We start from the raw sequence: 57671 nt of genomic DNA, 5'->3' as shown, positions 1-57671 counted from the left end.
CGCGCTTGTACACCGAGATCAACAAGTTGATCCCGCGCCTGGAGCAGCACATCGAGGAAGTGGAAGGCGTGGTGACCAAAGAAGGTCACTTCTCCATCGACGAGAAGACCCGTCAGGTCGAACTCAACGAAGCAGGTCACCAGTTCGTCGAAGACATGCTGACCCAGATCGGTGAGCTGGCTGAGGGTGAAAGCCTGTATTCGGCACATAACCTGGGCCTGCTGACCCACGTGTATGCTGGCCTGCGCGCCCACAAGCTGTTCCACCGCAACGTTGAATACATCGTCCAGGACGGCCAGGTCGTACTGGTTGACGAACACACCGGCCGTACCATGCCGGGTCGTCGTCTGTCCGAAGGCCTGCACCAGGCCATCGAAGCGAAGGAAGGGCTCAACATCCAGGCTGAAAGCCAGACGTTGGCGTCCACTACCTTCCAGAACTACTTCCGTCTGTACAACAAACTGTCCGGCATGACCGGTACGGCCGACACCGAAGCGTTCGAATTCCACCAGATCTACAACCTGGCCGTGATGGTGATCCCACCGAACAAGCCGCTGGCGCGTAAAGACTTCAACGACCTGGTGTTCCTGACTGCCGAAGAGAAATACGCGGCAATCATCAACGACATCAAGGACGGTATTGCCCAGGGTCGTCCGATCCTGGTGGGTACCGCCACCATCGAAACTTCCGAGCACGTGTCCAACCTGCTCAATAAGGAAGGCATCGAGCACAAGGTCCTCAACGCCAAGTTCCACGAAAAAGAAGCCGAGATCATCGCCCAGGCCGGTCGCCCAGGCGCACTGACCATCGCCACCAACATGGCCGGTCGTGGTACCGACATTCTGTTGGGCGGTAACTGGGAAGTTGAAGTGGCTTCGCTGGACAACCCGACCCCTGAGCAGATCGCCCAGATCAAGGCCAACTGGCAGAAACGCCACCAAGCTGTGCTGGAATCCGGCGGCCTGCAGGTGATCGCTTCCGAGCGTCACGAATCGCGCCGTATCGACAACCAGTTGCGTGGTCGTGCCGGTCGTCAGGGTGACGCCGGCTCCAGCCGTTTCTACCTGTCGCTGGAAGATAGCTTGATGCGTATCTTCGCCTCTGATCGGGTGAAGAACTTCATGAAAGCTTTGGGCATGCAGTCCGGTGAAGCGATCGAGCACCGCATGGTGACCAACGCCATCGAGAAAGCCCAGCGCAAGGTTGAAGGTCGCAACTTCGACATTCGTAAGCAACTGCTCGAGTTCGATGACGTCAACAACGAACAGCGTAAAGTGATTTATCACATGCGTAACACGTTGCTGGCCGCCGACAACATTGGCGAGACCATTGCTGATTTCCGTCAGGACGTACTCAACGCCACCGTCAGCGCACATATCCCGCCACAGTCGCTGCCTGAACAATGGGATGTTGCTGGTCTGGAAGCGGCGTTGAAGAGCGACTTCGGTGTTGATTTGCCGGTTCAGCAATGGCTGGACGAAGACGACCACCTGTACGAAGAAACACTGCGCGAGAAGCTGATGACCGAGCTTCTGGCCGCGTACAACGAGAAAGAAGAGCAGGCGAGTGCCGAAGCACTGCGCACCTTCGAGAAACAAATCGTACTGCGCGTGCTGGACGACTTGTGGAAAGACCACCTGTCGACCATGGACCACTTGCGTCACGGTATTCACTTGCGTGGCTACGCCCAGAAGAACCCGAAGCAAGAGTACAAGCGCGAGTCGTTCACGCTGTTCTCAGAGCTGCTGGATTCGATCAAGCGCGATTCGATTCGCGTGCTGTCCCACGTTCAGGTGCGTCGCGAAGACCCGATCGAGGAAGAAGCTCGCCTGCGTCAGGAAGCCGAAGCACTGGCGGCCCGCATGCAGTTCCAGCACGACGAAGCGCCGGGCCTGGAAGCGCCTGAAGTCTTGGGCGAAGAGGTCGATGTGGCCTTGGCTCAAGCCCCGGTTCGCAATGACCAGAAGCTGGGCCGCAACGAACTGTGCTGGTGCGGTTCGGGCAAGAAGTTCAAACATTGCCACGGCGAAATCAACTAAGATTTTTGCCTGACGCTGCTACACCCCGCGCCGCGACTGGCTTCTGCCGTCGCGGCGTTTTGCCATTAATTTCACCGTCGATCACGACGGCACACACATTACCTATTTTTAAGGAGCGCATTCATGGCTGTTGGTCTTGGTCCTTTGCCCACATTGCACCCGGTTGCCGGTTTTGAATTGGGTATCGCTTCGGCCGGCATCAAACGCCCGGGACGCAAGGATGTGGTAGTGATGCGCTGTGCTGAAGGCTCGACCGTCGCCGGTGTGTTCACTCTCAATGCGTTCTGCGCTGCCCCGGTAATCCTGGCCAAGCAACGTGTGGCCGGGCCAATTCGTTACCTGCTGACCAATACCGGCAATGCCAATGCGGGTACCGGCGAGCCTGGCTTGGTCGCCGCCGCGCGCACTTGCGCCAAACTGGCCCAGTTGACCGGCGTGGACGCCAGCCAAGTACTGCCGTACTCCACCGGCGTGATCGGTGAGCCGCTGCCGGTGGAAAAAATCGAAGGCGCCCTGCAAGCCGCGCTGGATGACTTGTCTGTGGATAACTGGGCGGCGGCGGCTACCGGCATCATGACCACCGACACCCTGCCAAAAGGTGCGAGCCGCCAGTTCGTGCATGACGGCGTGACGGTCACCGTCACCGGCATCAGCAAAGGCGCGGGCATGATTCGCCCGAACATGGCCACCATGCTTGGCTACATCGCCACCGACGCCAAAGTCTCCCGTGACGTGCTGCAACGCCTGATGCTGGACGGCGCCAACAAGTCGTTCAACCGCATCACCATCGATGGCGATACCTCGACCAACGACTGCTGCATGCTGATCGCGACCGGCCAGGCCAACCTGCCGGAAATCACGTCCACCGAAGGCCCGCTGTTTGCGGCGCTGAAGCAGGCGGTGTTCGAGGTGTGCATGGACGTGGCCCAGGCTATCGTGCGCGACGGCGAAGGCGCGACCAAGTTCGTCACCGTTGAAGTCAATGGCGGCGGCAACCACCAGGAATGCCTGGATGTCGGCTACACCGTGGCGCATTCGCCATTGATCAAAACCGCACTGTTCGCCTCTGACCCGAACTGGGGCCGTATCCTTGCCGCCGTTGGACGTGCCGGCGTGCCGGACCTGGACGTGAGCAAGATCGACGTATTCCTCGGCGACGTGTGCATTGCCAGCCGTGGCGCTCGCGCCGAAACCTACACCGAAGCCCAAGGCTCGGCGGTGATGCAGCAGGAAGAAATCACCATCCGCATCGAGTTGGGTCGTGGCGAGTGCAGCGAAACCATCTGGACCACCGACCTGTCCCACGAGTACGTGAAGATCAATGCGGAATACCGTACCTGATAGCCAAGAGGATAAGCGCGGTGAAACGAGTGCATGTAGCAGCAGCGGTGATCCGCGGTGTCGATGGCAGGATCCTGCTGGCACGCCGCGCCGATACCCAACATCAAGGCGGCCTGTGGGAGTTTCCCGGTGGCAAAGTGGAGGCCGATGAATCGGTCGCCACCGCGCTGTCGCGTGAATTGCAGGAAGAGCTGGGCATTCAGGTCACCACGGCGCGGCCGCTGATCAAGGTGCAACATGACTATCCGGACAAGCAGGTGTTACTGGATGTCTGGGAGGTCTCGGCTTTTAGCGGCGAGCCCCATGGTGCCGAAGGGCAACCGGTGGAATGGGTTGCCCCTCGGGATTTGATCAACTATGAATTCCCAGCGGCCAATGCTCCGATCGTTGCGGCAGCACGGTTACCGGCTGAGTACCTGATTACCCCTGGCGAGCTGGAAACCCCGGTGTTGCTGCGCGGTATTCAGAAGGCTGTGGCCGGTGGTATCAAGCTGATCCAGTTGCGTGCGCCTAATGGCTACGACCCGAAATACCGTGACCTGGCGGTGGATGCAGTGGGTTTGTGTGCTGGCAAGGCGCAATTGATGCTCAAGGGCCCGTTTGAGTGGCTGGGAGATTTCCCGGCGGCCGGCTGGCACATGACGTCGGCGCAGCTGCGTAAATACGCCAGCAAGGGCCGGCCGCTGCCGAAGGATCGCTGGTTGGCGGCCTCATGCCACAACGCGCAAGAGCTGGCACTGGCGCAAATGATGGACGTGGATTTTGTCACGCTGTCGCCGGTGCAGTCGACTCAGACGCATCCTGAGGCTCAGCCTTTGGGTTGGGAGCAGGCGGCAGAGTTGATTCGCGGGTTTGGCAAACCGGTGTTTCTGTTGGGCGGCGTTGGGCCGGCGGAGCGGGAACAGGCTTGGGAAGCTGGGGCTCAGGGTGTGGCAGGGATTCGGGCGTTCTGGCCGCAGGTTTGATGCAGCTCTGAGGGCCTCATCGCAGGCAAGCCAGCGCCCACATTTGATTTGTGAATACATGCAAATGTGGGCGCTGGCGTGCCTGTGATGGGGCCAGATCAGTCACTCAACAATGATCAGTGTGGCTTCGCTGCAGCCTGCCACAACACCTCAGCGACCCCCTGGCGCTTGGCGATCACTCGTGCCGCGACAAACAGCAAATCCGACAACCGATTGATATACGCCAACCCCACGCCTTCCAGCGGCTCCACCGTATTCAAGTGCTGACAGCGCCGCTCGGCACTGCGTGCCAGGCTACGGCACACGTGCGCTTGGGCGATCAGCGCCGAACCACCGGGCAAGATGAAATTCTCCAGCGGCCCGACTTCTTCATTCCAGCGATCAATCGCTGCTTCCAGCCGGTCGACCTCGGCCGCATTCAACGCCTTGTACACGGGCATCGCAAGCTCTGCGCCCAAGTCGAACAAGCGATGCTGACAGGGTGTAAGCACCTCAATCACATCCATCAGTTGCGGATGCTTGCCGCTCTGTTCTTCAAGGTTAGCCAGCAATAAACCCAGCTGACTGTTCAGCGTATCCACATCGCCAATGGCCTCCACCCGTGGATGATCCTTGGGCACGCGACGGCCGTCTCCGAGACCGGTCTCGCCTTTGTCGCCGGTACGTGTGTAGATTTTCGACAGGCGAAAGCCCATGGTCATTGCTCCAGTTGAGTCAGGTCAAAGGATGGTATTTGGCTGCCGGCCAGGGGTAGGCGCAGAGTGAAGCACGTGCCTTGGCCGAGGGTGGAGTGCGCTTCCATCTGGCCTTTGTGATTATTGGTGATGATGAAGTACGACACCGACAGCCCAAGCCCGGTGCCTTGGCCGATTTCTTTGGTGGTGAAGAACGGCTCGAAGGTGCGTTTGCGCACGTTTTCGCTCATGCCGATGCCGTTGTCTTCCACCTGGATCTCTGCCCACGGTGGATTGAGGCGGGTGCGCAGGATTATGCGCCCAGGCTCACGCGGGTCTTCACGCAGGTGAATGGCTTGAGCGGCATTTTTCAGCAGGTTGAGCAGCACTTGCTCAAGTTCGTTGGCGGTGCCCGGCACCGGGCCGAGTTGCGGGTCGAACTGGCGGATGATTGCCTGGCCCTTGAAGTCGAAACCTATCGTCAAGTCGAAGTCATTGCCAGCAATTTCTACCGCTTGGTCGATCAGTGCCGGCAAGTCACAGGGCGCCATCTGGCGGTTGCTGAGGCGGCTGAAACTGAGCATGTGGGTGACGATTTTCGCCGCGCGCGCGCCGGCTTGCTGAATGCCATCTAGCAGTTGCGGCACTTCGCGGCTTTGCAGGTAACGGTTGACCGTGTCCAGCTCCACGCCCACCTCTTCGGCGTGCTCCAGGTTCTTCGGCAGGTCGGGGGACAGGCGGCGGCGGATGTTTTGCACGTTATGCAGGATCGCCCCCAGCGGGTTGTTGATCTCATGGGCCATGCCAGCGGCTAGGCCGCCGACGGAGAGCATTTTCTCCGACTGCACCATCATTTCTTCCAGAGACAAGCGCTGGGTGATGTCGTCGATACGGATCACCACGCCACGCCCGGCACCGCCCATCAACGGATAGAAGGTCAGGGCGTAATGTTTGGGCTCGTCATCCTTGATCCAGGTGACGCGTTCGATGCGTTCCACGGTGTGCTGCTCGACCGTGGCTTTGATCTGCGGCAAGTACGGCTTGAGCGGCTCAAACGCAAGGAAGATCGGCTGGTTCAGTGCTTCGTCCAGGCGTGTGCCGGAAAGGGCTGTCGCTTCCTGGTTCCACTGAGTGACGTAAAGCTGTTCATCCAGGGCGATCAGCGCCGACGGCATGGAGTCGATGATGCTATTGAGGTAGTTCTGGAAGCCGGTGAGTTTTTTCTCGATCTTGCTGCGCACCTGGACTTCGAGTTCCAGCTTGCGGTTGGTGTGACGCGTTTCTTCGGCCAGGCTCTGGGCTTGGTCGTAAGCGGCCTGGGAGTCGTCACGTGCACGCTTGAGCTGCTGCTCGCGGGCTTCGATGCGCGACAACATAGTGTTGAATGCTTCGGCCAGGCTGCCGATTTCATCATGGTGACCGCGGCTGGCACGCAGGGCGTAGTTCTCTTCGCGGGTGACCTGGCGCGACAGCTCTTCGAGCTCGTGGATTGGGCGGGTGATCAGGCGTTTGATCTGCCGGGCAATGACCAGCCAGAGCAGCACACTGAAAATCAGGATGCCCAGGCTGGCGGTCAGCGTGCCGGTATAGAACGCCATCGGCAGTTCACTGCTGGCGACCAATAACAGATGCCCGGAAGGCTGGCCGGTGCGGGGCAGGGTGATCACCTGATTGCTGCGAAACTCAGTGAGTCGCCAGGCCTCGATATGCCGGTAGTTGTCGGGTAGTTGCAGTCGATTGCCATGTTGCATCTGCGCCAGGCGGGTGCCTTCGCCGTCATACAACGCAGCCGCGCGTAATGGCGAATAGCTGGTCAGTTCATTGAGCAGGGCATCGGCCTTGGCCGGGGATTGCAGCGCTTGTGCTGCGAGTGACGGGTTGGACACCAGCCGACCAATGGCCTGCAGCGCCTGGGGCGCCATGCTTTCCTGGGAGATCCAATAGGCGGCACTGATAAACGTCAGGTTGGCCACCAGCAATACGGTGGTCAATAACACTAGCAGGGCAGCCAGCAGTTTCTGCCCTACCGGTAGATTTTCTAGACGCTGGCGCAGTGGCATCAGTGTTTTCCCAGGTGATAGACAGGTAGGCAGGGTAGCGCGTGCCTCAGTCGCTGGCCAATCCGCGTGCGCGCAAGTGGTCGACCAGCCGTGCTTGCAGCTGTTGCAGATGCGGCAGGGCCAATGAGTGACGGGCCGCCGCCGAGCAGGCATAGCCCAGCAAGTAGCTGATTTCGGTGCGCCGGGCATTAGCGACGTCCTGATACATGGACGAATAATTGGCCGCCGTGGCCTGGATCACTCGCTCCACTTCGCTGTGCAACGCCTCGGCGGCGGCTGGTTGGCCGCAGCATTCGAGCAATTCGGTCAACTCGGCGCACAGGGTTGCGACTTCACACTGATGAACCTGCAAGCCGCCGTTGCGGCACTGGTACAGCACGGTCAGCGGGTTAATAGCGCAATTCAGAGCCAGCTTTCGCCACAGGCGCGTAAGTATCTCGGTGCTCCATTCGTGGGGAATGCCCGCGGCGTGCAGGTCCTCGAGCCACAGCTGTGCAGTGGGGTGGCGCACGTCTCCCAGCCAGGTGTAACCATGCCCGGCAAACACCACGCGCCACTCGCTGTCACGAAACGCGCCCTCGGTGCTGGAAGCAAAAATGCAGCGGGCTTGGGGCAGTTGCGCGGCCACCGCATCCTGGCTGCCGAGACCGTTTTGCAGCAGGATCAGTTCGGCGTCCGGCACCAGTCGGTGTTGCAGCTGTGCGATCGCACTTTCGGCGTCGTAGGCTTTACACGCCACGAGCAGGCGATGAATCGGCTCAGGGCTGTCGGGCGTTTCGCCAATTACCGGGTAGGTGTGTTCTACACCTTGCTCGACCAGTGTCAGCCCCTTGGCCGACTGATAGCTGGCCAGGCGCGCAGCATCACGCAGGATCAGTTTCACGGGCACGCCCGCGCGGGCCAGGCGGGTTGCCCAGAGTGTGCCCAGGCTGCCGGCGCCGAGAATGTGCCAGGTGGTCGACATGAGTTTGTGCTCCGTGGGGTCGCTCACAGTGAACGGGGCGAAAGAACCGCTATAATGCCTCGGCATTTTAGCTCGGGCGCGCTCCATCTCTACTGAGCCCGCCCCTTATATTGGAGAAATGACATGCCTTCGTTCGACGTGGTATCCGAACTGGACAAACACGAAGTCACCAACGCCGTCGAGAACGCCGTCAAGGAGCTGGACCGTCGCTATGACTTGAAAGGCAAGGGCAGCTTTGAATTCAAGGAAAAGGAACTGACCGTCAACCTGACCGCTGAAGCCGATTTCCAGCTGGAAGCGATGATCGAGATCCTCAAGCTGTCCCTGGTCAAGCGCAAGATCGACGCGCAATGTCTTGAAATCAAGGATGCCTACGCCTCCGGCAAGCTGATGAAGCAGGAAGCTGTGCTCAAAGAAGGTATCGACAAAGAGCTGGCGAAGAAAATCGTTGCCCATGTCAAGGATGCCAAGCTCAAAGTCCAGGCCGCCATCCAGGGTGAGCAGGTTCGCATCACTGGCAAGAAACGTGATGATTTGCAGGACGCTATCGCGGCCCTGCGCGCCAAAACCTTCGACATGCCGCTGCAGTTCAATAACTTCCGCGACTGATGGCTCGTTTCGGAACCTGTGGGCGTTTTTGACGTCCCACGCCCCAGAGTCTGTGCCTACACTTGAGCCCTACGGGGCTCATTTGCGTTTTCAGGCAGTCAATAAAGCCGCATATCCGCGCAACAGGAGAAGATAGATGGATTTGAACGCTGAAATGGATCACCTGATCAAGACTTCGCAGTCTTGGATTCCGATGATTATGGAATATGGCAGCCGGGTATTGCTGGCCGTTATCACCCTGGCCATCGGCTGGTGGTTGATCAACAAACTGACTCACAAGATGGGTCGTCTGTTGGCCATGCGTAACGCTGACCTGGCGCTTCAGAGCTTTGTTACCAGTATCGTGAACATCGTGCTCAAGATCATGCTGGTGATCAGCGTGACTTCGATGATTGGCGTGGAAACCACTTCGTTCGTTGCGGCTATCGCAGCTGCAGGCTTTGCCATCGGTATGGCGCTGCAAGGCAGCCTGACCAACTTTGCCGGTGGCGTATTGATTCTGCTGTTCCGCCCGTTCCGCATTGGTGACTGGATCGAAGCCCAGGGCACCTCCGGCACCGTCGATAGCATCCAGATCTTCCACACCGTGCTACGCACCGGCGACAACAAAACCGTGATCTTGCCGAACGGCATCCTCTCCAACGGCATCATCACTAACACCAACCGCCAGCCGACCCGCAAGGTGGTGTTTGACGTAGGTATCGACTATGAGGCCGACCTGCAGAAAGCCCGTGAAGTGTTGCTGGAGCTGGCAAAAGACCCGCGCGTGCTAACAGATCCTGCGGCGGTGGTCGTGGTGTCGAACTTGGGCGACAGTTCGATCACCGTGTCTTTGCGCTGCTGGACCAAAACGTCGGATTATTGGGACATGGTGTTTATGCTTAATGAGTTGTCGCGTGATCGCTTGAAAGGGGCGGGCATTGATATTCCGTTTCCACAGCGGGTTATTCGAGTCGTGCAGGAACCGGCGGGAAAATAACTAAGCGGCAAGGTATCGAACTTGGCCGATAGGTCAGGTTCGATGTTGGCAGCTAATCTCGTTAGTTAGCTTGCTAGTTATTTTTTGATTGAAATAAAACTGCAATAAAAAAAGCCGCTCCCTTTTAAACAGGGGAGCGGCTTTTTATTTAAGGCCGAGGCCTCAAGTCATCGTTGTAATCAAACGGCTGATTACAAGATGTTCAGCGGGTATTGCGCGATCAGACGCAGTTCGTCGAGAGAACCCGAGTAAACCTGATCAGACGAGCGATAGGTCGCTTGACGTACGCGCAGGCTCAGGTCTTTTGCCGGGCCGCTCTGGATCACGTATTTGGCTTCGATATCGCGTTCCCACTCTTTGCCGTTGCTGGTGATGGCGATGTTGGCGCCCGTACCTTTCACGTAGCGAGTCATGAAGCTCAGGCCAGGAATACCGAAGGTAGCCATGTTGAGGTCATAACGTGCCTGATAGGACTTCTCGCCTTCGGCGTTGAAGTCGGAACGGGCGATGGAGTTGGCCAGGAAGATCGTGCCGCCGCCGTCTACGCCGTAGGCGTATTGGCCGTCGCCGGTGACTTTCTGCGCTGCCAGGGTGAAGGTATGGGCGCCGACAGAGTAAGCACCCTGCAAGCTGAACGCACGGTTGTTGAGCTTGGTAGTGCTGTCTTTGTCGGAACGTACCAGGCCTGCGCCGTCGCTCTTGGTGTCGTATATGTTGAAGTCGACAGCCACGGATTGGTCATTGCTAAGCGCGTGGGTCCAGTTCACGTTGGCGTAGAGCTTCTTCCAGTAGTCTTCCACTTTGGAGTAGTAGAGGCTGGTGGTGATCTCTGGAGTCCAGGCGTAGACACCGCCCACGAAGTTGGCATCGCGCAGGCCAGTCTTCGTGCCAGGCTCAGAGCTCCCGATGCTGTCGCGGAAGCTTTTGTCCTGGGCAACGATCGATGTGAAGTGACCGGCTTCCAGTTTCAGGTCTTTGATCTCGCTGCTAGTGATGGAGATGCCTTGTGGCAACTCCGGAAGCAAACGGCTGTCATCGGAGGCGAACACTGGCGCGGTGGTGTATTGATCACCGACCTTCAGGACCGTATTGGAAATACGGAACTTGACGGCAGCGCCGCCTTTGGAATAGTCGTCCTGCGAACGACCGTCGGAACCCGTAGGGAACAGACCGGTACCGGCACGACCCTTGCCGCTGTCGAGTTTGACGCCCAGCAGGCCGATGACATCAACACCGACACCGATGGTGCCTTGGGTGTAGCCCGAACTGAACAGACCGTGGAAGCCGAGACCGGTTTCTTCGTAACGGCTTTGCTTCGCATCGTGGTTACGGTAGTCACGGCTGAAGTACAGGGTACGAGTCAGAATGCTGGCTGTGCTGTCTTCAATAAAGCCCTTGGAATCATCTTGGGCGGACGCCATTGCGAACTGCGAGGTGCCTGCTGAAACAGCCAGGGCGATCATGCTCCACTTCATCACGCGCATCGTGATTTGCTCCTTTGGTTTTATGAAGAGTACTGCCGTCCCACCTGTATTTTTATCTGGGCGGCTCTTTCTTTTATGTGTCGGCGCAAAGTTATATCACGCAGACCCTATTGACGATACTGACTCATCTATCCTTTCAGCTTCTTTACGAGGCTGTCGTAAATTGCTAGTTCCATGTCGCAAATTCACAGCCCGACTGTCACCGGGCTGACAACTTAAGTGCTGTTTTCAGACCGCTTTCGAAGTTTGAACTCGTCCTTGCTATGCACTCAATCACCACTGTTTTTTATCGTGAGACACCTGCTTCCAAACGAGTGCCGTTGCCGACGATGCGGGTATCAATGCAACAAGCGTGCACAAAGCGGTAACCGAATGTCATTTTTTCGTGAAAAGCGTTACGGCAGTGTAAAAACCGCATAAGCACGGGCTTTTTACGTCGTTTGGTTTGGGCTTGACGCCCCGGTATTTCACCTGTGAGGAGGTACATAAATCCTGTGCCAGCGCAAAACGTTACCGGTTCACCCCCTGAGTGGGTAGTTGGCGGATCCCTTTGAAGCACGGGTGGGTCATTTTGGTGCATCCCGTTCAGGCCCGTATCAGCGTAGCTCAACTATTGGGCCGCCTCGAAAAGGTGCAGGTTTTTTATCCGGTTGCTTCGACGCTCCCCCGCATTCGTTGTGAAGCCTTAAGCATTCGAAGGTATGCTGGGCACCTGATATCGACCTGCCGAACGGAGTGCCCGCGTGTTCGCCTTAGATCAACGCCTGCAACAAGACACACTGGCCATTGGCGACTTTCCGCTCTGTCGCCTGCTGCTGTCCAATGACTCGAATTACCCCTGGTTCATCCTGGTGCCGCGCATCGACGGTATCAGCGAAGTGTTTCAGCTGCATGTCGCAGATCAACAGACGCTGTGGAAAGAAGCCACGGCTCTGGCGCAACTGCTCAATGAAGGCATGGCTGCCGATAAAATGAACATTGGTGCGTTGGGTAACGTCGTCAGCCAACTGCATGTGCATGTGATTGTGCGCAAGCGGGATGACGCCGCCTGGCCGGCACCGGTCTGGGGCAAGCACCCGGCCCGGCCGTATACAGAGGAGCAAGTGGTGGCGATTCGCACCCGACTGCGCGAATTATTGCCCGCCGACTTCATCTTTACCCAGGACTGAGCCATGGACCTGCAAGACCGCGTAACCGATCTGGAAAGTCGTCTGGCGTTTCAGGACGACACCATCGAGACCCTCAATGACATCCTCGTCACCCAGCAGCGGGCGGTTGAACGCCTGCAGTTGCAGATGACCGCGCTGCTCAAGCGCCAAGAAGAAATGGGTGGCCAGTTCGAGTCATCCGAAGAAGAAGCCCCACCACCGCATTATTAAGTGCACGCCATAAAAAAACCGCGACCCAGCAGCGCTGGATCGCGGTTTTTTATGGCGCCAAGGGTGGGAATCAGCGACGCGGCAATGCCGCGATCACGTCTTCGGCTTGCAGGCCCTTGTCGCGGTTCATGACGGAGAACTCCACGCGCTGGCCTTCGACCAGAACGCGATGACCTTCGCCGCGGATGGCCCGGAAGTGGACGAAGATATCGTCGCCCGAATCGCGGGAAATAAAGCCGAAGCCTTTGGAGGTGTTGAACCACTTGACGGTCCCGGTATCCCGGTTGGTCATGTCGTAGTTTTGCGATGCAGCGGCTGGGGACGAACGGTAGAAGCTGATGGCCAGGTGAAGAACGATGGCGACCACAGCAATCACCAGGCTGAGCAGGATGGCCGGGTGGCCGCCGACTTCAGGCATAGGTGCGAGGAGGGTGAGCGTTTGAACGACAACGGTCAGCACCAGCAGGGCGCTGACCAGGTTTTGCAGTTGATGACGCGTGCCTTTGTTCCAGTAAGGGATCACCGGTGCCAGCGTCAGGTTAAGAAGGCCGAACAAGGCCAGGTACAGAGCGTCATGTTGTTCCAGGTAGGGAGGGCTTCCCTGTTGCAAGCTCGGTATAAAGGACAGCAGCAACGCTGCAACGCCCGTTAGCAGGTGGACGATTTTCAACATTTTGATTAACTCACGTTAAGAAGGATCACAAGGAAGAGCTGACTGGCACGGTTCGCTTCTGAACAATGGGAGGCGTTGGGCACGTGCGCGGGTATCAGCCTATGTGGCGTGCCGCAGAAATAAACGGCTCACCACACAGCGCCTATTTAACAGCAAAGGCTGTGCCTACTCAAATCAAGCATTTTGGGGCATTGCGAGCGCCAGGGCATTTCTGCGTCAAACGCTTGTCCTAGACAGGTGCGGGGTTTTTGAGCGGCATTTTTAGCGTTTTCCTACTCTGTGCAAAGGCATGCGCGCCGCCCTTGAGCGAGCAGCAGGCGTTTGCGCAGAGGGGCGATTTGTCGCACGCCTGCTGCCTGTGTCGGGCTGCACATAGCCAGCACTCTTGCTAGAGTGGTCCTGCACCTGATCAATGAATGCTCGTCAATTGAAGGGGAAAAACATGGCAATCGATATTGGTATCAGTGAAGAAGATCGTAAATCCATCGTCGACGGACTTTCACGACTGCTGTCCGATACCTATGTACTGTATTTGAAGACCCATAACTTCCATTGGAACGTCACGGGCCCCATGTTCCGTACGCTGCACTTGATGTTTGAAGAGCAGTACAACGAACTGGCACTGGCAGTGGACTCTATTGCCGAGCGTATCCGTGCCCTGGGTTTCCCGGCGCCGGGTGCCTATTCGATCTACGCCCGTCTGTCTTCGATCAAGGAAGAAGAGGGTGTGCCCAGCGCAGAAGAGATGATCAAGCAGTTAGTGGCGGGCCAGGAGGCGGTGACGCGCACTGCGCGCGGCATCTTCCCATTGCTCGATAAGGTCAGCGATGAGCCGACCGCTGATCTGCTGACCCAGCGTATGCAGGTTCATGAAAAAACCGCGTGGATGCTGCGTTCTTTGCTCGAAAACCAGTAAACATCCAGTTTGAGTGGCGCCGCCCTGGCGCCCCTCGCTTGTTTCCCCACGTTTCCTGGCGTTGTCCTACGACTATCGACTCCCCGTCTTCTGGCTCCCCCCCCCGCGTCCTGCTGTTTTATAGACCCACTGTCCTATGGGACAAACCCATGGGCTGATGTTTGGCAATGGAGTGTCAGGTGTATGTCACGCGGAGTGGGTAATGGGGTGATGGAAACCTGCGGTTTCCATCAGATAAAGGGCGACCCTTTTGCGAAAGGGTTCGATATGGGCTTGGCCAAGCCATTGTCCCGGTCGGTCAGGCTTAACGGGTTTTCCACCTGCCTGCGGCTTGAACAGATCTACTGGAATATTCTCACAGAGATAGCCAGGATCAATGCCTGCTCAGTCAGTGCGTTGCTGTCTTATGTCGATCGGGAAGTGCATTTGCGCTACGGAGGAGTGAAGAACTTCAGCGGATTGGTCAGGGTGGTGTGCGTGGTTCACGTATTAAAAAGCCGCGTCACCCCGATGAACGGCGATTAATCTGGCGGTTGCCCAGCCGGTTCGCCGCTAAGGCGGGCCGGCCTTGGGGCAGAAAGCCGGCTGCGCTGCCTCGATTTACCAGATATAATCCCGCGCTTTGCTGCGCATGCCAGGGGTTTATCCACAGGGCAGGGCGTGGCGCAGTAATGATCCGATCGCCGAGACATCTCCATGCCCATGTACGACTATCAATGTGCTTCCTGTGGTCATCAGTTGGAAGCCATTCAGAAGATCAGCGCCGCGCCGCTGGTCGATTGCCCTGCCTGCCAGGCACCTGAGCTGAAGAAGATGTTGTCCATGCCGGGCTTCCGCCTGAGCGGTGGCGGCTGGTACGAGACCGACTTCAAGACCGGCGCCAAGAAAAATCTGGCGGGCGGCGACAAAGCAGACTGAGTTGAACTCTACGCGCAGGCTCCTGCATTATCCGTCCCCTGCTTAACTGTACGGTGACGAGGCGAGCCTCCACCGAATTTCGAATTACGAGAAGTGAAACCACTACCATGATGCGCAGCCACTATTGCGGCCAACTGAACGAGACCCTGGAAGGTCAGGAAATCACCCTTTGCGGATGGGTTCACCGTCGCCGCGACCACGGCGGGGTGATCTTCCTCGATATCCGTGATCGTGATGGTCTGGCCCAGGTAGTGTTCGATCCGGACCGCGCCGCGAGCTTCGCCGCCGCCGACCGCGTGCGCAGCGAATACGTCGTCAAGATCACCGGCAAGGTTCGCCTGCGTCCGGCCGGTGCCGTGAACGCGAACATGGCGTCCGGCGCGATCGAAGTGTTGGGCTACGAGCTGGAAGTGCTGAACGAGTCGGAAACTCCGCCGTTCCCGCTCAACGAATACTCCGACGTGGGCGAAGAAACACGCCTGCGCTACCGCTTCCTGGACCTGCGTCGCCCGGAAATGGCCGAGAAGCTGCGTCTGCGTTCGCGCATGACTACCAGCATCCGCCGCTTCCTCGACGAAAACGGCTTCCTGGATGTCGAAACGCCAATCCTCACCCGGGCCACCCCGGAAGGCGCGCGTGACTACTTGGTGCCGAGCCGCACTCACGCCGGTTCTTTCTTTGCCTTGCCGCAATCGCCGCAGTTGTTCAAGCAACTGCTGATGGTGGCCGGCTTCGACCGTTACTACCAGATCGCCAAGTGCTTTCGCGACGAAGACCTGCGCGCTGACCGTCAGCCTGAATTCACCCAGATCGACATCGAGACCAGCTTCCTCGATGAAAAAGAGATCATGGGCCTGACCGAACAAATGATCCGCAACCTGTTCAAGGAAGTGCTGGATCTGGAATTCGGCGAATTCCCGCACATGACCTTCGAAGAAGCCATGCGCCGCTACGGTTCCGACAAGCCAGACCTGCGTAACCCGTTGGAACTGGTGGACGTGGCCGACCAACTCAAAGAAGTCGACTTCAAGGTGTTCAGCGGCCCGGCCAACGACCCTAAATGCCGCATCGCCGCCCTGCGTGTACCTGGCGGCGCGAGCATGCCGCGTAAGCAGATCGACGACTACACCAAGTTCGTCGGCATCTACGGTGCCAAAGGTATGGCGTACATCAAGGTCAACGAGCGCGCCAATGGCGTTGACGGTCTGCAATCGCCGATCGTTAAAAACATTCCACTGGACAACCTGAACGCGATCCTCGATCGCGTCGGTGCGGTCGACGGCGACATCGTGTTCTTCGGCGCCGACAAAGCCAAGATCGTCAGCGAAGCTCTGGGCGCGCTGCGCATCAAGCTTGGCCACGACCTGGACCTGCTGACTTGCAAGTGGGCGCCGATGTGGGTCGTCGACTTCCCGATGTTCGAAGAGAACGACGACGGCAGCTTCAGCGCCTTGCACCACCCGTTCACTGCGCCGAAGTGCTCGCCGCAAGAGCTGGAAGCCAACCCGGCAGGCGCTCTGTCCCGCGCCTACGACATGGTGTTGAACGGCACTGAGCTCGGTGGCGGTTCGATCCGTATCCACCGCAAAGAGATGCAACAAGCGGTCTTCCGCCTGTTGGGCATCAACGAAGCGGAACAGGAAGAGAAATTCGGCTTCCTGCTCGACGCCCTGAAGTACGGCGCACCGCCGCACGGTGGCCTAGCGTTCGGCCTGGACCGTCTGGTGATGTTGATGACCGGCGCCCAGTCGATCCGTGAAGTGATCGCCTTCCCGAAAACCCAGAGTGCTGCGGACGTCATGACCCAGGCTCCGGGCGTGGTGGATGCCAAGGCGCTGCGCGAACTGCACATCCGTCTGCGCGAGGCGCCGAAGGCTGAGTAAGGCTGCTGCGTGAAAGCGCGATAAGGTTGTACGCAGTCAAAAAGGCGCATCTTCGGATGCGCCTTTGCGTTTAAAAGAATGAAATCCGGCCTGGGGCTGGATTGATAAAGTTTCTAGAGAATTTCGGAGTTGTGTTATGGCTGGCCATTCCAAGTGGGCGAACATCAAGCACCGCAAAGAGCGTCAGGATGCCAAGAAAGGCAAGATCTTCACCAAGTGGATTCGCGAGCTGACCGTCGCCGCCCGCCAGGGCGGTGGTGAGCCGGGTTCCAACCCGCGTCTGCGCCTGGCGCTGGACAAGGCCTTGGGCGCGAACATGAGCCGCGACATCATCGATCGCGCCGTGGCCCGTGGCGCCGGCGCGGCCGACACCGACGACATGGTCGAACTGAGCTACGAAGGCTACGGCCCGGGTGGCGTGGCGGTGATGGTCGAGTGCATGACCGACAACCGCAACCGTACTGCGGCAGCTGTACGCCATGCGTTCAGCAAGTGCGGCGGCAACCTGGGCACCGACGGTTCGGTGGCCTACCTGTTCGAGCGCAAGGGGCAGATATCCTTCGCGCCCGGCGTGGATGAAGATGCGCTGATTGAAGCCGCGATGGAGGCAGATGCCGACGACGTGGTGACCAACGAAGACGGTTCCATCGACGTATTTACCTCGTTCGCCAGCTTCTATGCCGTACGCAACGCCCTGGAAGCCGCCGGTTTCAAAGGCACCGACGCGGAAATCGTGATGCTGCCGACCACCAGCGCCGAGCTGGACCTGGACGGTGCGCAGAAGGTGCTGAAGATGCTGGATATGCTTGAAGACCTGGATGACGTGCAGAACGTCTACTCGAACGCCGACATCCCGGAATCTGTAGCCGAGCAGCTCACCTGAGAACAATGAGGATCCCCTGTGGGAGCGGGCTTGCTCGCGAATGCGGTGTGTCAGTCACTTGATGCATTACTGAATAGCCGCTTTCGCGGGCAAGCCCGCTCCCACATTGGGTCTATCTGTATCCACAAAACTGCAGGCGTTATGACTTTAATCCTAGGTATCGACCCCGGTTCGCGCATCACCGGTTTTGGCGTGGTGCAACACACCCCGCGCGGCTGCATCTATGTCGCCTCGGGTTGCATCCGCACCGGTGCGGGCGAGTTGGCCGAGCGCCTGCAGATCGTCTATCGCGGCGTGCGTGAAGTGATCCAGACCTACGGCCCGGTGACCATGGGCATCGAAAAGGTGTTCATGGCCAAAAACGCCGACTCCGCGCTCAAGCTTGGCCAGGCCCGTGGCGCCGCCATCGTCGCCGGTGCCGAAGAGGGCATGGAAATCGCCGAATACACCGCGACCCAGGTCAAACAGGCCGTGGTGGGCACCGGCGCGGCGAATAAAGAGCAGGTGCAGATGATGGTCATGCACATGCTCAAGCTCACCTCAAAACCGCAGATAGACGCCTCCGACGCCCTGGCCATTGCTATTTGCCATGCGCACACCCGTTCCAGCCTGTTGCCGCACGGCCTTGGCACGGCACGCAGTCGTGGCGGCCGGCTGCGTCTCTGATAGCATCAGCGCAATCGTTATTTCCGGTCAGGCCTTGTTCTGACCCTAAGCTTTAAGGATCTGAACCGTGATTGGACGCTTGCGCGGCACCCTGGCTGAGAAACAGCCGCCGCACCTGATTCTGGATGTAAATGGGTTGGGCTATGAGCTGGAAGTGCCCATGACCACCCTGTATCGCCTACCGTCGATCGGCGAGCCGCTGACCCTGCACACCCACTTGGTGGTGCGTGAAGATGCGCAATTGCTCTACGGTTTCATTGGCAAGCGTGATCGCGACTTTTTTCGCGAGCTGATTCGCCTCAATGGCGTGGGCCCCAAGCTCGCGCTGGCATTGATGTCGAGCCTGGAAGTGGATGAGTTGGTGCGCGCGGTTTCGGCCCAGGACACCTCGGCGTTGACCAAGGTGCCGGGCGTTGGCAAGAAAACTGCCGAGCGCCTGCTGGTGGAACTCAAGGACCGTTTCAAAGCCTGGGAAGTGGCACCGAGCATGTTTGCCCTGGTGCCAAACCAGCCGGATATGCCGGCAGGCCAGGTCGCCAGCGCCGAAAGCGATGCGGTCAGTGCGTTGATCTCCCTGGGCTACAAGCCGCAGGAAGCGAGCAAAGCCGTATCGGCCATCAAGGACAAGAACCTGAGCAGCGAAGACATGATCCGCCGAGCCCTGAAGGGAATGATTTAAGTGATTGAAGCTGATCGTCTAATCGCGGCCACCGGCCCACGCGACCGTGAAGAAGTCCAGGACCGGGCCATCCGCCCGCTGAGCCTGGCTGAATACATCGGCCAGCCCACCGTGCGCGAACAAATGGAGTTGTTTATCCAGGCCGCGCGTGGGCGCAGCGAGTCCTTGGACCACACGTTGATCTTCGGCCCGCCGGGGCTGGGTAAAACCACGCTGGCAATGATCATCGCCAATGAAATGGGGGTGTCGATCAAGTCCACCTCCGGCCCGGTGCTGGAGCGTCCGGGCGACTTGGCGGCGTTGCTGACCAATCTTGAGCCGCACGACGTGTTGTTTATCGACGAGATCCACCGGTTGTCGCCGATCGTCGAGGAAGTGCTGTACCCGGCCATGGAGGACTTCCAGCTCGACATCATGATCGGCGAAGGGCCAGCGGCGCGCTCGATCAAGCTCGATTTGCCGCCGTTCACTCTGGTGGGGGCGACCACCCGCGCAGGCATGTTGACCAACCCGCTGCGAGACCGTTTCGGCATTGTTCAACGTCTAGAGTTCTATAGCACTGCGGATTTGGCCACCATCGTCAGCCGTTCGGCGAGCATTCTCGGCTTGCCGCTGGACCCTGAAGGCGCGTTTGAAATCGCCCGTCGGGCGCGTGGCACGCCGCGCATCGCTAACCGTCTGCTGCGGCGTGTACGTGATTTTGCCGAGGTGCGGGCCAAGGGGCATATCACCAAGGCCGTGGCTGATCTGGCCTTGAACCTGCTGGATGTGGACGAACATGGCTTCGATCACCAGGATCGGCGTCTACTCTTGACCATGATCGAGAAGTTCGACGGCGGCCCGGTGGGCGTAGACAGCCTGGCGGCGGCGATCAGTGAGGAGCGCCACACGATTGAAGATGTGCTGGAGCCGTACCTGATCCAACAGGGTTACATCATGCGTACGCCAAGGGGGCGGGTAGTGACGCGCCATGCCTATTTGCACTTCGGGTTAAACATTCCGTCACGATTGGGCGAGATGCCTGTAGTAGACGAATTCCTCGATGCAGTGGACGATTAAAAAGGTCACGCCAGTCGATTTATCTGAGCTTTGTGCTGTCCTAGTGGCTGGTGTCGTCATTCAGACGTTACAAATGTTTCAGAGAATGAAAAAACAGTTGCCCTGCCGGATTGGCAACCTGAGGAGTAAGCACTAGAGTATGCGCGCGCAAAACGGGGATCAGTCGTTCGCACATCGCTGTCGCGTTTATTACGAGGACACCGATGCCGGCGGCATCGTTTATTACGTCAACTACCTCAAGTTCATGGAGCGGGCTCGAACCGAGCGGCTACGGGAGCTGGGCTTTGCCCAATCCCAGCTGGCAGGGGAGGACCTGTTATTCGTCGTGCATTCCAGCGAGGCGCGCTACCACGCACCGGCGCGATTGGACGACGAATTGTTGGTCAGCGCTGAAGTAATCGAATTGAACCGTGTCAGCCTGCGCTTTAAACAGCAAGTCAGGCGGGCAACGGATGCAACGCTGCTCTGTGAGGGGCAGTTCCTGGTGGCGTGTGTGCGCACCAATAGTTTGAAACCCCGGGCCATTCCCGAAGCTCTACGCGCGGCCTTTGCCGGCGTAAGCGGCGCGGGTAAACAATCAAAGCAGGAGATTTAGCGTGGAACCTACCGTCGTCGACCATTCCTCCATGTGGAGCCTGGTCAGCAATGCCAGTGTTGTGGTTCAACTGGTGATGCTGATCCTGGTAGCCGCATCGGTTACCTCTTGGGTCATGATTTTTCAGCGCAGCAATTTGCTGCGTGCCGGTCGACGTGCCCTGGAGAGCTTCGAGGAGCGCTTCTGGTCGGGTATCGACCTGTCCAAGCTGTACCGTCAGGCCGGCAGCAACCCGGACCCGGATTCGGGCGTCGAGCAGATCTTCCGCGCCGGCTTCAAGGAGTTCTCCCGCCTGCGTCAGCAACCGGGCGTTGACCCGGAAGCGGTCATGGAAGGCGTGGCCCGTGCCATGCGCGTCGCGATTTCCCGCGAAGAAGAGAAACTGGAGCAGAGCCTGCCGTTCCTCGCCACCGTCGGTTCCGTGAGCCCGTACATCGGCCTGTTCGGTACGGTGTGGGGGATCATGAACTCCTTCCGCGGCCTGGCCCAGGCCCAGCAAGCGACCCTGGCCACCGTGGCCCCGGGTATCGCCGAAGCCCTGGTCGCCACCGCGATCGGCTTGTTCGCCGCTATCCCCGCAGTAATCGCCTACAACCGTTTTGCCGCTCGTGGTGAAACCTTGATCAGCCGTTACTACACCTTCGCCGATGAATTCCAGGCGATCCTGCACCGTAAAGTGCACACCAGCGAAGAATAAGCAGGTAATTCCCAATGGCTTTAATCGCTCGAGCTCGCAAAAAGCGCAAGCCGGTCGCCGAGATGAACGTAGTGCCTTACATCGACGTGATGCTGGTGCTGCTGGTGATCTTCATGGTGACCGCGCCGATGCTCAATCAGGGCGTGAAAGTTGATCTGCCCAAGGTTTCCAGCGAAGCCTTGCCGCAGGACAACAACACCCAGGTCCTGACCATTTCGATCAAAGCTGACAAGACCTATTACTGGAACCTTGGCAGCGAAGTCGATACCCAGAAACAGCAGGACAAGGCCATGACCTTGCCGCAGATGACCGATGCCGTGACCAAGATCATCCGGGCCGGCAACGAAGGCGGCAAGCACACGCAGGTGTTCATTCGCGGCGACAAAGTGGTCGACTATGGCTCCGTCATGGGCGCCATGGGTGGGCTGCAGAAGGCCGGCGTGGGTAACGTTGGCTTGATTACCGAGGCGCCCTGATGCACCAACAGCGAGAGCCGTCCGCCTCGGAAAGCTTCTTCTGGCCTAGCGTCTGGGCAATTGCCCTGCACGTCCTGGTGTTTGGCATGCTGTTCGTCAGCTTTGCCATGACCCCGGACCTGCCGCCAGCCAAGCCGATCGTGCAGGCGACCCTGTATCAGCTGAAATCGAAAAGTCAGGCCACCACCCAGACCAATCAGAAGATTGCGGGTGAGGCCCAGAAGTCGGCTGCGCGCCAGACTGAAGTCGAGCAGATGGAACAGAAGAAGGTCGAGCAGGAAGCGGTGAAGGCTGCTGCGGAACAAAAGAAAGAAGAGGCGGCTCAAAAGGCCGAGGAATCGAAAAAGGCTGACGAAGCCAAGAAAGCTGACGAGGCGAAAAAGGCTGATGAAGCCAAGAAAGCCGACAAAGCTGCCGAAGCTAAAAAGGCTGAAGAGAAACAATTGGCTGATATAGCCAAGAAGAAGTCTGAAGAAGAAGCCAAAAAAGCGGCCGAAGAAGAGGCCAAGAAAAAGGCCGCTGAAGACGCCAAGAAAAAGATAGTCGAAGACGCGAAGAAGAAAGCCGCCGAAGACGCCAAGAAAAAAGCTGAAGCAGACGAGGCGAAGAAGAAAGTCGCCGACGACGCGAAGAAGAAAGCTGCCGCCGACGCCAGTAAGAAAAAGGCCCAGGAAGCAGCACGTAAATCCGCCGAAGAGAAAAAGGCCCAGGCCTTGGCAGATTTGCTTTCCGACACGCCGCAGCGTCAACAAGCCTTGGCCGATGAACGTGGTGATGAAGTCGCGGGCAGTTTTGACGACCTGATTCGGGCACGGGCAGCAGAGGGTTGGACACGTCCACCTTCGGCACGTAAAGGTATGACAGTAGTGCTGCAGATCGGCATGTTGCCGGACGGCACGGTGACTTCGGTCAGCGTGGCCAAGTCCAGTGGTGACGGTTCGTTCGACAGTTCGGCGGTTGCCGCGGTCAAGAATATTGGCCGGTTGACCGAGATGCAGGGAATGAAACCAAGCGACTTCGCTCCCTATCGTTCATTCAAGATGACATTCACACCTGAGGATCTAGCCTTGTGAGAAACCTTCTTCGAGGAATGCTTGTCGTTATTTGCTGTATGGCAGGGATAGCGGCGGCGGATGAAAAGAACATCCTGGTCACCAGCGGTAGCGATCGGGCCACCCCGATCGCCGTAGTACCGTTCGGCTGGCAGGGCGGCAGCGTGCTGCCGGACGACATGGCCCAGATCGTCAGCGACGACCTGCGCAACTCCGGTTACTACGCGCCGATTCCGAAAGGCAACATGATCAGCCAGCCGAACCAGGCCAGCGAAGTTGTGTTCCGTGACTGGAAAGCCGTAGGCGCCCAGTACCTGATGGTTGGCAACATCACGCCGGCCGGTGGTCGCCTGCAGATCCAGTACACGTTGTTCAACGTGGCCACCGAGCAGCAGGTCTTGACCGGCAGCGTATCGGGCACCGCTGAACAGCTGCGGGACATGGCGCACTACATATCGGACCAGTCGTTTGAAAAGCTCACCGGTATCAAAGGTGCTTTCTCGACGCGTCTGCTGTATGTAACGGCTGAGCGTTTCTCCGTAGACAACACGCGTTACACGCTGCAGCGTTCGGACTACGACGGTGCACGGGCTGTGACTTTACTGCAGTCGCGTGAGCCAATCCTGTCGCCGCGCTTCGCGCCGGACGGCAAGCGTATTGCCTACGTGTCGTTCGAACAGCGCCGTCCGCGCATTTTCGTACAGCACATCGACACTGGCCGTCGTGAGCAAATCACCAACTTCGAAGGCCTCAACGGTGCACCTGCGTGGTCACCGGATGGTTCGCGACTGGCGTTCGTGTTGTCTAAAGACGGCAACCCGGACATCTACGTGATGAACATGGCTTCGCGCCAGATCAGCCGTGTTACCAGCGGCCCGGGCATCAACACTGAACCGTTCTGGGGCAAGGATGGCTCGACCATCTATTTCACTTCCGACCGGGGCGGCAAGCCACAAATCTATAAAACAAGCGTAGGTGGCGGTGGCGCAGAACGTGTGACCTTTATTGGTAACTACAATGCCAACCCTAAGCTTTCGGCTGATGAAAAGACGTTGGTGATGATTCACCGTCAGGATGGCTTCACTAATTTCCGGGTTGCGGCCCAGGATTTGCAGCGCGGAACCGTAAAAATCCTTACAGATACCAACCTTGATGAGTCAGCTACTGTTGCGCCCAACGGCACCATGGTAATCTACGCCACCCGCCAGCAGGGCCGGGGAGTCTTGATGCTCGTGTCCATTAATGGACGCGTAAGGCTCCCGCTTCCTACCGCTCAAGGCGAAGTCAGAGAACCGTCCTGGTCCCCTTACCTGAACTGACGCGGCGCTACAAAAAGAAGTACTTAACACACTGGGGTTCATTAGGAGTTTCACGATGGAAATGCTGAAGTTTGGTAAGTTTGCTGCTCTGGCTCTGGCTCTGTCCGTAGCCGTTGGTTGCTCCTCTAAAGGCGGCGACAATGCCGGTGAAGGCGCAGCTGTTGATCCAAACGCTGGTTACGGCGCTAACACTGGTGCAGTCGACGGCTCCCTGAGCGAAGAAGCTGCTCTGCGCGCTATCACCACTTTCTACTTCGAATACGACAGTTCGGACCTGAAACCAGAAGCCATGCGCGCTCTGGACGTTCACGCGAAGGACCTGAAAGCTAACGGCGCTCGCGTTGTTCTGGAAGGTAACACTGACGAACGTGGTACTCGTGAGTACAACATGGCACTGGGCGAGCGTCGTGCGAAAGCCGTTCAGCGCTACCTGGTACTGCAAGGTGTTGCTCCAGGCCAACTGGAACTGGTTTCCTACGGTAAAGAGCGTCCAGTTGCTACTGGCCACGACGAGCAGTCCTGGGCTCAAAACCGTCGCGTCGAACTGCGTAAGTAATTCGTCATGCGAACGTGCCGTCGTGCTCTAACTGTATTGGCTCTCAGCCTCGCCCCGCTTGCGGTGTGGGCTGCGGTTCCTGTGGAAGATAGCAACTCTGGCTATAACAATAGCGGGAGCAGTTATCCCCCAGCGGGTTATGGCACGAACGGCGCCTATGCTGGGGGAGCGGTTACGTCCGCTCCCTCGGCACAGGGCGAGCTGTTCAACCAGCTGCAACGCATGCAGGATCAATTGTCCCAGCAACAAGGCGCGATTGAAGTTCTGCAGAACCAAGTGAACCAGCTCAAGCAAGAAGGCCTGGAGCGATACCAGGATCTTGATCGTCGTATTGGAGCCGGTGTTACACCTGCCGCCACTCCTGATAATTCTTCTGCCGGTGGTGCGCCAAGCGCCGCCGCCGGTGGTGCCGCAGCGGGGGCAACGGCTGCCAGCCAAGCCCCTGCGGCCAGCAGCGAACCGAGTGATCCGGCGAAGGAAAAACTGTATTACGATGCAGCCTTCGATCTGATCAAAGCCAAGGATTTCGATAAGGCCAGCCAGGCTTTTACCGCCTTCCTGCGCAAGTACCCAAACAGCCAATACGCGGGCAATGCCCAGTACTGGTTGGGCGAGGTCAGCTTGGCCAAGGGTGATTTACAAGCAGCAGGCCAGGCGTTTGCCAAGGTCAGCCAGCTGTACCCAAAGCATGCCAAGGTGCCTGATTCGCTGTACAAGCTTGCCGACGTAGAACGCCGCCTGGGTCATACCGACAAGGTCAAAGGCATTCTGCAACAGGTCGTTGCCCAGTATCCGGGAACGTCCGCTGCCCAGTTGGCCCAACGGGATCTGCAGCGCTTGTAAGCGAAGCTGCCCCGTTTAGAAGAAACCCGCGCCTGGCGCGGGTTTTTTCGTTAGAATCCACGCCCTTTTATGAAACACGCTTCTTGGGGTTGACGCGTTGGCGCAATCCCTCGAAGTGCCTGACGGAGGCGGACAGCCTGTTTAGCTGTTACGCCCGTGGCGACTATGCAAGACACATTACGTATTACCGAAGTTTTTTACTCGTTGCAGGGTGAAACGCGAACCGCTGGCCTGCCTACCGTATTTGTGCGGCTGACCGGCTGCCCGTTGCGTTGCCAATACTGTGACAGCGCCTACGCTTTCAGCGGCGGCACCGTGCGTACCCTCGACGACATCCTTGAGCAGGTTGCCGGCTTCAAGCCGCGCTACGTCTGCGTGACTGGCGGCGAGCCACTGGCCCAGCCCAATGCCATCCCGCTGCTCAAGCAGCTGTGTGACGCCGGTTACGAGGTTTCGCTGGAAACCAGCGGCGCCCTGGACATCTCGGCGGTGGACCCGCGCGTCAGTCGCGTGGTCGACCTCAAGACGCCTGGCTCCAAAGAGGCGCACCGCAACCTCTACGACAACATGGACCTGCTGACGGCCAACGATCAGGTCAAGTTCGTGATCTGTTCCCGCGACGATTATGACTGGGCGGCCTCCAAGCTGATCCAGTACGGCCTGGACCGTCGCGCAGGCGAGGTGCTGTTTTCCCCCAGCCATCACGACCTGAATGCCCGTGACCTGGCGGACTGGGTGGTGGCGGACAACCTGCCGGTGCGCCTGCAATTGCAGTTGCACAAATACCTGTGGAACGACGAACCGGGGCGCTGAGATGGCTGATCAACAACCTGCAGTCATCCTGCTCTCTGGCGGCCTCGATTCCGCCACGCTGGTGGCCATGGTCCGCGCCCAAGGCTACAGCTGCTACACCGAGCTTCGACTACGGCCAGCGTCACCGCGCCGAACTGGAGGCCGCCGCGCGTGTCGCCCATGACCTGGGCGTAGTCGAGCACAAAGTGATCGGCCTCAACCTCAATGGCATCGGCGGCTCGGCCCTGACTGACAGCAGCATCGACGTACCCGAGGCGCCGAGCGAAGGCATCCCGCTGACCTATGTGCCCGCACGTAACACCGTGTTCCTGTCCCTGGCCCTCGGCTGGGCCGAAGTGCTGAATGCCCGCGACATCTTCATCGGCGTTAACGCACTCGACTACAACGGCTACCCGGACTGCCGTCCCGAGTATGTTGAGGCGTTTGAACGCATGGCTAACCTGGCGACCAAGGCCGGCGTAGAGGGGCAGGGGTTTCGTATCCAGGCACCGCTGCAGAGCATGAGCAAAGCGGACATTGTGAAGGCTGGTATAGCACTTGGCGTCGATTACGCGCTGACTGTTTCCTGCTACCAGGCAGACAATGCCGGCCGTGGTTGTGGGAAATGTGACGCTTGCCGACTGCGTGCAGAAGGCTTCCAAGCCGCCGGAATGACTGACCCAACGCGTTATTTCTGATTTATTTAAAATAAGGTGTTGAATAATCCTTAGAAATCAGTATTATACGCGCCACCACACAGCGGGTCGTTAGCTCAGTTGGTAGAGCAGTTGGCTTTTAACCAATTGGTCGTAGGTTCGAATCCCACACGACCCACCATTTTTGGCGGTTTAGAAAATCCGGAAGGCCCACGCAAGTGAGGATTTCCGGGTTTTTTTTTGCCTGAATTTTGAGTGAGTAGTGGCCACTAGCTACAAGTCAGCCTTGTTGCTGCGTGCGGGCAGGCGTAGGATGCGCGCCCCGATCAGTCCAGCTGAATCGGTAAAGCCTCTCGACATGGATAGTTATGACTGTTTGCTCCCGCCTTTTTGCCGTTGCGCTCATCTTCCCGCTTACCCTGATCCCGATGTTGGCTTATGCCAGTGCTGAACGTGCCGATTTACTCGGTGTGTACCGGCAGGCGGTTGAACACGATGCGCAGCTGTCCGCTGCACGTCACGATTATCAAGCCCGACGCGAAAGCGTGCCGCAAGCCCGCGCCGGGCTGCTGCCGACCCTCAACGCCGGCAGCACCGTCGAAGCGGTGCGCTTGCAGCGCGATGAGCCCGGGTTAACCCGTACCCGTAACACCGCGGTGTTCCAGGCGAATCTCAACCAGCCGTTGTTTCGTGTCGACCGCTGGTTTCAACTCGAAGCGGCGCAGGCCACTGCATCCCAGGCTGAGCTGGAATTGGGCGCCAAGGAGCAGGGGCTGATTCTGACCACGGCCCAGGCCTATTTCGAAACCTTGCGTGCGTTGGATTTATTGGCGGCATCCAAAGCCGAGGAGGCTGCGCTCAAGCGACAGCAGGCGCAGGCCCAAGCGCGTTTGGACAATGGTGCGTCGAGCATCACCGATGTATTGGATGCCCAGGCTGCCTATGACAATGCCAATGCCAACCGCAAACTGGCAGAGCGTAAAGTCTATGACGCCTTGTCGCGCTTGACTCGCCAGGACTATGCCTCGATCGAGGGCATTGAGCATCAGCTACCTGTGCAGCTTCCGGGGCCCAACGATGCCAAAGCGTGGGTGGGGCGTGCGGTGCAGCAGAACCTGGCCTTGCGGGCCAGCAGCTACGCGGGGATCGCCGCCGAGCAGACCAACCGCCAGCGCAAGGCCGGTTATGCTCCGACCGTCGACGCAGTGGCATCCTGGCGCAAGGGTGACAACGACAGTTTTGGCTACAGTAACCCGACGGATTTTGGTCGCGATGGTTATCGGGGTAGCGTCTCGCAAGGCAGCATTGGCGTCGAATTGAACATCCCGCTGTACAGCGGCGGCATGACCCGTTCGCAAGTGCGCGAATCCACCGAGCGCTTGGCGCAGAGTGAAGACGAGCGAGAGGACCGGCGCCGCGAGGTGGTACTCAACACGCGCAATTTCTATCGGGCGATCAATTCCGACATCGAGCAAGTGACTGCCCGTCGCCAGACAATTCGTTCGAGCCGAGCCTCGGTCAAGGCCAATCAGGTGGGCCGTGACCTGGGTTCGCGCAACACGGCCGATGTCCTTAATGCCGAACGCCAGTTGTACGCTGCCGTGCGTGAGTACAACAACGCGCGATACGACTACATCATCGACACGCTCAAGCTTAAACAAGCGGCAGGGACGTTAAGCCCTGCCGACTTAAGTGATCTGGCAATGTACCTGAACAAGGATTACGACCCGGATCGCGATTTCCTTCCGCCTCAGGAGCGGCAAGCGCTTTAGTGATAGGTAAATCTCGAGGGGCTGATATCAAAATGATTCTAAATGTATCGAAAATGATATAAGCTATTGAAAGATTTAAGAAATTTATTGTCGCCAGGCGGCGCGCATGGAAGCTTATGAGTGATCAAGGAAGGGGCGCGGAGTCGCCTGCGCCAGACACCGGTCTCGTGTGTCTGGTGATGCTGGCGCGGTTTCATTCGGTGGCCGCGTCTGCCGAGCAATTGGCTCATGAATTCGCCCCGGCCAACCAGCCATTCACGCAACGTGAATTGCTGCTGGCCGCACGCAAGCTGGGTTTGAAGGCCAAATCGGTCAACACCACCATCGCCCGTCTCGACCGCACGCCGCTGCCGGCGATTGCAGCCAATGGCGACGGAACGTTTTTCATCATTGCCAAGCTGGACCAGGGCAAAGCACTGATCCAGGACCCGCGTGCCGAACGCCCGGAAGTGATCACCTTCCAAGCCCTCGCGGCGCGCTGGAGCGGTGAACTGCTTCTGGTGCGCTCCGAGTCCGGGCTACCGGGCGAAACCTCGCGCTTTGATTTCACCTGGTTCATTCCCGCCATCGTCAAATACCGCAAGCTACTCGGCGAAGTCCTGTTGGTGTCGTTCGCCCTGCAGTTGTTTGCGCTGGTTACGCCGCTGTTTTTCCAGGTGGTGATGGACAAAGTGCTGGTGCATCACGGGCTGACGACTCTGGATGTGATCGCGGCAGGGCTGCTGGGGATCATGCTGTTTGAGTCGGCCTTGAGTGGCCTGCGCAGCTACGTATTCGCGCATACCGCCAGCCGTATCGACGTGGAATTGGGCTCGCGGTTGTTCCGGCACTTGATCAACCTGCCCTTGGCGTATTTCCAGGCCCGGCGCGTCGGTGACTCGGTGGCCCGGGTGCGCGAGCTGGAGAACATTCGCAGCTTCCTCACCGGCAACGCCATCACCCTGGTGCTGGATGTGCTGTTCTCCGTGGTGTTCGTGCTGGTGATGTTCTACTACAGCGGGTGGCTGACCCTGATCGTGCTGTTGTCGCTGCCGTTGTATGGCCTGGTTTCGCTGCTCGTCACGCCGCTGCTGCGGGCTCGCTTGCAAGACAGTTTCACCCGCGGCGCCGAGAACCAGGCATTTCTGGTCGAGACGGTGAACGGCATCGATACCGTGAAATCCATGGCCGTCGAGCCTCAAGCCATTCGCAAGTGGGACAACCAGATGGCGGCGTATGTCGCCGCGGGTTTCAAGACCCAGACGCTGTCCACCCTCGCCAACGAAAGTGTGGGCCTGATCGGCAAATTGGTCACGGTCGCGACCTTGTGGTTGGGTGCGCGTCTGGTGATCGACGGGCAATTGTCGGTGGGCGAATTGATCGCTTTCAACATGCTGGCCGGTCGCGTCAGCGGCCCGATCATGCGTCTGGCGCAACTATGGACCAGCTTCCAGCAGACCGGTGTTTCCGTACAGCGCCTGGGCGATATTCTCAACACCCGCACCGAATTATCCCAGGCCACGCGCAGTGCGCTGCCGCCGCTGCGGGGGCAAATCGAATTTGACCAAGTGCATTTTCGCTACCGCGCCGACGGCTCGGAAGTACTGCGCGGCGTCAGCCTGCACATCGCCGCTGGCGAAGTAATCGGCGTAGTAGGGCGCTCCGGCTCCGGCAAAAGCACCCTGACCCGGCTGCTGCAGCGCTTGTATGTGCCCGAGCGCGGCAGGGTGCTGGTCGATGGCATGGACCTGGCCCTGGCCGATGTTTCCTCTTTGCGACGCCAGATCGGCGTGGTGTTGCAGGACAACATGCTGTTTAACCGCAGCATCCGCGAGAACATCGCCTTGAGCGATCCGGGGGCACCGCTTGAAGCGGTGATGCACGCGGCGAGCATGGCCGGTGCCCATGAGTTCATCCTCGAGTTGCCTGAAGGCTACGACACCATGGTCGGTGAGCACGGCACCTCGCTTTCCGGTGGCCAGCGTCAACGGGTCGCGATTGCCCGCGCGTTGATCGGCAACCCGCGCATCCTGATTTTCGACGAGGCCACCAGTGCGCTGGACTACGAGTCCGAGCGCATCATCCAACAGAACATGCAGAGCATCTGCGCGGGGCGCACGGTGATCATCATCGCGCACCGATTGTCGGCCGTGCGCGATGCCCATCGCATCCTGGTGGTCGATCGCGGGCAAATCGTCGAGCAGGGCAGCCATGCCGAATTGCTCACACATCAAGCCGGGCACTATTCACGCCTGCACCGCATGCAACAGGGCTGAGTTGCCCTCGGCGCGCCCTATCTGAGGCGCACCGGCATTTACTGTATTTCGGATTCAAGGATGGATGTCCCATGAGCGCTACGCCTTCGTTAATGCAGCGTTATCGCCACGCCTGGCGCGAGTCCTGGCGCCAGCGCAAACACATGGACAGCGTGCCGCGCCTGCCCCACGAATCTGCGTTTCTACCCGCAGCGCTGGAGTTGCAGGACACGCCTGTGCACCCGGCGCCGAGGATATTCATGTGGAGTATTCTGGGCTTCGCCGCGCTGGCGTTACTGTGGGCCTGCCTGGGCGAGATCGAGGTGGTGGCCGTGGCGTCCGGCAAGATCGTGCCGAGTGGCAAGACCAAGCTGATTCAACCCAGTGAGACGGCGGTGGTCAGGGCCATTCATGTCAGCGATGGTCAGGCGGTGAAAGTCGGCGAGTTGCTGGTCGAACTCGACCCCACAGCCGCCGATGCCGACGTGCGACGCATCCGCAGCGACCTGCTCGCCGCCCGCATCGACAGCGCCCGCAGCGCCGCGATGCTGGAGGCAATCAACCACCAGAAGCCACCGGCATCACTGCCCGGCGCAATTACCGATGCCGACCCGCAACAGGTGCTCAGCGCCCAGCGCTGGCTGCAAGGGCAGTATCAGGAATACCGCAGCAGCCTGGAGCTGGTCGACGCGGAGATCCAGCAGCGCAACGCCGAAATCCAGTCGGCCCAGGCCCAGGTTGCCAGCCTTCGGCAAACCGTGCCGATTGCCACGCAACTGGCCGAGGACTATCAACGCCTGCTCGCGCAACAGTACGTCGCCCGCCATGAGTACCTGGAAAAAGAACAGGCTCGCCTCGACCTGCAACGCCAGTTGAGCGTGCAGCAGGCCAGTGTCTTGCAGTCCACCGCGGCGCAAGGTGAAGCGCGACGACGGCGCGAAGGCGTGGTCGCACAAAACCGCCGCGCGATGCTCGACCTGCAGCAGCAATCCAATCAGAAAGCTGCAGGCCTGGTCGAAGAGTTGGCCAAGGCCCGTTATCAGGAAACCCTCACCAGTCTCACCGCGCCGGTAGACGGTACGGTGCAGCAACTGGCGATCCACACGGTCGGCGGTGTGGTCACCCCAGCCCAGGCGCTGATGGTCATCGTGCCGGCCGATCAGCCGGTGGAAGTCGAAGCCATGCTGGAAAACAAAGACGTCGGCTTCGTGCGCGCCGGCCAGCCGGTCACGGTCAAGGTCGAAACCTTCACCTTCACCAAATACGGCACCGTCGCCGGCGAGGTCGTCAGCGTCTCCAACGACGCTATTGAGGACGAAAAACGCGGGCTGATCTACAGCAGCCGTATCCGTTTGAAAACCGACCACCTGATGATCAACGGCCAACGCGTGGCGCTGTCACCGGGGATGTCGGTGACGGCGGAAGTGAAGACGGACCAGCGCCGTGTGATCGAATACTTCTTGAGCCCGTTGCAACAGCATATGGATGAAAGTTTGCATGAGCGTTGAGGGTTGCCCACGTTGAATTGGCCAGTGAGGAAGTTGATGTTTGTTAAATATTTGAAGTATGGGTGTGGGCTGGTTGTTTTAATGCTGTTGTCGTGGCTGGTGTTTTTCTTGATGTCGAAGCCGCAAGACAACCCCTATATGCGACTTTATTCGTCCGTGAACGGGACCGGTTCTCCGGGTTGCGAGTTTCTCAACGAAAAGCGACCAAACGTACACTTTAAGTTCAAACTCTCCGCGCAGGAATGCAGGTTTGTCTTTTATGGAGGTGGGGAGGGTATTAAGTTTTATGTTGATTATCCGAGCTCGGCAGTGGTTTTTCCGCGACTTGAAAAAGGAATTCAAATTTATTTTTTTATGACCCGTATTTCAAGGGATGAGTATGATGCAAGTAGGCATTTAGTTGGGAAGTCGCCGATTTCCGTCAGTGATGGAATTGAACTCTATGATATGAATGATTATAAGGAAAGAAAGTTTGTCGGAGAAGATGGTGTCTCCGTTATCGCTTCTGACTTCTTGGCGACCATTAGAGCGAGCAGACTGTACGCGCCGGATCTTTTAGTTTTTTATCAATACCCCAAGGAACTTACGGACGTCAAGGCAATGGATCGTTTTGCCCTTGAAGTCTTGCGTAAGATAGTAGTCGAATAAGGCGATGACCCGTGGCGTTGTTAGTGTTTAGCGATGATCAAGTGAATGCGGATGAAAGTTTGCAAGAGCGTTGAGTGTTTCATAAAGGCGTTACAGGGCGAAGCCTAAGAAGATGAGAAGCGGGTGTTGAAAATTGTTCGTTATGTGAAAGTGAAATCAAAGCTGATTATGACGCCTCGGTCATCCGTACACGTACCCGCCTTTACAAAAATAGTTATGAAATATTCCGCCAGAGTGGTAAAGGGGCGTGGGCGTGAATTTTAATGATGTTGAACGCCGGTTGAGGAGTGGGATATGGAGTTGCTAAGTGCCGAGCAGCGAAAGTTTTACAGTAAGTATTTTCTGTGTGCCATTGGTGTGGGTGTGGCTGTATTTTTGTTCATGAAATTTGCGCTTGGGGTGACGGATGACTACTTCATAAGTCTTTATCCCGATGTGAAAGTGTTGCTTTGTTTTAATATTTTTCTAGGGCTTTTTCTGTCTGAAAGAAAAAACAGGATGGTTATTTGTTTTTCCCGGGTGTTTGTATTGGCGAATTTTTCGCTGTTCGGGTTTTTTACGGGTTGTGCAGTGCGGTATCTGTCTGTAATGAGTAAATAAGGAGCGGTAATGACGATGTCGGTCAGTCAGTTTGAGCGAATTGCGGAGTTGGTTGATAACTCTTTTGCGGTGAAGAGCATTCGCGACAATGCACAAAAGGAAAACAGTAATCCACTGGAGGTTGCCGGGGATTACGGCACGATCGCCAACGGTTTGGCATCATTTTTAGACACCCCGGGACGCACCATGACGAGTTCGATTACGGCTCCGTTAGTGCTGGCGTCTGCTATTTATAAGTTTTCAAAAGGCACCGCGGGTTTAGACAATTACGCGGATATTGCCTCTCTTATTGCGTTGAAAACCAATAATGTTGCGTTGGCACGCATTGCGCTTTCTTTTTCCGTGGGGGTCAAGATCGGTGGCTATATTCAAACGACTTGGGGGCCGGCAATTGATGCACGAATAGGTGAATCTTCCATGCAGGTGGGAGATTACTTTATGGAGAAAACCGGGTCGGTTGAGTTTGGCTCGGTCATGGCGGCTGCCTCTCATGCATTGATGACGATCGCTTATCTCCCGTCTGAGTTTGGTCCGGTGAAAGAGCTGAGTGCCTGGATTGAAGAGCAGGGGTTGTTGGAGCCTGCATTTAATGCGTTCGATCATTCCGTTGCGTTCACCGCCGAACACATTTTTGCCCCCGCTAACGAAGCCTTTCAAAGTCTGAATGCGCAATACGATGCTATCGTCGAAAGCTCGAATGCACGTCCGAATCTTACCCAGGACGGCGCGGCTCAAGACTTAATAAAGATTGATATAACACCTAGTCCGACACCCCTACAACACATCCAGGGCGAAAGCAAAGCCCAGCAAGACGTTGCCAACGGCTACATTCAAAACTCGGCAACGCATAATATCTTCGCCGTTGGCGGCATTCTGAACAAAACCGATTTCACCTCCACTCAAATGGCCAGCCTGGCCTCGGGCGGCATTCGCCCCGGTGAAATGCAACTGGACCCCAACGCGCGTCCCAATACCTACCTGTCGCAGTTCTATCCTGCCCCGGACGCGACCAAACCGGACTTCAGCCTGCGCAGTGCCGTGACCCTGAACGGCCTGTCGGCGATGTCGACATTCAACACCTACGTCGACCCGTTGTTGCTGGACCTGACCGGTAATGGCGTGTACATGACCGACATCCGCGACGGCGTGTTGTTTGACACCGACCACAGCGGCACGGTCAAGCGCAGCGGTTGGGCGGATCGCACCACCGGGATGCTGGTGATTGACGATGGCAGTGGCCAGGTCAAAGACGTCAGCCAAATGTTCTCCGAGTATTACGGCGGCAAAGTCGGCGTTAACGGTGCCGCGGGCGAGACCAGGTTCAAGGACGGTTTCGCGGCGCTGGCCAGTGAGGATGCGAATAAAGACGGTGTGATCGACCAGAACGATCCGATCTGGAGCACGTTGCGCGTCTGGGTCGACGGCACCCATGACGCCAAAGTCGATGCCGGTGAATTGAAGACCCTCGCCGAGCTGGGTATTACCCAGATCAACGTGCGCGCGGCGGCTTCCATCCAAGCCGAAATGCGCGACGGCAACCGCGTGTTGGCGACCGGCTCATTCACCATCAATGGCAAAAGCCAGGAAGCGCTGGCAGTAGACTTCCTCGGCGACCCGGTCAGCAACACGCTGACCAGCCAGGGCGCAGGCACCCGCGTGACCTCCACCACCAGCGGCCCCAACAGCGTCACCACCAGCGCCTATGCCAGCCATAGCACCACGGGCGAAACCCTGGATGCGGCCACAGTGGGCGTCAACAACCTGTACGGCGGCAGCGGCGACGACACCTTGATCGCGGCCCCGGGCGGCGGTTGGCTGGTGGGCGGTGCGGGCAGCAACACCTACAACGGCGGCGTGGGCGATGACGTGTTTGTCATCAGCGCCTCGGACAATCCGGCCAATATTCACGGCAATGGCGGCCATGACACCGCGATCATCGTCGGAGACAAGGGCGTGGTGCTGAACATGGCCCAGGCTGGCCTGACCATCGCCGAAGGCGGTGGCGGCAACGACACGATCATCAGCGGCGGCATGGGCAGCGCCTTTATCAAGGGCGGTTCAGGCTACTCGACGCTGGTGGGCGGCGGCGGCAACGACGTCCTGGTCGGCGGCACCGGCCACAACACCATCATCGGCGGCAGCGGCAAAGCGGTGATCTATGCCGGGCCGCAAGGCGACACCATTTACGCCTCCGAATCCGGCAGCATCATCCATGCCGGTGGCGGCGCCGATAAAATCTACGGCGGCGCCGGCAATGACGTCATTGAGGTCGGTCACGGTAACGCGACCATCGACGGCGACGGCGGGATCAACCTGGTGACCCTGCACGGTAACCATGGCGATTACCGCATTACTCGCACCACCACCGGCTATGAAGTGGCCGACAAGGTGGCCGGACGCGACGGCACGGTGACGCTGAGTAATATCCAGAAGCTCAACTTCTCGGACATCTCCGCCGTTGACCTGCTGACCCCGAACGCAATGCCGGTAGCGGATGTGCTGACGGTGGACAAGGCCGGCAACGCCTTTGATCGCACCCAAGCCCACCTGATCAGTGCCCAGGCTTTGCTGGCCAATGATCAACGTCTCAACAGCCAGGGCGCGCTGCACATTGCCAACGTCGGTGATGCTGTCGGCGGTACGGTCAGCCTTACCGCTCAAGGCGATGTGCTGTTTACCCCGGATCAGCATTACGACGGCCTGATCAGCTTCAAGTACGGCGTGGCCGATGCGGCAGGTAACCTGTCGGCGGCGGTCGTTGACTTGGGCAGTGGCCAGACCGCGCCGATGCGGGCCGGTGTGACCTTGCTCACCCCCGAAGTGCCGCTTGATCCTTTGGCGGCGCAGGAGTGGTACCTGAGCGACACCCATGTGCTGCCGGTGTGGAAGGACTACACCGGTAAAGGCGTGCGCATCGGTCAATTCGAGCCCGGTGGCCAGTTCGCCACCGCGCCGGAAATCTTTGATGTCGCGCACCCGGACCTGGCGCCGAATATCGACCCGGCCTGGCTGCAGACGCAAAAAGCCAACGGCACCTTGCCAGGCCTGGTGTCCAACCACGCCACGATGGTGGCCGGCGTGATGGTCGGTGCGAAGAACGGCATCGGCGGTGTCGGCGTCGCTTACGACGCAACGCTGGGTGGCTACTACCTGGCGGGCAAAGGCGATGACCTGGCGGGCCTGGGGCACATGGTCAGTTTCGACATTGCCAACAACAGCTGGGGGTTCACCACGGACTTCGCCCTCAGCAGCCTCCAGAACGGTTCGCTGGATACTGCCGCTGCCCTGAGCATGAATGCGCAGTACGCCGCCAGTAACGGTCGCGGCGGCCTGGGCACCATTATTGTGGCGGCGGGCGGTAACAGCCGGGCCACCGGCGGCAATGCCCAAGGTTCGCTGACCAACAACAATCGCTTCTCGGTGGAGGTCGGCGCAATCAATGCCCAAGGCGATTTGTCGACCCTGCAGATTGGGTCGTCGCCGTTCTCCAACCCGGGCGCCAGCCTGTTGGTCTCGGCACCGGGCAGCAATGTGGTGTCCACCAGCCACATGCTGGAAACCGAACGCGGTTCCACGTTCGGTAACGATTACACCAGCATGCAAGGCACCAGCTTTGCCGCGCCGATCGTCTCCGGCATCGTCGCACTGATGCTCGAAGCCAACCCGAACCTTGGGTATCGCGACGTGCAGCAGATCCTCGCGTTGTCGGCCCGCAAGGTCAACGACCCCGCAACCCAATGGGCTGATAACGGCGCACAGGGCTGGAACGGCGGCGGCATGCATACCAGCAACGACTACGGCTTTGGTGAAGTCGATGCGCGGGCTGCCGTGCGCTTGTCCGAGGCCTGGATGACCCAGAGCACGGGCGCTAATGAGTATGTCTACAGCGCGTCCAGCGGCGCACTCGGCCAACCTTTGGCAGCGGGCGCGACACTGACCTCATCCATCGCGATGAATGCCGGGTTGAACGTTGAACATGTGGAAATCGACTTCGATGCGCAGGTCGGCCGCCTGGGCGATTTGACCCTCAAGCTGATCTCTCCCGATGGCACGCAAAGCGTATTGCTCAACCGTCAGGGCAAAGTTCCGGACGGCATGCCGGGTGCCAGCGCAGCGGACGTCGGCAGCACGCAGGCCGGTGCGTTCAAATACACCTTCATGTCCACCCATGACTTCGGTGAACACTCGGCGGGTAACTGGACGTTGCAGGTGACGGACGCTGCGTCCGGTTTGCCAGTGACGCTCAACAGCTGGTCGCTGCGTTTGTACGGCAGCAAGGCGAGTGCCGACGACACCTATTTCTACACCGACGAATACGTCAAATCCGTGCTCGGCAATGCCCATCGCGCTGTGTTGGACGACGCGGTCAACGGCCTGGCCGGCGGGCGTAACACGCTCAACGCGGCGGCTGTTTCAGGGGATACCTCGGTCAATCTGTTAACCGGTGTCGCCAGTATCGGCGGTGCAGCGTTGACGGTGAACAACCCGGCGAGCCTTCACAACATTGTTACCGGCGACGGGAATGACACCTTGGTCGCGGGCAATGCCGATGCCTTGCTGGATGGCGGGCGCGGCAATAACACTCTGACCGGCGGCGCGGGCCAGGATTTTTTTGTGGTTCATCGCCGTGAGGCGGGCAGTGACACGCTCAACAACTTCGAGGCCGCCCGTGGCGAAGTCGTCGACTTGGTAGGTTTTGCTGGCAAGCAATTTGCCGACCTGCTGCTGACCCAGCAGGGCGCGGACGTCAACGTCGACCTGGGCAACGGCCAGAGCATTGTCCTGAAGAACCAGGTTGTCGCCGGTATCACGGCGGCAAACTTCATGTTCCAGGACCGCTTTGTGGCGCCCACCGCCTACGTCAACAGCGACGCCTCAGCGGTCAAGCCGCAAGAGGGCTTGGGCACTGTGGTGCTCAAGGGTGGCGGCCAAGGTGTGATGTACACGGGCGACGCCCAAGGCAAAAACGTGGCCTCGTTGAGTGGCACGGTCTATAGCCACGACAGCGCGACCGCGGATGTGTTTGTGGTGGCGGCGCAAACCGGCGTTACCGATTACAAGAATGCGTTGCGCGGCTTCCGCCATGGCATTGATAAGATCGACTTGCGCCAGACCGGCGTCACCGACTTCAGCCAGCTGACCATCGAGCACAAGAACCGCGCCACGTTAAACAACCTGACCCAGATTCACGGGGTGTACGTCACGCACAACGATTCCAACACCAAGCTGCTGTATCTGGATGCGCTTGATGTGGCGCAGGTGACGGCGACGGATTTCCTGTTTGCCGATCACGCGCCAACGGTGGTCACGCCGGTGGGGCCGGTGGTACCTGTCACGCTGCCGCCGACTGATTTGCACCCGCCTATCGTCGTGCCGGACCCGGTGCTCAAGCCGTCGGTGACGATTCCGGATCTCACGTTGCCGCCGACCAAGACGCTCGAAGAGCTGCTGGCCGAGCGCGGTATCGATCTGAACCCGAGCGTGCCGGAACATAAAACCATTGAGCAGATTCTTGCCGAGCGCGATGCCAATCGTGGCGTGACAGTGCCTGAGCATAAAACGCTCGAGCAACTGCTGGCCGAACGTGGCGTGGGTTCGCTGGAACCGACAAAGCTGCCGGACATTGGCGTGGTCGGGCGCACGCCGATTGATGTGCGTCAGCCGCGGCCGATTGTCATTCCAGACATTCCGATGGTCGATATCTCGCATCGCGACCTGGATCTTACGCCGCGCCAACCGAGCGTGGTGGACACCTCCTTCGATTCCATCCGTGACCGAATTCTTGGGCGCACGCCTTCGACAGTCGAACCGGTGCCTGCGGCAAGTGATCCCAACGTCATCAATATCAAAGGCTTTTTTTCAGACGATGTGATCCTGGGGGACGAGAGCAAGACCATCAATATTGAGGCGTTCAATGTCAAAGTGGTCGCCGGCAACGGTGACAACACGATCAATGTGGCGGGGCGTCGAGGCAATATCAGCCTGGGCAACGGCAATAACGTTGTGACCGGTGACATCGACCAACTGACGGTTGGCCACGGTAACAACACCCTTACCGATTCCGGCTCTTTCACGCATGTAAAACTGGGCGATGGCAATAACAAGGTCGTGGTCAGCGGCAGCATGCCGACGGTTGAGGTCGGGCACGGCGTCAACGACATCGAGTTCAGTGGCACACGAGGGGAATTGGTGTTCGGCCAGGACATCAAACCCGATCATCTGTGGTTCCAGCACACAGGGCAGGACCTGCAGATATCGGTGGTCGGCAGCCAACAGGAGGTCACGCTGCGTAACTGGTACGCCGACACACCTGAGCGTCCACGGGACATCATGGCCGGTGATCGTCAGCGGTTGATGGACAGTGATGTGGACCATCTGGTCCAGGCCATGGCCGCATTTGCCCCTGCGGCACCTGCGACCATGACCTTCGGTGCCGCCGAGCAACAGGCGTTGCAGCCGGTGCTTGCGGCCAACTGGCGATAATCCCCCGCACGTTAACCCGCAAAAGGGCCCGCGATACTCATCGCGGGCCTGTGGCCTAGCCAAACCGCCCGGTAATATAGTCCTCGGTCTGCTTCATCTTCGGCTGGGTGAAAATCTCGTCCGTATTCCCATACTCAATCAATTCCCCCATAAACATGAACGCGGTGTTGTCCGACACCCGCGCGGCTTGCTGCATGTTGTGGGTCACGATAATCACCGTGTACTGCGCCTTCAACTCGGTAATCAACTGCTCGATGCGCCCAGTGGAAATAGGGTCGAGCGCTGAGGTCGGTTCGTCCAGCAGCAACACCTGTGGACGTAGCGCGATGGTGCGCGCGATGCACAGTCGCTGTTGCTGACCACCAGAGAGGCTCTGTGCACTCTGGTTGAGTTTGTCTTTCACTTCATCCCACAGGGCGCCGCCGCGTAAGGCTTGCTCGACGCGGTCATTCATTTCGCGCCGGGACAATTTTTCATGATGGCGCACCGCGTAGGCGATGTTGTCGAAGATCGACATCGGAAACGGCACAGGCTTCTGGAACACCATGCCGACGTGGCTGCGCAGGCGATTCATCGAGTAGCCGGGGGCGAGGATGTTTTCGCCATTGAGCAGCACTTCGCCACGCGCTTCCTGCTTCGGGTACATCGCGTAGATGCGGTTGAACACGCGCAGCAAGGTGGACTTGCCGCAGCCTGAGGGGCCGATGATGGCGGTGATGCGCTTTTCCGGGATATCGATGTCGATGGATTTCAACGAGCGTTGGTTGTTGTAAAAGAACTCCAATCCACGCACCTGGATTTTGGTTTTTTCGTGAGCAATGTCGGTGGCGTCCATCAGTGAGACCTATTGCGTAAAAGGATCAGGCGAGATGCCAGGCTGAGCACCAGCACGAACAGTGTGAGCACCAAGGCGCCGGCCCAGGCCAGTGAGTGCCAGTCGTCGAACGGGCTCATGGCGTACTGGAAGATAACCACCGGCACACTGGCAATCGGCTTGAGTAGGTTGCTGCTCCAGAACTGATTGCCAAAGGCGGTGAACAGCAATGGCGCGGTTTCCCCGGTGATTCGGGCCAGGGCCAGCAGGATGCCGGTGACCACGCCAGCCTTGGCCGCCCTCAACACGATCTGCAAGGTCAGTTTCCATTGCGGCACACCCAGTGCCAGCGCGGCCTCGCGCATGGTGGAGGGTTGCAGTTGGAGCATTTCATCGGTGGTGCGCACCACCACTGGAATCACCAGCAGGGCCAGGGCCAAGGCGCCGGCGATGGCGGAAAAACCAACCTGGTGATTGGTCAGCAGGTTGAGTGGCAAGATCACGCCGGTGTAGATAAACAAACCCAGCACAATCGAAGGTGCCGACAGCAGGATGTCGTTGATAAACCGCACCGTGGTGCCCAGGCGTGAGTGGCGTGCAAACTCTGCCAGCCAGATACCGGCCATCAACCCAATGGGCGTGCCGATCAACAGTGCGATGGCAGACATCAATGCGCTGCCATAGAACGCGTTGGCCAGGCCGCCTTCGGTGCCTGGCGGCGGCGTCATCTGGGTAAACAGGCGCAGGTTGAGGGCCTGGAACCCATTGATGATGGTGGTCAGCAGAATCCACGCCAGCCACAAAAGGCCGAAGGCTGTTGCGCCGCAACTGAGGAACATCGCCACCGCGTTTTTCAGCGCACGTTTTCGGTACAGGCGTTCGTTGGCGTTCATAACCCTTCCTTGCGCGACAGGCGCATCAGCATCAGGCGCGCCAGTGCCAGCACCACAAAGGTCACGATAAACAGCAAGAAGCCCAGCGCGATCAGCGCGGAGCGGTGAAGGTCGGTGTAGGCCTCGCTGAACTCGTTGGCGATCACGGACGCAATCGAACTGCTGGGCATCAGCAGCGAGGCGGAAAATTGCTGGGCGTTACCCAATACGAAGGTCACGGCCATGGTCTCGCCAAGGGCACGGCCCAAACCTAGAAAGATCCCGCCGACAACGGCCGAGCGCGTATAGGGCAAGACGATGTCCCACACCACTTCCCACGTTGTGCTGCCAAGTGCGTAGGCCGATTCTTTCAACTGCGTAGGCACACTGCGAAACACCTCATGCATCACCGAGGTGATAAACGGCATGATCATCACCGCCAGCACAATCCCGGCAGTCAACATGCCGATCCCCAGCGGCGGGCCCTGGAACAGCGAGCCAATAAAGGGCAGGGCGCCGAGGTAGTCGTTGATCAAGGGCGACAGGTGCTCAGCCATAAACGGCCCGAACACGAACAAGCCCCACATGCCATAGATGATCGAAGGAATACCGGCGAGCAATTCAATCGCCGACGCGACCGGCATCTTCAGCCATGGCGGCGCGACCTCGGTGAGAAAAATCGCAATGCCAAAACTCACCGGCACCGCAATCAGCAAGGCCAGGAATGAGGTGACCAAGGTGCCGTAAATCGGCACCACGGCGCCAAAGTGGTTGTTCACCGCATCCCATTCGGTGCTGGTGATAAAGCTCAAACCAAAGGTCTTGAACGCCAGGCCACCGCCCCAAAGCGTCGAGGCCGCAATGGCCCCCAGCAGCACTAATACCAACATGGCTGCGCCGAACATCGAGCGTTTGAACCACAGATCGTGGCGTTGATCGCGGGTGGCACGCCGGTCGCCCGGTGTCTCGCCTGCGTGAGTCGTCATAACCAGCGGATGGACGGTGTCATTCATATCAAATGTGCTCACCGCCTCCCTCAGCGCAGAGGAAGGCGGTTGTAGGGCGAATCAGTTGGCGAAGTCAGACTTCCAGTAAGCTTCGATACGCGACACCAAGGAGTTCGGCAGTGCTACGTAGTCCAATGCCGCGGCCTGTTGCTGGCCTTTTTCCAGTGACCATTTGAAGAAGCTGAACGCCGCCTGGCTTTGCTCGGCATTCTTGGGCTGCTTGTACATGATGATCCAGGTGGTCGCCGTGATCGGCCATGCGCCTTCGCCTGGCGCGTTGGTCATGATCAGGTTGAAGTCCTTGGCGTTGGCCCAGTCGGCGGTATCCGCAGCCGCCTGGAACGCCTTGGCGTCAGGTTTGACGAATTTCCCCGACGCGTTCTTCAACTGGGTGTAGGTCATCTTGTTCTGCAGGGCGTAGGCGTATTCCACAAAACCGATGGAGTTCTTGATCTGCTTCACGTAGGCCGAAACGCCTTCGTTGCCTTTGCCACCAACGCCAACCGGCCACGGCACGGTGGTGCCGAAACCGATCTTGGTTTTCCAGCTGTCACTGACTTTGGCCAGGTAGTTGGTGAAGTTGTACGAAGTGCCCGAACCGTCGGAGCGGTGCACCACGGTGATGTTCGCCACCGGCAGGTTCAAGCCAGGGTTGAGGGCGGCGATGGCCGGGTCGTTCCAAGCCTTGATGTCACCGAGGAAAATCTTCGCCAGCACGTCGCCATCGAGTTTCAGTTGGCCTGGCGCAATACCTTCAACGTTCATCACCGGCACGATGCCGCCAATCACGCTGGGAAATTGGCCCAGGCCGCTGGCTTTGAGGTCATCGGCCGACAGCGGGGCGTCGGAGGCGCCGAAGTCAACGGTGGCCGCCTTGATCTGGGCGATACCGCCGCCGGAACCGATCGACTGGTAGTTGATGCGATTGCTGGAATTCTTGCTGTAGTCCTGCGACCACTTGGACAGCACCGGGTAGACGAAGCTTGAGCCCGCGCCGTTCACGTCAGTGGCGTGGGCCACGCCGCTCAAGCACAGGGTAGCGAGCAAAACAGACAGTCTTTTTTTAGTCGGCAACATCACGACAACACCTCAGGGGAAGGGTAAGTGGGTAGGTCCACCTGTCCGGGACGTGACGATTTAATTCCTGAGATATGTCTGTTTAATGACGGTTTGGGTTTATGAAGAAACATTTAGAAATGTATGCGGCGGTGGAAGACGGCTTACCCGCGCCCACCGCCGCACTGTCACTTAGTTAACGCGCTGATCAATCCCGGCCTGCAACACCTGGCTATCACTGTGCCCGCCGACCCTTAACGGCCCGAGGTTGAAGGCTTGATCCTTACGCGTGGCGTCGTCCTGTTTCTGGGTTAATTCATCCTTGGCACCCAACACCAGATTGACCGGTGATTTCGACAGGTTCAGCCCCACATCCGCTCGGTAGTCGCTGCCGGCCAACGTCGTTGCCGTCACCTTGGAACCACCGAGGTCGACCTTGCCCTGGTCCGCGCCGATCCGCGCGCCAGTCAGTTGGGTTTCGCCACTCACCTGCAGGTTGACGCCCTGCGTACCGCGAATGCCCGACGCTTGAGTGACGCTGTCTTTCACACCATGGCTGACGTCCAGGTTCAACGTTGGGGTGTAGGACGTGTTGCCGCTCTTGTCGCCGAACAGCACGCCTTCAGCGGTATTGGCCACCGAGCTGCCGGTGGTGTTCTTGCCGCTGACGGCGTAGCTGTCAGTGGTTTTTGGCCAGACCTTTTCCTTGAGGTCGGACAGGCGAGTGCCCACGGCATCCTTCTTGTCCGCCAGGTACGCCTTGGCTTTGTCCACGCTTTTACCGAAGGCGCCACGGGGCTCGGGGTTCACGTCGTAGCTACCGCTGCGGGTGAGTTTTTCGCCCAGGCGTTCCTTGGCGTTGCCAACGCTGTTGACCACGCTGTCCTTGGCGGAGGCCAGGTGCTCGGTGCCCTTGTCGACGGCGTTCTCGAGCTTGTCGCGATGCTTGTCGAACGCACTCTCGGCCTTGGCTTGCACCTTGTCCTTGAGCGGGCCGCTGGCCTTGGCCAGTTTGTTGACCACGCCGGGCTGGTTTTTCTCGACATCAAGCTTGGCGTCGACGTTGACTTGGGTGCTGCTGACGCGATCTTTGCGGCTCTCGACGACGAGGTCGCCGCCGACCTTGCCACTGACCTGCTCCGCGTCAATCCGCGCGCCGGCCAGATGGGTATCACCGGCACTGTTGATGGCCACGTTGTGTGCCTTGATCAGGCTGTCGTGCTGGGTGGTGCCCTGCAGGTGATCCACCTCGACCTTGGCCCGCGCATTGATGCCGTGCTGGGTCTTGGGGGTGTCGTGTTCACCGGCGTCGGCCAGGGTGGTTTTGCCGCCGCTGCCGCCTGCGCCCAGGGTCACGCCCCAACTGTTATGCGCCTGGGTCGATTGCGCCGACTCTTGCAGGATGCCGCCGTTTTGCGCCTCCAGATTGACGCTGTCCGCCACCACCTGAGTGCCTTGCAGGTGGATGGCATCCGCCGCGTTGGCGCCGCTGATGAGGCTCACCTTGCCGTTGCTGTGCAACTGCCCGACGCTAACGCCTTGGTCGTTTTCGGCGACTTTGCCGATGTTCAAGTTGGCGCTCAGGCTGGCGGTGGTGCCGCTGCTTTCGGCGCTGCTGGTCTTGCCGGCACCGACCGTCAGGCCGCCGCCCAGGTTGCTGCCGTTGCTCACGTGCGTAGCGGTGGCCGCTTGCAGGTTGAGCTTGCCGCCCGCGTTGAGGCTGATGTCACCGGTCTTCGCGGTGCTGCTGCCGACCTGAGTGCCTTGCAGGGTCATGTCGCCACCGCTGCTGAGCTGGATCGAGCCGTTGCCTTGAAGCGTCGCGACACGTGCCTGGCTGTCCTCGGTGTTCAGGCGCTTGTCGTCCAGTTGCACACCGGCACCGAGGTTGACGTTCGTACCGTTGCTGCCCGGCGCCGTGCCCACGGTCAATGAACCGCTGCCGCGCAGGCTATTGTTAGTGTTGCTCTGGGTATCGTTGGCCTGGTTCAGGGCCAATTCGCCACCGGCTTTGAGGTTGACGCCCGCCTGGCCGCCGTTGAACTGGCTGCCTTCATAATGCGCGTCGCCTTGGGTCTGGATGTTCACTCCCTGGGCGCCGGTGTAGCTGCCGACCACCGCCGTGCTGCTGGCCTCGCGCACATCGCTGCTGCCGCCTGCGCCGCTGCCGCGTACGTTCAAGTCTTCACCGGTGGTGGTGTAGACGCGCACGCCTGCCTTGGCGTCAACGCCTTGCTCGCTGCTGCTGTGGGTGTTGGCGGCGGCGGTGGCGAGGTGCTCGCCGGCATTGATCTTCAGTCCGCCCTCACTGGCGCGGTATTGAGTGCCCTCATCTTTTACGGTGTTGGCGACATTGACCTGCACCGTGCCACCCCTGAACTGGCTGACCACGGCGGTACTGTCCTGCTGTGTGCGGGTCTTGTTGGTATGGCCGATTTCCACATCGAGCCCGACATTCGGTTGCTCGAACGCGTCCAGCAGGCCGGGCTGATGGAATTTGGCCTGCGCCACGCCTTCGACGGCTTTTTCGATCGGGCGGGTGAGGCCTTTGTATTCGACATTGGCACCGATATCGGCGGTCCAGCCGTTCTCTTTGTGGGTGCTGGTCTCGGTGTTATGGGCTGCCTGGTTATCGACCTGGGCCGCGTTGACCTGCAACTCAGAACCGGCCTTCACCTGCGCGCCTTGGCTGGTGAGGGTGTTGCCGGCGTTGATGGTCAGCGTGCCGGCCGACGCCACGCTGCTGGTTTGCGCCGTGGTTTTGTGGCGGGTGTCATTGCTGCTCTGATGGCTGAACTGCGCACCATTACCGGCGCGGTCCAGGCCGCCGGTGTAGTACACGCCGCCAGCGGTGGTGCTCTTGTCGGTTTGGTTGCGGGTGCTGTCATCGGTCGCCAACAGCTCGACGTTTTTACCGCTCACGGTCGCATCGCCTTGGGTCGCCTTGAGCTCGGAACCCTTGATGCTCACGTCGCCAGCGGCCGTGACGGCCAGGCTGCCGCCGCTGAGGCTGGACGCTTGCTGCTGGGTGGTGTCGGTCTTGCTGGTGTGCTGCTGGTCTGCATAGTTGACGCCCGCGCGGTACTGACGGCTGCCGTCGGCGGTTTCCTTGGCGTAGCCATCGAAACCCCGCGTGTGAGTGCTGGTGGTGGTGTGGGAAGTGTTTTCAGCCGACGCGACCTTGATGTCACCCTTGGCATCTGCGTGCAGTTCGCCTGCCGCAGAGACCTTGGAGCCGCTGACGCTGATGTCCTTGGCGCTTTGCAGTTTGAGGTTGCTGTCCGAGCGCAGGTTGCTGGCGACGACGGTGCTGTCCTTGAGGTTCTTGCGGCTTTCATCCTTGGAGATACCAAAGAACTTGCTGTCGTTGCTGTAGCTATTGTCGTGGGAGGTGTCTTGTACGCCGTCGATCACCAGCGAACCTTTGTCGCTGATGACGCTGGCCTGTTGGCCACCACGCGCCTGGCTGCCGCTGATGCGCACGTCGTGCGCCTTGACGATCAGCTTGCCGTCGGCGTTGACCTTGCTGCCGGTGTTCAGGGTCTTGCCCTTATCGCCGTCGCCGTTCTTGCCGAAGAAACTGCCACCCGTCAGGTCACCGGAGTAAGCGTTGTCACGGCTGCTCTGGGTACGGCTGGCGCTGGTGATATCGACTTGCCGAGCGGCCAATTGAATATCGCCTGCCGATTTCAGCTCGGCGCCCTGCACCTGCAGTTTTTGCTGGCTGGTCAGCGCCAGGGTCTTGCCGGCCTTGAGGCTGCTGGTGACGCTGCGCTGTTCGCTGCTGGACTTGTCCCAGTTGGCTTTCCACAGGTGTTTGCGATGGTTGCCTTGGTCGCGGGTTTCATGGGTTTCGGTGGCGGCACTCAGTTGCAGGTCGGCGCCGCTGTTGACGCGCAAGGTTTCGCCCGCTTCGACCTGGCTGGCCTTGATCTCGGTCTTGGCGCCGGACGATAACGCGGCATTGTGTTGCGCGACGACGTTGTTGCCGTGCTGGCGCGAGTCCTTGTCGGTGGTGGTGCGGTCATAGGTTTCGTAGGTGAACAGGAAGTTGCTGTTGTTCCACTGTTCACGCTTTTCCTGGAGCTTGCGGCTTTCCAAGCTGCTGAGGGTGAGGTTGCGGCCGGTGTCGAGCTTGACGTTGCGCCCGCCGACGTCGGTGGCGGCGAGGCTCAAGTCTTTGGCGCTGTGCAAGTCGACATCGCCCTGGCGGCTCTGCACACCGGCGCGGGTAGCGTCGAGGCTGTTGGCGTGGACCTGGCCGCTGATATCGAGGTCGCCAGCGGAGCTGACCTTCACCCCATCGCGGCCTTCTACTTGCACCGCACCCACGCGTACACCGGCCCCTTCGGCGGTGCTGATGATGTTGATACGGCCGGCCTGCATCGCGCCGAACAGGCGGGCGTCGATACGCTGGTCGTGGGTTTTGCTCGCCGGGTCAACCTGGCGCACCTGGCCGCTGGCGTAGTCGACCTGGTTGCGGCCGACCGTGAGGTTCAATTGGTCACGCGCACTGAGGCGACCATCGCTGTCGATGCGCGGTGCGATCAGGTTGATCGAACCCGCGCCGTTTTGCAGGCCCTGGCCCAGCACCGTCAGTTGGCCGCTGGCATCGCGCGTGTTCAAACCTTGCAGTTTGCCGTCGTTGAGCTCCGGGCGGCCCACCACCAAGTTGGCATTCGGGGTGTTGATAAAACTGCCGCCGTTGACGGAAATACCGTTAGGGTTAGCCAGCACATAGTCGGCAGCCCGACCGAAAATCTCTTGGGCGCCGTTGATGGCCGAGGCGTTGCGGCTCACCACTTCGTTGAGGATCACACTCGCCGCCTGGCCCTGGAACTGCGGGTTGGCCGCCAGTTGCCCGGCGAGTTGCGATTGGCCGGCCTGCAAGGCGTTGTTCAACACCACGCCCTGGCGGTCGACGTTGTAGTCCAGGAACTGGTTATGCGACAGGCCGCCGGCATTCGGCGCGACGATGTTGACGATCGGCACGCCGCCCTGGTTTTGCAACTGCGGGGTGCCGCCAGGCCCTTCGACGACGGTCAAACCACCGGCCAGCACCAGCTGCGGCAGCAGGAACAGGCTGGCGATGGCCCAGCGCAGTTTGCCCTGGGGTGAAAGGTGAAACGTATGGATCTTAGTCGGCATAAATAAATTCGCTCTGTGTTGGCTGATCCGCGACGTGCGTTGTTCGTTGCAACGCTGCTGAGGTGGTCAGGTATTGCGGTTAACTCAGGCTAAACAGGTGTTTGCTCATATCTGTAGGCTCAAGCGCGTCAGCCAGACCTCCGGCTCCTGGCCAAACCCGGTGGGAGTGTTGAGGTTGCGTTGGTAATCGAGGTCGAGCTGCACATTTTTCCAGCTCAGGTTGAGCCCGGCACTGGCACCGCTCAGGCGCTGGCTCTGGGCGCCGTGTTCGCGCTTGACCCAGCCGTTGTCCAGGCCCACCCGCGGCGTGATTTTTACCGGCAGGTCGCTGTTGAGCGGCAGGCGCAAGGTGTTGCGCCATACCGCACCGATGGCGCCGGACGCGCTGTTTTCGCGATAGCCGCGCACCGCCGAGTCGTCGGTGCCCAGCAGTTGTTCGATAGCAGGCAGCGCGTCCGGGCTGTATTGCGCCGACAGCTGGCTCTGCCACTGCCACGGCTGCCCCCGCCATTGGCCGTTGCGCCATTGGGTGAGGTTGGCGCGGTACTTGTGAAATTGCGCCTGAGGCAGGTTTTTCTGCGTTTGGTCAGCATCTCGGTCGGCGCCGAACCACGTCAGGCCTTGGGCATAATTGACGTCGAAATTCCACACCGCAGTGTTGAGCCAGAACAGGTTCACGCCGGCCTCGGCCACCGTCAGCGTCGGGCTCTGGATGCCTAAGCGAACCTTTTGCAGGTAGCTGTCGACGTCCTTGTAGGCCAGTTGCAGGTTGGCGCTGAGTTGATGGCCTTGGTCGCGCCACAGCACCCGGTCGGTGCGCAGGCTGACTTGATCGGTGCGGCCGCTGTTATAAAACGTGGCGCGGCTGAGCTTGAACGGCGAGCGGTATTCGGCATGGCTGGCGAACAGGCTGTAGGTCCAGTACCCGTAAGGGATGGAATAAAACAGGCTGTTGCTGCGGCTGTAGCGCGGCCCGTGGTTGAGCGTGTCGCTGAAGCTCAGGTTAAGCGAGTCATTGAGTTGCAGCGGGCTGTCCAGGCTCAAGCTGATCGCATTGCGATCACGCCCGGTGCCGGCGCTGCCGAGGTTATCCACCCCCAGCCCCAGCGCCCAGCGCGAGGCGGTACTGCGTGAGCGCAGGATGATGCGCGAGGCGCCAGGTTCGCTGCCGGGTGCAATGTCGGCCGTGAGGTCAACCGAGCGCAGGCGATTGAGCTGGTCCAGGCCTTGTTCCAGATCGCGCAGGTTCAGCGGCTGGCCGAGCATCCCGGGAAACGCCCCGCCCAACGACACCGGCAGGCTCTGGTCGGCCAGTTCGATGGCTTCCAGGTAGCCTTCTTCGACATGAATATCCAGCGGTTGCCCGGCAGCGGGCGTACTGATCAGGTACGGGCGGCTGGCGATATAGCCAGCCTCGACATACAGCCGGGTGATCTCGGCCAGCAAGCGGTTGATCTGGGTAACGCCCATGCAGGGCGCAATGTAGGGTTCGATGCGTTTGTTTAACTCAGCCTTGTTGAACAGCGTTACACCGGCCAGGCGCGTGCCGCTCAGCGGCCAGCAGCGTTCATCCTTGGCGATGCCTGCAGGCAGGGTCGGGGTGGCCGGTTGCGTACCGAAACTGCCTCGTTGCATCTGCCGCTGGCGCTGCTCCAGTTGTAATTGCTGCAGGTCGCGCTGCTGTTGCTGCTGCAGGCGCAGGGCTTCCTGGCCTGGCTGCGGCCCCTCGGCGGCCGCCGGCAACGCGCACAGGCAGAGCAGGGCGACGCCCAGTTTTCGCAAACACCACCGATGTTGGGTTGAGGGCTGATTTGGCACTCGACATCCTTAACGTAGAAATTCACACGACCCACGAGCTCACTGCCAAACCGTGAGTTCAGGGCTTGCCGCACTTGAGTCATCTTTAAACGGTTTGTTACATGGGCTGTAGGATTTATTACATAAAACGTGATGAATGCCGCGTTATTCAGTAAGAAATCGCACAAACATGGTGCGCGCCTAACCGGTAGGCATCTTAAGAACCTTGGTTTAAAGGGTTTTAGCAGGCGGGGACACAGCGATGGAGGGTTTTGATTGTTGCAGCGGATTTGTTTAATCGGTCTGTTTACTCAAGGCTGGCACCGATCTTGGCGAAAGATCGAGGCCTGACCGCTGAGCCTTTTGTCTTCAGGTTCAAGCGGCTGTTGACGACTTTGTGCAGTCGCACGGCCAACGCCTCGGTGGAGCAGGATTTTTGCAGCAGCACAAAACGCTGGGCTTGTTGTTAAGCGATACCTGCGTATTCGTCGTTGTAACCGGTGGTGAGCACCACCGGCAGCCACGGGTAGAGCACTTGCAGGGTGTGTTCCATGACCCGTTGCCCGAGGGATTCGTTGAGCGTGCGTAATGACTCTTCGGCCTCACGCAGGGCCGTGTGGCCAGCTCGTTGGGCTCAAGGCCCATCCCCACAGACGCACCCGTGAACGCCATATTAGGCTTTTGAATCCATTCGATATTCTGTAGCCTTGCGCAGCTTCACCGTGCTTGATGAACACAATCACTTCGTCCGGCGGCGCCCGAAGGGCTCCAGAGCCGGTGGTACACTCGACTTTCGCGCAACTGCGCCTGCAGGTCTTGCGAACATGACGCAAATTTCCGAACGCCTTCTGGTTCAAGCCCATCTCGACGCCAAGCAGCCCAAGGCTCTGAGCGCCGAAGAAGAGGCGCGCCTGCGTGCCGCCATCGCCGCCGAGCTCAAGGCTCAAGACGCGGTGTTGGTCGCCCACTTCTACTGCGACCCGGTGATTCAGGCCCTGGCTGAAGAAACCGGCGGCTGTGTCTCCGACTCCCTGGAAATGGCGCGCTTTGGCGCAGCCCACCCGGCCAAGACCGTACTGGTCGCCGGTGTGCGATTCATGGGCGAGACCGCCAAAATCCTCACCCCCGAAAAACGCATCCTCATGCCCACCCTGGAAGCCACCTGCTCCCTGGATCTTGGCTGCCCGGTGGATGAGTTTTCGGCGTTCTGCGATCAGCATCCCGAGCGCACGGTGGTGGTGTATGCCAACACCTCGGCGGCAGTTAAAGCCCGGGCGGATTGGGTCGTCACATCAAGCTGCGCGCTGGAAATCGTCGAAAGCCTGATGGATAACGGCGAGACGATTATCTGGGGCCCGGACAAGCACCTGGGCACTTACATTCAACGCCAGACCGGCGCCGACATGCTGCTGTGGGACGGTGCGTGCATCGTCCACGAGGAGTTCAAGTCCAAGCAACTGGAGGACATGAAGGCGCTGTACCCGGATGCAGCGATCCTGGTACACCCGGAGTCGCCGACGGCGGTGATTGAGTTGGCGGACGCGGTGGGTTCCACCAGCCAACTGATCGCGGCGGCCCAGCGTTTGCCGAACAAGACGTTCATCGTGGCGACCGACCGCGGCATCTTCTACAAGATGCAGCAGCTGTGCCCGGACAAAGTCTTCGTTGAGGCACCGACTGCCGGCAACGGTGCGGCGTGCCGCAGTTGCGCGCACTGCCCGTGGATGGCGATGAATACGCTGGAGCGTACGCTGCAGTGCCTGCGTGAGGGCAGCAACGAGATCTTCGTTGAGCCTTCGGTGATTCCACAGGCGGTGCGGCCGCTCAAGCGCATGCTGGATTTCACTCAGGCTGCGCGCCTGAAACTGGCGGGCAATGCCTGACCCAAGCTGTAAAAACGGTCAAACTGTGGGAGCTGGCTTGCCCGCGATGGTTTAGGTAGATATGAGTACATATCCGTTGCTGCGGTAACGGCTTCGTAGGGTTCCGCTCTTACAGCGGCTCACTTTTGGAAAGACCCAAAAGTAAGCAAAAGGTCTTTGCCCCACCACTCGGCACCTCGCTCACGCTTCGGTGTTGCTCACTCCGGCTTGAATCCGTGGGCCGCCGCCATGGGCCATCCTTGGCCTATCGCGGCTAACCCGGCGTCCTGCCGGGTTACCCACGGATTCAAGCCTGGGTTCGGCCATCGTGGTTTAACGGGGCGCCTCAGATCAAGATCAAAAGCAAGAGCACGGCGGCCTAGTAGCCGACCTGAGTGGTAGAAGCAAAAGCAGGGCAGAAGCAAAAGCAGAGCAGAAGCAAAAGCAGGGCAGAAGCAGAGCAGAAGCCTATCTAGCTGATGTAATGAGATCCCAATGTGGGAGCGGGCTTGCTCGCGAATGCGGTGGGTCAGTCAGCTCATATGTAACTGACCCACCGCATTCGCGAGCAAGCCCGCTCCCACAGTTTTGACCGAGTTCGGCTGCCAGCCCCGCAGTGCTCTGCTTTTCTGTGGGAGCTGGCTTGTCGGATCGCCGCACCGCTGCGATGCAGACACCTTGGTCCATCAAGTACACCGAGTTGATGCCATCGCAGGCAAGCCCCCACATTTGATTTGGGTTGCCTTGAATTACTTCTTCTGCTTCGGGACCCGCACCAGCTGCGTATCCGAATAAATGTCATGCCAGCTGCGTTTCTGTTGATCAAACAACGACCAGATAAACCCCAACCCCACGCACAACCACGACGCAATCGCTACCACAAAGCGCAACAATGCCTGCCACAGGCTGATGCGCGAGCCGTCGGCGTTCTGTACGCGCACGCCCCACACCTGCATGCCCAGCGTCTGCCCGGAATGGGTCCAGAACTTCGCGAAAAAACCAAACAACACAAAAAACAAAATCGTCGACAGCAACGGGTCACCGTCCAGCGCGCCGGATTCGGTGAGCGTGCGCATCTTGGCTTCGCCGATAAACGCCATCCACACCAGCTTGTAGACAAACGCGGTGACGATCAGCAAGGCGGTGCACAACAGAAAGTCATAAAACATCGCTGCCAGACGACGGCCCAGGCCAACGGCGGGGAATTCGCCTTGGGGGCTCAGCAGGGGTTTGGACATGGCAGTCTCTCTAGAGGAAAAAGCCATTTTACGAGCAAACGCACATAAAAAAGCCCCTGATGTCACCCTCAGGGGCTTTTTGTCGCAGCAAGGATCAGCCTTCTGCTTGTACTTCGTCAGCCTGCATGCCTTTTTGGCCTTGCACGGCGATGAAAGTCACTTTTTGGCCTTCTTTCAGGCTCTTGAAGCCGTTGCCCTGAATAGCGCGGAAATGCACGAACAGATCCGGACCGCTTTCTGGTGTGATAAAACCAAACCCTTTCTCGTCGTTAAACCACTTGACGGTACCGCTCTGACGTTCAGACATTTTCTTATTTCCTTGACGCTAAAAATTAATGACAGCCCCTTTCACATGAAAGAGTACTGGGCTGGGTTGCAGGAAAGTAAGAGACGTCGAACGGGTTGTAGCGCAACTACCTCAGCTACTGCCCAGGTCCAGGTTCCAAGCGACCCATGCAAACACAGTGGGCAAACTCTACGCCAACTAATAGAGAAAAAACAAGCCCCGCCAAAAGCCTAGGTTTTGCTTGGCTTCATGACTGTTTGATCAACAATGTGGATGCTGTTTATTCGATAGAGTTGATCACTTGTTAACGGTTAGGTCCTATTGCATTGTCTATCGTCGATGCACTGTTTTATGGCGGTTGCGTTACAGTTTAGTGCGCGTTAACGCAACCGCGTTACTTATAGAAACAGCGAATCAACCACGGTAGTAACGTTGTGGTACGAATGGCATTTTACTTACACGTAATGGCACCTTTTTCCCACGTACCAACGCAGACACTTCGGTATCCAAGGCGATGAATGCGCTGTCCAAGTAACCCATGGCCAGCGGGCCGCCCAAGGTCGGGCCAAAACCACCGCTGCACACGCTGCCGATCACGGTGCCGTGTTCGTCGACGATTTCTGCACCTTCACGCACCGGGGTGCGCTCCTGTGGCAACAGGCCGACACGCTTGCGGCTTACACCGGCTTGTTGCTGGGTGAAGATCCGGTCGGCGCCTGGGAAGCCACCGGCACGTGCGCCGTCGGCACGCCGGGCCTTGGAGATCGCCCACAGCAGGCCGGCTTCAATCGGTGTGGTGTCGGTGTTCATGTCATGGCCGTACAGGCACAGGCCGGCTTCCAGGCGCAGCGAGTCACGCGCGCCCAGGCCGATCGCTTGTACTTCGGTCTCGGCCAGCAGGCTACGCGCCAGGCTCTCGGCGTTGGCGGCCGGCACCGAGATTTCAAAACCGTCTTCGCCGGTGTAGCCGGAGCGGCTGACGTAGCAGTCCACGCCCAGCAGGCGCAGGGTGGCGAACTGCATAAAGGTCATCTTGGTCACTTCCGGTGCCAGGCGCGCCAGTACCTTCACCGCCGCCGGGCCTTGCAGGGCCAGCAGGGCGCGTTCTTCGAACAGCGGTTCGATGCTGCACTGCTCGCCAATGTGTTTGCGCAGGTGCGCCAGGTCCTGGTCCTTGCAGGCGGCGTTGACCACCAGGAACAGTTCGTCGTTGCCCAGGTTGGCCACCATCAGGTCGTCAAGAATGCCGCCTTGGTCATTGGTGAACATCGCGTAGCGCTGCATGCCCACCGGTAGGTCGATGATGTCGACAGGCACCAGTGTTTCCAGGGCTTTGGCGGCATTCGCGCCGGTCAGGCGGATCTGGCCCATGTGCGACACGTCGAACAACCCGGCTTGATCACGGGTGTGCAGGTGTTCCTTCATCACCCCGAGCGGGTATTGCACCGGCATGTCGTAGCCGGCGAAGGGCACCATGCGTGCGCCCAATTCAAGGTGCAGCGCATGCAGAGGGGTTTTCAACAGGGTTTCGGTGGACATATTCAGCTCCTGAAAAACGTGCGGACGCGCGCGTAGGCGTCAGCACTCGATAATGTTGACCGCCAAACCGCCACGGGCGGTTTCCTTGTATTTGCTTTTCATGTCGGCGCCGGTCTGGCGCATGGTGCGGATGACCTTGTCGAGGGAGACAAAGTGCTGCCCATCGCCGCGCAAGGCCATGCGCACTGCATTGATCGCCTTGACCGAGCCCATCGCATTGCGCTCGATGCACGGCACTTGTACCAAGCCGCCAATCGGGTCGCAGGTCAGGCCGAGGTTGTGTTCCATGCCGATCTCGGCGGCGTTTTCCACCTGGGACACGCTGCCACCCAACACTTCACACAGTGCACCTGCGGCCATCGAACAGGCCACGCCGACCTCGCCCTGGCAGCCGACTTCGGCACCGGAGATCGAGGCGTTTTCCTTGTACAAAATGCCGATGGCGGCGGCGGTGAGTAGAAAACGTACCACGCCGTCTTCGTTCGCACCGGGGATAAAACGCATGTAGTAATGCAACACGGCCGGCACAATCCCGGCCGCACCGTTGGTGGGCGCTGTAACCACGCGCCCGCCGTTGGCGTTTTCTTCGTTGACCGCCAGCGCATACAGGTTGACCCAATCAAGCACCGACAGCGGGTCACGCAGCGCCGATTCCGGGTTCTTGCACAGCTGGCGATGCAGCGCAGCCGCACGGCGCTTGACCTTCAAGCCGCCGGGCAAAATCCCTTCGTTGCGACAGCCTGCGTCGACGCAATCCTGCATCACTTGCCAGATTTTCAATAGACCGGCGCGGGTTTCCGCTTCCGGGCGCCAGGCGCTTTCATTGGTCAGCATCACCTGGCTGATCGACAGCCCGTAGGTGGCGCAATGACCAAGCAAATCTTTGGCGTGCTTGAAAGCAAAGGTCAGCGGCGTGGTGTCTTCGACAATTCGGTCGGCGCCAGCGGCGTCTTCATCCACCACAAACCCGCCGCCAACCGAGTAGTACTCGCGGCTGCGAACCTGGATACCGGCGGCGTCGAAGGCACGAAAAATCATGCCGTTGGGATGGTAGGCGAGGGGTTTGCGAATCATCGCCAGGTGTTCTTTCTCGTTGAACGCAATGCTGTGTTCGCCGAGCAGGTTCAAGCGACCGTCGCCGCGCATTTGCGCCAGGCGTGCAGCCACGGTTTCAGTGTTCACGGTGTCCGGGTGTTCGCCTTCCAGGCCCAGCAACACGGCCTTGTCGCTGCCGTGGCCTTTGCCGGTGGCGCCCAGCGAACCATAGAGTTCCACCTTGATGCCGGTGGTGGCGCTGAGCAGGTTGTCGCGCTTGAGGCCCTCGACGAATCGGGCGGCGGCGCGCATCGGGCCGACGGTGTGAGAGCTGGAGGGGCCGATGCCAATCTTGAACAGGTCGAACACGCTAAGGGACATGGTTGTTCTCCGGTTTCTTATTATTTTTGAAGACTGGCTCGGTTCAAATGTGGGAGCGGGCTTGCTCGCGAATGCGTTGGTTCAGTCACCAGATGTATCAACTGGTACACCGCTTTCGCGAGCAAGCCCGCTTGTATGGTTAGACTTGTTGGGGTGGTGGGACTAAAAGCCAGCATCTGACTCTAGCCAGTACAGACCGTGGGAGACTTCGCCCCACCCCTTCACCAAAGCGCC

General features: G+C 59.1%; 46 protein-coding genes, 1 tRNA gene and 1 pseudogene (1 of these 48 running past the window's edge). 33 read left to right on the top strand and 15 right to left on the bottom strand.

Annotated elements, in window-relative coordinates:
- The 3 genes from secA to E0F99_RS04235 form a co-directional block, all read left to right on the top strand.
- A protein-coding gene (gene secA, locus E0F99_RS04245; protein WP_083356981.1) for a preprotein translocase subunit SecA crosses the window boundary here: on the top strand, positions 1–2039 show its 3' portion. 697 nt of this gene lie to the left of the window's left edge; only the last 2039 of its 2736 coding nucleotides appear in the window; the start codon falls outside the window, past its left edge; the stop codon is at positions 2037–2039.
- A gap of 123 nt (positions 2040–2162) precedes the next feature.
- A complete protein-coding gene (gene argJ, locus E0F99_RS04240) occupies positions 2163–3380 on the top strand; it encodes a bifunctional glutamate N-acetyltransferase/amino-acid acetyltransferase ArgJ (RefSeq protein ID WP_083356982.1) in 1218 nt (405 codons plus the stop codon).
- 20 nt (positions 3381–3400) lie between these two features.
- Positions 3401–4345, top strand: a complete 945-nt coding sequence (locus E0F99_RS04235; protein WP_083356983.1) for a Nudix family hydrolase — start codon at positions 3401–3403, stop codon at positions 4343–4345.
- 116 nt (positions 4346–4461) lie between these two features.
- Here the strand turns inward: E0F99_RS04235 and E0F99_RS04230 are convergent, their stop codons facing one another.
- The 3 genes from E0F99_RS04230 to E0F99_RS04220 are packed head-to-tail and all read right to left on the bottom strand — an operon-like array spanning position 4462 to position 8043.
- Positions 4462–5040 carry a cob(I)yrinic acid a,c-diamide adenosyltransferase gene (locus E0F99_RS04230; RefSeq protein ID WP_083356984.1) on the bottom strand — a complete coding sequence of 193 codons (579 nt, stop codon included), beginning with the start codon at positions 5038–5040 and terminating at the stop codon, positions 4462–4464.
- Between the two features lie 2 nt (positions 5041–5042).
- Positions 5043–7079 carry a sensor histidine kinase gene (locus E0F99_RS04225; RefSeq protein WP_083356985.1) on the bottom strand — a complete coding sequence of 679 codons (2037 nt, stop codon included), beginning with the start codon at positions 7077–7079 and terminating at the stop codon, positions 5043–5045.
- A 46-nt stretch (positions 7080–7125) separates the two neighbouring features.
- Positions 7126–8043, bottom strand: coding sequence for a putative 2-dehydropantoate 2-reductase (locus E0F99_RS04220; protein WP_130908714.1), 918 nt, complete (start codon positions 8041–8043; stop codon positions 7126–7128).
- Positions 8044–8166: 123 nt separating this feature from the next.
- Here E0F99_RS04220 and E0F99_RS04215 point away from each other — a divergent pair, with 123 nt between their 5' ends.
- Both E0F99_RS04215 and E0F99_RS04210 read left to right on the top strand, forming a co-directional pair.
- On the top strand, positions 8167–8652 hold the full coding sequence (locus tag E0F99_RS04215; RefSeq protein WP_048727071.1) for a YajQ family cyclic di-GMP-binding protein: 486 nt from the start codon (positions 8167–8169) through the stop codon (positions 8650–8652).
- Between the two features lie 136 nt (positions 8653–8788).
- Complete coding sequence (locus tag E0F99_RS04210; protein WP_083356987.1) at positions 8789–9631, top strand: mechanosensitive ion channel family protein; 843 nt, start codon at positions 8789–8791, stop codon at positions 9629–9631.
- A 191-nt stretch (positions 9632–9822) separates the two neighbouring features.
- Here E0F99_RS04210 and E0F99_RS04205 read toward each other — a convergent pair whose 3' ends face one another.
- A complete protein-coding gene (locus E0F99_RS04205; protein WP_083356988.1) occupies positions 9823–11115 on the bottom strand; it encodes an OprD family porin in 1293 nt (430 codons plus the stop codon).
- Positions 11116–11858: 743 nt separating this feature from the next.
- On the opposite strand from E0F99_RS04205, the gene E0F99_RS04200 reads away from it, so the two are divergent.
- On the top strand, positions 11859–12284 hold the full coding sequence (locus tag E0F99_RS04200) for an HIT domain-containing protein (protein WP_083356989.1): 426 nt from the start codon (positions 11859–11861) through the stop codon (positions 12282–12284).
- 3 nt (positions 12285–12287) lie between these two features.
- Positions 12288–12494 (top strand): SlyX family protein, encoded by a 207-nt coding sequence (locus E0F99_RS04195; protein ID WP_017847119.1) that lies wholly within the window; start codon positions 12288–12290, stop codon positions 12492–12494.
- 70 nt (positions 12495–12564) lie between these two features.
- Here E0F99_RS04195 and E0F99_RS30845 read toward each other — a convergent pair whose 3' ends face one another.
- Entirely contained in the window at positions 12565–13167 is a 603-nt protein-coding gene (locus E0F99_RS30845; RefSeq protein ID WP_083356990.1) for a cold-shock protein, read from the bottom strand.
- A gap of 442 nt (positions 13168–13609) precedes the next feature.
- On the opposite strand from E0F99_RS30845, the gene E0F99_RS04185 reads away from it, so the two are divergent.
- The 24 genes and pseudogenes from E0F99_RS04185 (at position 13610) to E0F99_RS04070 (ending at position 40402) form a co-directional block, all read left to right on the top strand.
- Complete coding sequence (locus E0F99_RS04185; protein WP_003193874.1) at positions 13610–14083, top strand: Dps family protein; 474 nt, start codon at positions 13610–13612, stop codon at positions 14081–14083.
- Positions 14084–14266: 183 nt separating this feature from the next.
- On the top strand, positions 14267–14608 hold the full coding sequence (locus E0F99_RS04180; RefSeq protein ID WP_083356991.1) for a ribbon-helix-helix domain-containing protein: 342 nt from the start codon (positions 14267–14269) through the stop codon (positions 14606–14608).
- A 171-nt stretch (positions 14609–14779) separates the two neighbouring features.
- Complete coding sequence (locus E0F99_RS04175; RefSeq protein WP_017139808.1) at positions 14780–15001, top strand: FmdB family zinc ribbon protein; 222 nt, start codon at positions 14780–14782, stop codon at positions 14999–15001.
- Positions 15002–15108: 107 nt separating this feature from the next.
- Positions 15109–16884, top strand: a complete 1776-nt coding sequence (aspS, locus tag E0F99_RS04170; RefSeq protein ID WP_130908713.1) for an aspartate--tRNA ligase — start codon at positions 15109–15111, stop codon at positions 16882–16884.
- Between the two features lie 136 nt (positions 16885–17020).
- Complete coding sequence (locus E0F99_RS04165) at positions 17021–17767, top strand: YebC/PmpR family DNA-binding transcriptional regulator (RefSeq protein ID WP_083356993.1); 747 nt, start codon at positions 17021–17023, stop codon at positions 17765–17767.
- Positions 17768–17908: 141 nt separating this feature from the next.
- A complete protein-coding gene (gene ruvC / locus E0F99_RS04160; protein ID WP_032862494.1) occupies positions 17909–18433 on the top strand; it encodes a crossover junction endodeoxyribonuclease RuvC in 525 nt (174 codons plus the stop codon).
- A gap of 67 nt (positions 18434–18500) precedes the next feature.
- Positions 18501–19112 carry a Holliday junction branch migration protein RuvA gene (ruvA, locus tag E0F99_RS04155; protein ID WP_083356994.1) on the top strand — a complete coding sequence of 204 codons (612 nt, stop codon included), beginning with the start codon at positions 18501–18503 and terminating at the stop codon, positions 19110–19112.
- Complete coding sequence (ruvB, locus tag E0F99_RS04150; RefSeq protein WP_083356995.1) at positions 19113–20171, top strand: Holliday junction branch migration DNA helicase RuvB; 1059 nt, start codon at positions 19113–19115, stop codon at positions 20169–20171. It begins immediately after the preceding gene.
- A gap of 139 nt (positions 20172–20310) precedes the next feature.
- Positions 20311–20766: a tol-pal system-associated acyl-CoA thioesterase gene (ybgC, locus tag E0F99_RS04145; RefSeq protein WP_071484353.1), complete on the top strand. Its 456-nt coding sequence runs from the start codon at positions 20311–20313 to the stop codon at positions 20764–20766.
- A 1-nt stretch (position 20767) separates the two neighbouring features.
- Positions 20768–21463 carry a protein TolQ gene (gene tolQ, locus E0F99_RS04140; RefSeq protein ID WP_024077143.1) on the top strand — a complete coding sequence of 232 codons (696 nt, stop codon included), beginning with the start codon at positions 20768–20770 and terminating at the stop codon, positions 21461–21463.
- Between the two features lie 23 nt (positions 21464–21486).
- On the top strand, positions 21487–21939 hold the full coding sequence (gene tolR, locus E0F99_RS04135) for a protein TolR (protein WP_161635741.1): 453 nt from the start codon (positions 21487–21489) through the stop codon (positions 21937–21939).
- Positions 21939–23012, top strand: a complete 1074-nt coding sequence (gene tolA / locus E0F99_RS04130; RefSeq protein ID WP_083356996.1) for a cell envelope integrity protein TolA — start codon at positions 21939–21941, stop codon at positions 23010–23012. Before tolR ends, tolA begins: the two co-directional genes overlap by 1 nt.
- Positions 23013–23029: 17 nt before the next feature.
- Entirely contained in the window at positions 23030–24310 is a 1281-nt protein-coding gene (gene tolB / locus E0F99_RS04125; protein ID WP_152745290.1) for a Tol-Pal system beta propeller repeat protein TolB, read from the top strand.
- Between the two features lie 55 nt (positions 24311–24365).
- Positions 24366–24866: a peptidoglycan-associated lipoprotein Pal gene (gene pal, locus E0F99_RS04120; RefSeq protein ID WP_003209827.1), complete on the top strand. Its 501-nt coding sequence runs from the start codon at positions 24366–24368 to the stop codon at positions 24864–24866.
- Positions 24867–24872: 6 nt separating this feature from the next.
- Complete coding sequence (gene ybgF / locus E0F99_RS04115) at positions 24873–25709, top strand: tol-pal system protein YbgF (protein ID WP_083356997.1); 837 nt, start codon at positions 24873–24875, stop codon at positions 25707–25709.
- 165 nt (positions 25710–25874) lie between these two features.
- Positions 25875–26522, top strand: coding sequence for a 7-carboxy-7-deazaguanine synthase QueE (queE, locus tag E0F99_RS04110; RefSeq protein WP_083356998.1), 648 nt, complete (start codon positions 25875–25877; stop codon positions 26520–26522).
- A gap of 1 nt (position 26523) precedes the next feature.
- Positions 26524–27199 (top strand): annotated as a pseudogene (gene queC, locus E0F99_RS04105) (7-cyano-7-deazaguanine synthase QueC).
- A gap of 63 nt (positions 27200–27262) precedes the next feature.
- Positions 27263–27338, top strand: a tRNA-Lys gene (locus E0F99_RS04100).
- A 247-nt stretch (positions 27339–27585) separates the two neighbouring features.
- The gene (locus E0F99_RS04095; protein ID WP_278045757.1) at positions 27586–28929 is read left to right on the top strand and encodes a TolC family outer membrane protein; all 1344 of its coding nucleotides are present in this window, start codon (positions 27586–27588) and stop codon (positions 28927–28929) included.
- 116 nt (positions 28930–29045) lie between these two features.
- Complete coding sequence (locus E0F99_RS04090; RefSeq protein WP_083357000.1) at positions 29046–31184, top strand: type I secretion system permease/ATPase; 2139 nt, start codon at positions 29046–29048, stop codon at positions 31182–31184.
- A 71-nt stretch (positions 31185–31255) separates the two neighbouring features.
- Entirely contained in the window at positions 31256–32671 is a 1416-nt protein-coding gene (locus tag E0F99_RS04085) for an HlyD family type I secretion periplasmic adaptor subunit (protein ID WP_130908711.1), read from the top strand.
- Between the two features lie 36 nt (positions 32672–32707).
- The gene (locus tag E0F99_RS04080) at positions 32708–33319 is read left to right on the top strand and encodes a hypothetical protein (protein WP_083357002.1); all 612 of its coding nucleotides are present in this window, start codon (positions 32708–32710) and stop codon (positions 33317–33319) included.
- A gap of 294 nt (positions 33320–33613) precedes the next feature.
- Positions 33614–33919: a hypothetical protein gene (locus tag E0F99_RS04075; protein WP_083357003.1), complete on the top strand. Its 306-nt coding sequence runs from the start codon at positions 33614–33616 to the stop codon at positions 33917–33919.
- Between the two features lie 417 nt (positions 33920–34336).
- Positions 34337–40402, top strand: a complete 6066-nt coding sequence (locus tag E0F99_RS04070; protein ID WP_232000125.1) for a S8 family serine peptidase — start codon at positions 34337–34339, stop codon at positions 40400–40402.
- A 55-nt stretch (positions 40403–40457) separates the two neighbouring features.
- Here E0F99_RS04070 and pstB read toward each other — a convergent pair whose 3' ends face one another.
- From pstB to E0F99_RS04040, 6 genes are all read right to left on the bottom strand, one after another.
- A complete protein-coding gene (pstB, locus tag E0F99_RS04065; RefSeq protein WP_083357004.1) occupies positions 40458–41237 on the bottom strand; it encodes a phosphate ABC transporter ATP-binding protein PstB in 780 nt (259 codons plus the stop codon).
- Positions 41237–42109: a phosphate ABC transporter permease PstA gene (gene pstA / locus E0F99_RS04060; RefSeq protein ID WP_083357005.1), complete on the bottom strand. Its 873-nt coding sequence runs from the start codon at positions 42107–42109 to the stop codon at positions 41237–41239. The genes pstB and pstA overlap by 1 nt, the downstream gene beginning before the upstream one ends.
- Positions 42106–43101, bottom strand: a complete 996-nt coding sequence (gene pstC / locus E0F99_RS04055) for a phosphate ABC transporter permease subunit PstC (RefSeq protein WP_083357006.1) — start codon at positions 43099–43101, stop codon at positions 42106–42108. The genes pstA and pstC overlap by 4 nt, the downstream gene beginning before the upstream one ends.
- A gap of 54 nt (positions 43102–43155) precedes the next feature.
- Positions 43156–44172: a phosphate ABC transporter substrate-binding protein PstS gene (pstS, locus tag E0F99_RS04050; protein WP_083357007.1), complete on the bottom strand. Its 1017-nt coding sequence runs from the start codon at positions 44170–44172 to the stop codon at positions 43156–43158.
- A 171-nt stretch (positions 44173–44343) separates the two neighbouring features.
- A complete protein-coding gene (locus E0F99_RS04045; protein WP_083357008.1) occupies positions 44344–49299 on the bottom strand; it encodes a hemagglutinin repeat-containing protein in 4956 nt (1651 codons plus the stop codon).
- A gap of 105 nt (positions 49300–49404) precedes the next feature.
- On the bottom strand, positions 49405–51081 hold the full coding sequence (locus E0F99_RS04040; RefSeq protein ID WP_083357009.1) for a ShlB/FhaC/HecB family hemolysin secretion/activation protein: 1677 nt from the start codon (positions 51079–51081) through the stop codon (positions 49405–49407).
- 451 nt (positions 51082–51532) lie between these two features.
- On the opposite strand from E0F99_RS04040, the gene E0F99_RS29960 reads away from it, so the two are divergent.
- Together E0F99_RS29960 and nadA are read left to right on the top strand one after the other, a co-directional pair.
- Positions 51533–51685, top strand: a complete 153-nt coding sequence (locus E0F99_RS29960) for a hypothetical protein (RefSeq protein ID WP_156795333.1) — start codon at positions 51533–51535, stop codon at positions 51683–51685.
- 235 nt (positions 51686–51920) lie between these two features.
- On the top strand, positions 51921–52979 hold the full coding sequence (nadA, locus tag E0F99_RS04030) for a quinolinate synthase NadA (protein WP_083357010.1): 1059 nt from the start codon (positions 51921–51923) through the stop codon (positions 52977–52979).
- Positions 52980–53707: 728 nt separating this feature from the next.
- Here nadA and E0F99_RS04025 read toward each other — a convergent pair.
- From E0F99_RS04025 to E0F99_RS04010, 4 genes are all read right to left on the bottom strand, one after another.
- A complete protein-coding gene (locus E0F99_RS04025) occupies positions 53708–54196 on the bottom strand; it encodes an RDD family protein (protein ID WP_083357011.1) in 489 nt (162 codons plus the stop codon).
- A gap of 94 nt (positions 54197–54290) precedes the next feature.
- Positions 54291–54503, bottom strand: a complete 213-nt coding sequence (locus E0F99_RS04020; protein WP_083357012.1) for a cold-shock protein — start codon at positions 54501–54503, stop codon at positions 54291–54293.
- Between the two features lie 393 nt (positions 54504–54896).
- Positions 54897–56021 carry a glycine cleavage system aminomethyltransferase GcvT gene (gene gcvT, locus E0F99_RS04015; RefSeq protein WP_083357013.1) on the bottom strand — a complete coding sequence of 375 codons (1125 nt, stop codon included), beginning with the start codon at positions 56019–56021 and terminating at the stop codon, positions 54897–54899.
- 39 nt (positions 56022–56060) lie between these two features.
- Positions 56061–57437 carry an L-serine ammonia-lyase gene (locus tag E0F99_RS04010; protein WP_083357014.1) on the bottom strand — a complete coding sequence of 459 codons (1377 nt, stop codon included), beginning with the start codon at positions 57435–57437 and terminating at the stop codon, positions 56061–56063.
- Positions 57438–57671 lie beyond the last annotated feature (234 nt).

The organism is Pseudomonas antarctica (assembly GCF_900624995.1).
GTDB classification, from domain to species: domain Bacteria; phylum Pseudomonadota; class Gammaproteobacteria; order Pseudomonadales; family Pseudomonadaceae; genus Aquipseudomonas; species Aquipseudomonas antarctica.
The sequence above is the reverse complement of the archived record's forward strand: the minus strand, read 5'-3'. Positions and strand labels throughout refer to the sequence as shown.

Coding starts and splice junctions, on each gene's coding strand:
- pstA (WP_083357005.1), bottom strand. CDS start 42,109: ATGAACGCCAACGAACGCCTGTACCGAAAACGTGCGCTGAAAAACGCG.
- E0F99_RS04195 (WP_017847119.1), top strand. CDS start 12,288: ATGGACCTGCAAGACCGCGTAACCGATCTGGAAAGTCGTCTGGCGTTT.
- E0F99_RS04180 (WP_083356991.1), top strand. CDS start 14,267: ATGTCACGCGGAGTGGGTAATGGGGTGATGGAAACCTGCGGTTTCCAT.
- E0F99_RS04090 (WP_083357000.1), top strand. CDS start 29,046: ATGAGTGATCAAGGAAGGGGCGCGGAGTCGCCTGCGCCAGACACCGGT.
- E0F99_RS04070 (WP_232000125.1), top strand. CDS start 34,337: ATGCAGGTGGGAGATTACTTTATGGAGAAAACCGGGTCGGTTGAGTTT.
- E0F99_RS04215 (WP_048727071.1), top strand. CDS start 8,167: ATGCCTTCGTTCGACGTGGTATCCGAACTGGACAAACACGAAGTCACC.
- E0F99_RS30845 (WP_083356990.1), bottom strand. CDS start 13,167: ATGTTGAAAATCGTCCACCTGCTAACGGGCGTTGCAGCGTTGCTGCTG.
- nadA (WP_083357010.1), top strand. CDS start 51,921: ATGACGCAAATTTCCGAACGCCTTCTGGTTCAAGCCCATCTCGACGCC.
- E0F99_RS04225 (WP_083356985.1), bottom strand. CDS start 7,079: ATGCCACTGCGCCAGCGTCTAGAAAATCTACCGGTAGGGCAGAAACTG.
- E0F99_RS04075 (WP_083357003.1), top strand. CDS start 33,614: ATGGAGTTGCTAAGTGCCGAGCAGCGAAAGTTTTACAGTAAGTATTTT.
- pstB (WP_083357004.1), bottom strand. CDS start 41,237: ATGGACGCCACCGACATTGCTCACGAAAAAACCAAAATCCAGGTGCGT.
- queE (WP_083356998.1), top strand. CDS start 25,875: ATGCAAGACACATTACGTATTACCGAAGTTTTTTACTCGTTGCAGGGT.
- E0F99_RS04185 (WP_003193874.1), top strand. CDS start 13,610: ATGGCAATCGATATTGGTATCAGTGAAGAAGATCGTAAATCCATCGTC.
- gcvT (WP_083357013.1), bottom strand. CDS start 56,021: ATGTCCACCGAAACCCTGTTGAAAACCCCTCTGCATGCGCTGCACCTT.
- E0F99_RS04175 (WP_017139808.1), top strand. CDS start 14,780: ATGCCCATGTACGACTATCAATGTGCTTCCTGTGGTCATCAGTTGGAA.
- E0F99_RS04045 (WP_083357008.1), bottom strand. CDS start 49,299: ATGCCGACTAAGATCCATACGTTTCACCTTTCACCCCAGGGCAAACTG.
- tolA (WP_083356996.1), top strand. CDS start 21,939: ATGCACCAACAGCGAGAGCCGTCCGCCTCGGAAAGCTTCTTCTGGCCT.
- tolB (WP_152745290.1), top strand. CDS start 23,030: ATGCTTGTCGTTATTTGCTGTATGGCAGGGATAGCGGCGGCGGATGAA.
- pstS (WP_083357007.1), bottom strand. CDS start 44,172: ATGTTGCCGACTAAAAAAAGACTGTCTGTTTTGCTCGCTACCCTGTGC.
- pal (WP_003209827.1), top strand. CDS start 24,366: ATGGAAATGCTGAAGTTTGGTAAGTTTGCTGCTCTGGCTCTGGCTCTG.
- argJ (WP_083356982.1), top strand. CDS start 2,163: ATGGCTGTTGGTCTTGGTCCTTTGCCCACATTGCACCCGGTTGCCGGT.
- ybgC (WP_071484353.1), top strand. CDS start 20,311: ATGCGCGCGCAAAACGGGGATCAGTCGTTCGCACATCGCTGTCGCGTT.
- ruvC (WP_032862494.1), top strand. CDS start 17,909: ATGACTTTAATCCTAGGTATCGACCCCGGTTCGCGCATCACCGGTTTT.
- E0F99_RS04095 (WP_278045757.1), top strand. CDS start 27,586: ATGTTGGCTTATGCCAGTGCTGAACGTGCCGATTTACTCGGTGTGTAC.
- E0F99_RS04205 (WP_083356988.1), bottom strand. CDS start 11,115: ATGCGCGTGATGAAGTGGAGCATGATCGCCCTGGCTGTTTCAGCAGGC.
- E0F99_RS04210 (WP_083356987.1), top strand. CDS start 8,789: ATGGATTTGAACGCTGAAATGGATCACCTGATCAAGACTTCGCAGTCT.
- E0F99_RS04220 (WP_130908714.1), bottom strand. CDS start 8,043: ATGTCGACCACCTGGCACATTCTCGGCGCCGGCAGCCTGGGCACACTC.
- E0F99_RS04080 (WP_083357002.1), top strand. CDS start 32,708: ATGTTTGTTAAATATTTGAAGTATGGGTGTGGGCTGGTTGTTTTAATG.
- aspS (WP_130908713.1), top strand. CDS start 15,109: ATGATGCGCAGCCACTATTGCGGCCAACTGAACGAGACCCTGGAAGGT.
- E0F99_RS04025 (WP_083357011.1), bottom strand. CDS start 54,196: ATGTCCAAACCCCTGCTGAGCCCCCAAGGCGAATTCCCCGCCGTTGGC.
- E0F99_RS04230 (WP_083356984.1), bottom strand. CDS start 5,040: ATGGGCTTTCGCCTGTCGAAAATCTACACACGTACCGGCGACAAAGGC.
- E0F99_RS04010 (WP_083357014.1), bottom strand. CDS start 57,437: ATGTCCCTTAGCGTGTTCGACCTGTTCAAGATTGGCATCGGCCCCTCC.
- ybgF (WP_083356997.1), top strand. CDS start 24,873: ATGCGAACGTGCCGTCGTGCTCTAACTGTATTGGCTCTCAGCCTCGCC.
- E0F99_RS04085 (WP_130908711.1), top strand. CDS start 31,256: ATGAGCGCTACGCCTTCGTTAATGCAGCGTTATCGCCACGCCTGGCGC.
- E0F99_RS04020 (WP_083357012.1), bottom strand. CDS start 54,503: ATGTCTGAACGTCAGAGCGGTACCGTCAAGTGGTTTAACGACGAGAAA.
- E0F99_RS04165 (WP_083356993.1), top strand. CDS start 17,021: ATGGCTGGCCATTCCAAGTGGGCGAACATCAAGCACCGCAAAGAGCGT.
- pstC (WP_083357006.1), bottom strand. CDS start 43,101: ATGAATGACACCGTCCATCCGCTGGTTATGACGACTCACGCAGGCGAG.